This is a genomic window from Pseudomonas sp. KnCO4, from assembly GCF_045344305.1.
GTDB classification, from domain to species: Bacteria; Pseudomonadota; Gammaproteobacteria; order Pseudomonadales; family Pseudomonadaceae; genus Aquipseudomonas; species Aquipseudomonas anuradhapurensis.
In genome coordinates this window covers 2,476,604-2,532,377 of record NZ_CP174199.1, presented here as the reverse complement: position 1 = coordinate 2,532,377, position 55,774 = coordinate 2,476,604, and the positions used below count along the sequence as shown (strand labels likewise).

At 64.1% G+C, this 55,774-nt stretch carries 54 protein-coding genes and 2 pseudogenes (2 of these 56 cut by a window edge); 31 read left to right on the top strand and 25 right to left on the bottom strand.

The genetic code is table 11. The annotated features are described in order from the left end of the window. Positions 1-1,014, bottom strand: partial view of a type VI secretion system Vgr family protein gene (locus ACJA3S_RS11990; RefSeq protein WP_406821997.1) — the 5' end (the start) only. The gene continues 1,065 nt to the left of window position 1, outside the view; the window shows 1,014 of its 2,079 coding nt (coding positions 1-1,014); its start codon is at positions 1,012-1,014; its stop codon lies beyond the left edge, outside the window. 15 nt (positions 1,015-1,029) lie between these two features. Next, the gene (gene icmH, locus ACJA3S_RS11985; protein WP_406821996.1) at positions 1,030-1,896 is read right to left on the bottom strand and encodes a type IVB secretion system protein IcmH/DotU; all 867 of its coding nucleotides are present in this window, start codon (positions 1,894-1,896) and stop codon (positions 1,030-1,032) included. A gap of 226 nt (positions 1,897-2,122) precedes the next feature. On the opposite strand from icmH, the gene treS reads away from it, so the two are divergent. The 3 genes from treS (at position 2,123) to ACJA3S_RS11970 (ending at position 5,607) form a co-directional block, all read left to right on the top strand. Then, on the top strand, positions 2,123-4,189 hold the full coding sequence (gene treS / locus ACJA3S_RS11980; protein WP_406821995.1) for a maltose alpha-D-glucosyltransferase: 2,067 nt from the start codon (positions 2,123-2,125) through the stop codon (positions 4,187-4,189). A gap of 81 nt (positions 4,190-4,270) precedes the next feature. Then, on the top strand, positions 4,271-4,897 hold the full coding sequence (locus tag ACJA3S_RS11975; RefSeq protein ID WP_406821994.1) for a riboflavin synthase subunit alpha: 627 nt from the start codon (positions 4,271-4,273) through the stop codon (positions 4,895-4,897). 8 nt (positions 4,898-4,905) lie between these two features. Continuing rightward, the gene (locus tag ACJA3S_RS11970) at positions 4,906-5,607 is read left to right on the top strand and encodes a YoaK family protein (protein WP_406821993.1); all 702 of its coding nucleotides are present in this window, start codon (positions 4,906-4,908) and stop codon (positions 5,605-5,607) included. Here the strand turns inward: ACJA3S_RS11970 and proP are convergent, their stop codons facing one another. From proP to glaH, 6 genes are all read right to left on the bottom strand, one after another. Continuing rightward, positions 5,608-7,110, bottom strand: coding sequence for a glycine betaine/L-proline transporter ProP (gene proP / locus ACJA3S_RS11965; RefSeq protein ID WP_406821992.1), 1,503 nt, complete (start codon positions 7,108-7,110; stop codon positions 5,608-5,610). A 154-nt stretch (positions 7,111-7,264) separates the two neighbouring features. After that, positions 7,265-8,239, bottom strand: coding sequence for a porphobilinogen synthase (gene hemB / locus ACJA3S_RS11960; protein ID WP_406821991.1), 975 nt, complete (start codon positions 8,237-8,239; stop codon positions 7,265-7,267). A 120-nt stretch (positions 8,240-8,359) separates the two neighbouring features. Continuing rightward, positions 8,360-9,253 (bottom strand): PA4780 family RIO1-like protein kinase, encoded by an 894-nt coding sequence (locus ACJA3S_RS11955; protein ID WP_406821990.1) that lies wholly within the window; start codon positions 9,251-9,253, stop codon positions 8,360-8,362. 87 nt (positions 9,254-9,340) lie between these two features. Beyond that, complete coding sequence (gabP, locus tag ACJA3S_RS11950; RefSeq protein ID WP_406821989.1) at positions 9,341-10,732, bottom strand: GABA permease; 1,392 nt, start codon at positions 10,730-10,732, stop codon at positions 9,341-9,343. A gap of 151 nt (positions 10,733-10,883) precedes the next feature. After that, complete coding sequence (lhgO, locus tag ACJA3S_RS11945) at positions 10,884-12,134, bottom strand: L-2-hydroxyglutarate oxidase (RefSeq protein ID WP_406821988.1); 1,251 nt, start codon at positions 12,132-12,134, stop codon at positions 10,884-10,886. 113 nt (positions 12,135-12,247) lie between these two features. Further along, complete coding sequence (gene glaH / locus ACJA3S_RS11940; RefSeq protein ID WP_406821987.1) at positions 12,248-13,225, bottom strand: glutarate dioxygenase GlaH; 978 nt, start codon at positions 13,223-13,225, stop codon at positions 12,248-12,250. A 196-nt stretch (positions 13,226-13,421) separates the two neighbouring features. Here glaH and csiR point away from each other — a divergent pair, with 196 nt between their 5' ends. The 3 genes from csiR to ACJA3S_RS11925 all read left to right on the top strand — a co-directional run bounded on the left by csiR (position 13,422) and on the right by ACJA3S_RS11925 (position 16,415). Next, a complete protein-coding gene (csiR, locus tag ACJA3S_RS11935) occupies positions 13,422-14,117 on the top strand; it encodes a DNA-binding transcriptional regulator CsiR (protein WP_170029698.1) in 696 nt (231 codons plus the stop codon). A 248-nt stretch (positions 14,118-14,365) separates the two neighbouring features. Continuing rightward, positions 14,366-15,046, top strand: a complete 681-nt coding sequence (locus tag ACJA3S_RS11930; RefSeq protein ID WP_170029697.1) for a response regulator transcription factor — start codon at positions 14,366-14,368, stop codon at positions 15,044-15,046. Next, the gene (locus ACJA3S_RS11925; RefSeq protein WP_406821986.1) at positions 15,024-16,415 is read left to right on the top strand and encodes a sensor histidine kinase; all 1,392 of its coding nucleotides are present in this window, start codon (positions 15,024-15,026) and stop codon (positions 16,413-16,415) included. Before ACJA3S_RS11930 ends, ACJA3S_RS11925 begins: the two co-directional genes overlap by 23 nt. A gap of 137 nt (positions 16,416-16,552) precedes the next feature. On the opposite strand, the gene cysS is transcribed toward ACJA3S_RS11925, so the two are convergent. Both cysS and ACJA3S_RS11915 read right to left on the bottom strand, forming a co-directional pair. After that, positions 16,553-17,935: a cysteine--tRNA ligase gene (gene cysS / locus ACJA3S_RS11920; protein ID WP_406821985.1), complete on the bottom strand. Its 1,383-nt coding sequence runs from the start codon at positions 17,933-17,935 to the stop codon at positions 16,553-16,555. Between the two features lie 9 nt (positions 17,936-17,944). Further along, entirely contained in the window at positions 17,945-19,648 is a 1,704-nt protein-coding gene (locus tag ACJA3S_RS11915) for a glutamine--tRNA ligase/YqeY domain fusion protein (protein ID WP_406821984.1), read from the bottom strand. A 249-nt stretch (positions 19,649-19,897) separates the two neighbouring features. Here ACJA3S_RS11915 and ACJA3S_RS11910 point away from each other — a divergent pair, with 249 nt between their 5' ends. Further along, positions 19,898-20,398, top strand: coding sequence for a peptidylprolyl isomerase (locus ACJA3S_RS11910; RefSeq protein WP_225778034.1), 501 nt, complete (start codon positions 19,898-19,900; stop codon positions 20,396-20,398). After that, the gene (locus ACJA3S_RS11905) at positions 20,395-21,117 is read left to right on the top strand and encodes a UDP-2,3-diacylglucosamine diphosphatase (RefSeq protein WP_406821983.1); all 723 of its coding nucleotides are present in this window, start codon (positions 20,395-20,397) and stop codon (positions 21,115-21,117) included. Before ACJA3S_RS11910 ends, ACJA3S_RS11905 begins: the two co-directional genes overlap by 4 nt. Before the next feature lie 98 nt (positions 21,118-21,215). Here ACJA3S_RS11905 and ACJA3S_RS11900 read toward each other — a convergent pair whose 3' ends face one another. Next, positions 21,216-23,528 (bottom strand): acylase, encoded by a 2,313-nt coding sequence (locus ACJA3S_RS11900; protein ID WP_406821982.1) that lies wholly within the window; start codon positions 23,526-23,528, stop codon positions 21,216-21,218. Between the two features lie 196 nt (positions 23,529-23,724). Between ACJA3S_RS11900 and ACJA3S_RS11895 the strand changes: the two genes are divergently transcribed. Further along, entirely contained in the window at positions 23,725-24,099 is a 375-nt protein-coding gene (locus tag ACJA3S_RS11895; protein ID WP_406821981.1) for a fe2+ zn2+ uptake regulation protein, read from the top strand. Positions 24,100-24,136: 37 nt separating this feature from the next. Here the strand turns inward: ACJA3S_RS11895 and ACJA3S_RS11890 are convergent, their stop codons facing one another. Beyond that, positions 24,137-24,325, bottom strand: coding sequence for a hypothetical protein (locus tag ACJA3S_RS11890; protein ID WP_003248064.1), 189 nt, complete (start codon positions 24,323-24,325; stop codon positions 24,137-24,139). Between the two features lie 152 nt (positions 24,326-24,477). On the opposite strand from ACJA3S_RS11890, the gene ACJA3S_RS11885 reads away from it, so the two are divergent. From ACJA3S_RS11885 to ACJA3S_RS11870, 4 genes are all read left to right on the top strand, one after another. Then, entirely contained in the window at positions 24,478-24,936 is a 459-nt protein-coding gene (locus ACJA3S_RS11885; RefSeq protein ID WP_406821980.1) for a hypothetical protein, read from the top strand. A 250-nt stretch (positions 24,937-25,186) separates the two neighbouring features. Beyond that, positions 25,187-25,567 carry a Mor transcription activator family protein gene (locus ACJA3S_RS11880; RefSeq protein ID WP_186684933.1) on the top strand — a complete coding sequence of 127 codons (381 nt, stop codon included), beginning with the start codon at positions 25,187-25,189 and terminating at the stop codon, positions 25,565-25,567. Between the two features lie 66 nt (positions 25,568-25,633). Next, positions 25,634-26,302: a DUF2589 domain-containing protein gene (locus ACJA3S_RS11875; RefSeq protein ID WP_406821979.1), complete on the top strand. Its 669-nt coding sequence runs from the start codon at positions 25,634-25,636 to the stop codon at positions 26,300-26,302. 65 nt (positions 26,303-26,367) lie between these two features. Next, positions 26,368-26,922 carry a DUF2589 domain-containing protein gene (locus ACJA3S_RS11870; RefSeq protein ID WP_406821978.1) on the top strand — a complete coding sequence of 185 codons (555 nt, stop codon included), beginning with the start codon at positions 26,368-26,370 and terminating at the stop codon, positions 26,920-26,922. A 19-nt stretch (positions 26,923-26,941) separates the two neighbouring features. On the opposite strand, the gene ACJA3S_RS11865 is transcribed toward ACJA3S_RS11870, so the two are convergent. From ACJA3S_RS11865 to ACJA3S_RS11855, 3 genes are read right to left on the bottom strand one after another with little or no spacing between them, the layout of a single operon-like run. Beyond that, entirely contained in the window at positions 26,942-30,616 is a 3,675-nt protein-coding gene (locus ACJA3S_RS11865) for a translocation/assembly module TamB domain-containing protein (protein ID WP_406821977.1), read from the bottom strand. Further along, a complete protein-coding gene (locus ACJA3S_RS11860) occupies positions 30,613-32,355 on the bottom strand; it encodes an autotransporter assembly complex protein TamA (protein ID WP_406822243.1) in 1,743 nt (580 codons plus the stop codon). The genes ACJA3S_RS11865 and ACJA3S_RS11860 overlap by 4 nt, the downstream gene beginning before the upstream one ends. 52 nt (positions 32,356-32,407) lie before the next feature. Beyond that, positions 32,408-33,058 (bottom strand): GNAT family N-acetyltransferase, encoded by a 651-nt coding sequence (locus tag ACJA3S_RS11855; protein ID WP_406821976.1) that lies wholly within the window; start codon positions 33,056-33,058, stop codon positions 32,408-32,410. A gap of 164 nt (positions 33,059-33,222) precedes the next feature. Here ACJA3S_RS11855 and xthA point away from each other — a divergent pair, with 164 nt between their 5' ends. Further along, complete coding sequence (gene xthA / locus ACJA3S_RS11850; RefSeq protein ID WP_406821975.1) at positions 33,223-34,035, top strand: exodeoxyribonuclease III; 813 nt, start codon at positions 33,223-33,225, stop codon at positions 34,033-34,035. Between the two features lie 81 nt (positions 34,036-34,116). Here the strand turns inward: xthA and ACJA3S_RS11845 are convergent, their stop codons facing one another. Continuing rightward, positions 34,117-34,869 carry an anti-sigma factor family protein gene (locus ACJA3S_RS11845; protein WP_406821974.1) on the bottom strand — a complete coding sequence of 251 codons (753 nt, stop codon included), beginning with the start codon at positions 34,867-34,869 and terminating at the stop codon, positions 34,117-34,119. Beyond that, complete coding sequence (locus ACJA3S_RS11840; RefSeq protein WP_406821973.1) at positions 34,866-35,387, bottom strand: sigma-70 family RNA polymerase sigma factor; 522 nt, start codon at positions 35,385-35,387, stop codon at positions 34,866-34,868. Before ACJA3S_RS11840 ends, ACJA3S_RS11845 begins: the two co-directional genes overlap by 4 nt. Positions 35,388-35,510: 123 nt before the next feature. Here ACJA3S_RS11840 and ACJA3S_RS11835 point away from each other — a divergent pair, with 123 nt between their 5' ends. The 5 genes from ACJA3S_RS11835 to ACJA3S_RS11815 all read left to right on the top strand — a co-directional run bounded on the left by ACJA3S_RS11835 (position 35,511) and on the right by ACJA3S_RS11815 (position 39,631). After that, complete coding sequence (locus tag ACJA3S_RS11835; protein ID WP_406822242.1) at positions 35,511-36,563, top strand: catalase family peroxidase; 1,053 nt, start codon at positions 35,511-35,513, stop codon at positions 36,561-36,563. Continuing rightward, entirely contained in the window at positions 36,560-37,093 is a 534-nt protein-coding gene (locus ACJA3S_RS11830; protein ID WP_406821972.1) for a cytochrome b, read from the top strand. The genes ACJA3S_RS11835 and ACJA3S_RS11830 overlap by 4 nt, the downstream gene beginning before the upstream one ends. 84 nt (positions 37,094-37,177) lie before the next feature. After that, positions 37,178-38,383, top strand: coding sequence for an MFS transporter (locus ACJA3S_RS11825; protein ID WP_406821971.1), 1,206 nt, complete (start codon positions 37,178-37,180; stop codon positions 38,381-38,383). 82 nt (positions 38,384-38,465) lie between these two features. After that, complete coding sequence (locus tag ACJA3S_RS11820; RefSeq protein WP_087500627.1) at positions 38,466-39,011, top strand: cupin domain-containing protein; 546 nt, start codon at positions 38,466-38,468, stop codon at positions 39,009-39,011. Between the two features lie 20 nt (positions 39,012-39,031). Then, positions 39,032-39,631 carry a DUF4157 domain-containing protein gene (locus ACJA3S_RS11815; protein WP_406821970.1) on the top strand — a complete coding sequence of 200 codons (600 nt, stop codon included), beginning with the start codon at positions 39,032-39,034 and terminating at the stop codon, positions 39,629-39,631. A gap of 114 nt (positions 39,632-39,745) precedes the next feature. Here ACJA3S_RS11815 and ACJA3S_RS11810 read toward each other — a convergent pair whose 3' ends face one another. Beyond that, entirely contained in the window at positions 39,746-40,738 is a 993-nt protein-coding gene (locus tag ACJA3S_RS11810; protein WP_406821969.1) for a bile acid:sodium symporter family protein, read from the bottom strand. A 118-nt stretch (positions 40,739-40,856) separates the two neighbouring features. On the opposite strand from ACJA3S_RS11810, the gene ampC reads away from it, so the two are divergent. Both ampC and ACJA3S_RS11800 read left to right on the top strand, forming a co-directional pair. Further along, positions 40,857-41,999, top strand: coding sequence for a class C beta-lactamase (ampC, locus tag ACJA3S_RS11805; protein ID WP_406821968.1), 1,143 nt, complete (start codon positions 40,857-40,859; stop codon positions 41,997-41,999). A 299-nt stretch (positions 42,000-42,298) separates the two neighbouring features. Then, positions 42,299-42,631: a hypothetical protein gene (locus ACJA3S_RS11800; RefSeq protein WP_186684916.1), complete on the top strand. Its 333-nt coding sequence runs from the start codon at positions 42,299-42,301 to the stop codon at positions 42,629-42,631. A gap of 46 nt (positions 42,632-42,677) precedes the next feature. Here ACJA3S_RS11800 and ACJA3S_RS11795 read toward each other — a convergent pair whose 3' ends face one another. The 4 genes from ACJA3S_RS11795 to ACJA3S_RS11780 form a co-directional block, all read right to left on the bottom strand. Continuing rightward, complete coding sequence (locus ACJA3S_RS11795) at positions 42,678-42,989, bottom strand: hypothetical protein (protein ID WP_170029674.1); 312 nt, start codon at positions 42,987-42,989, stop codon at positions 42,678-42,680. Positions 42,990-43,127: 138 nt separating this feature from the next. Next, positions 43,128-43,316: a hypothetical protein gene (locus ACJA3S_RS11790; RefSeq protein WP_085626612.1), complete on the bottom strand. Its 189-nt coding sequence runs from the start codon at positions 43,314-43,316 to the stop codon at positions 43,128-43,130. 139 nt (positions 43,317-43,455) lie between these two features. Further along, positions 43,456-43,776, bottom strand: a complete 321-nt coding sequence (locus ACJA3S_RS11785) for a YbjQ family protein (RefSeq protein ID WP_406821967.1) — start codon at positions 43,774-43,776, stop codon at positions 43,456-43,458. A gap of 60 nt (positions 43,777-43,836) precedes the next feature. Beyond that, positions 43,837-44,721: an EamA family transporter gene (locus ACJA3S_RS11780; RefSeq protein WP_406821966.1), complete on the bottom strand. Its 885-nt coding sequence runs from the start codon at positions 44,719-44,721 to the stop codon at positions 43,837-43,839. Positions 44,722-44,959: 238 nt separating this feature from the next. On the opposite strand from ACJA3S_RS11780, the pseudogene ACJA3S_RS11775 reads away from it, so the two are divergent. Next, positions 44,960-46,358: pseudogene (locus tag ACJA3S_RS11775) on the top strand (purine-cytosine permease family protein). A 181-nt stretch (positions 46,359-46,539) separates the two neighbouring features. On the opposite strand, the gene ACJA3S_RS11770 reads toward ACJA3S_RS11775, so the two are convergent. Further along, positions 46,540-47,151, bottom strand: a complete 612-nt coding sequence (locus ACJA3S_RS11770) for an FMN-dependent NADH-azoreductase (RefSeq protein ID WP_406821965.1) — start codon at positions 47,149-47,151, stop codon at positions 46,540-46,542. A 133-nt stretch (positions 47,152-47,284) separates the two neighbouring features. Here ACJA3S_RS11770 and ACJA3S_RS11765 point away from each other — a divergent pair, with 133 nt between their 5' ends. Both ACJA3S_RS11765 and ACJA3S_RS11760 read left to right on the top strand, forming a co-directional pair. After that, positions 47,285-48,187 (top strand): LysR substrate-binding domain-containing protein, encoded by a 903-nt coding sequence (locus ACJA3S_RS11765; protein ID WP_406821964.1) that lies wholly within the window; start codon positions 47,285-47,287, stop codon positions 48,185-48,187. After that, a complete protein-coding gene (locus tag ACJA3S_RS11760; protein WP_170029670.1) occupies positions 48,180-48,539 on the top strand; it encodes an MmcQ/YjbR family DNA-binding protein in 360 nt (119 codons plus the stop codon). Before ACJA3S_RS11765 ends, ACJA3S_RS11760 begins: the two co-directional genes overlap by 8 nt. A 70-nt stretch (positions 48,540-48,609) precedes the next feature. On the opposite strand, the gene ACJA3S_RS11755 is transcribed toward ACJA3S_RS11760, so the two are convergent. Both ACJA3S_RS11755 and ACJA3S_RS11750 read right to left on the bottom strand, forming a co-directional pair. Continuing rightward, positions 48,610-49,023 carry a DUF1294 domain-containing protein gene (locus tag ACJA3S_RS11755; protein WP_406821963.1) on the bottom strand — a complete coding sequence of 138 codons (414 nt, stop codon included), beginning with the start codon at positions 49,021-49,023 and terminating at the stop codon, positions 48,610-48,612. After that, positions 49,016-49,846: an undecaprenyl-diphosphate phosphatase gene (locus tag ACJA3S_RS11750; protein ID WP_170029668.1), complete on the bottom strand. Its 831-nt coding sequence runs from the start codon at positions 49,844-49,846 to the stop codon at positions 49,016-49,018. The genes ACJA3S_RS11755 and ACJA3S_RS11750 overlap by 8 nt, the downstream gene beginning before the upstream one ends. 282 nt (positions 49,847-50,128) lie before the next feature. On the opposite strand from ACJA3S_RS11750, the pseudogene ACJA3S_RS11745 reads away from it, so the two are divergent. The 7 genes and pseudogenes from ACJA3S_RS11745 to ACJA3S_RS11715 form a co-directional block, all read left to right on the top strand. Then, positions 50,129-50,857: pseudogene (locus ACJA3S_RS11745) on the top strand (cache domain-containing protein); the annotation flags it as partial. Positions 50,858-51,043: 186 nt separating this feature from the next. Continuing rightward, on the top strand, positions 51,044-51,778 hold the full coding sequence (locus ACJA3S_RS11740; RefSeq protein ID WP_406822241.1) for a methyl-accepting chemotaxis protein: 735 nt from the start codon (positions 51,044-51,046) through the stop codon (positions 51,776-51,778). Positions 51,779-51,891: 113 nt separating this feature from the next. Then, positions 51,892-52,458, top strand: coding sequence for a nicotinamide riboside transporter PnuC (pnuC, locus tag ACJA3S_RS11735; RefSeq protein ID WP_406821962.1), 567 nt, complete (start codon positions 51,892-51,894; stop codon positions 52,456-52,458). Further along, complete coding sequence (locus ACJA3S_RS11730; protein WP_406821961.1) at positions 52,455-53,024, top strand: AAA family ATPase; 570 nt, start codon at positions 52,455-52,457, stop codon at positions 53,022-53,024. Before pnuC ends, ACJA3S_RS11730 begins: the two co-directional genes overlap by 4 nt. A 300-nt stretch (positions 53,025-53,324) precedes the next feature. Beyond that, complete coding sequence (locus ACJA3S_RS11725) at positions 53,325-53,759, top strand: hypothetical protein (RefSeq protein WP_406821960.1); 435 nt, start codon at positions 53,325-53,327, stop codon at positions 53,757-53,759. A gap of 1 nt (position 53,760) precedes the next feature. Continuing rightward, positions 53,761-54,339, top strand: a complete 579-nt coding sequence (locus ACJA3S_RS11720) for an adhesin (RefSeq protein ID WP_406821959.1) — start codon at positions 53,761-53,763, stop codon at positions 54,337-54,339. A 49-nt stretch (positions 54,340-54,388) separates the two neighbouring features. Then, on the top strand, positions 54,389-55,774 hold the 5' portion of the coding sequence (locus ACJA3S_RS11715; protein WP_406821958.1) for a heme utilization protein. Its footprint extends 66 nt past the window's final position; only the first 1,386 of its 1,452 coding nucleotides appear in the window; it begins with the start codon at positions 54,389-54,391; its stop codon lies beyond the right edge, outside the window.

Below are 55,774 nucleotides of genomic sequence, written 5' to 3'. Positions count from 1 at the left end.
GCGCCAATGCACATTGAGGTCCTCGCGAGGGTGTTCGACCAGGGTGAAGCTCAACCCCGGTTGCAGGCGCACATCGTCACCCTCCACCTCGGCCAGGCGGGCGTCATGGCGCAGGGCCGTGAGGCGGGTGGCGGTGAAGGGGACACCGACCGCATCGCGCTTGTAGCGGCCTGGGTAGTCGAAACGCTCGTAGTCCAGCGACTGATGGGCGATGCCGCTGTCACTCGCGCGATGTTCCTGGCGGTACTGTGGGTTGGTGAAGGTGTAGTCCCGCTGCACCTGCTTTGCGGTACGCACCTGCTCGCTGTAGCGCAGGCTCCACAAGCAGGGTCGAGCCTGATCGCCACCGTTATTGGCACGGTAAAGCACCTGGTCGGTGCCGATGTTTCCCTCTTCATGGAAGCCTTCATCATCATCGTCGCGCTGGATGGCACCACGACTGAGCTGACCCAGCGCCAGCAGCCGATCGCTGATGACCAGCTGGTGATATTTCGGCGTGTGTTCGAAGCGGTAGACGAAACCCTCCTCGGCGGCCAGGCGGGCCATGAAGTCGAGGTCGGTTTCACCGGCCTGTACGCAGAATTCGCGCACCTGGTGCGCATCGATACTGCTGATTTCAAAACGGCTGATGCCCTGGCGCTGCAGCATCAGTTCGAGAATCTGCGGCACGCTCTTCTGCTGGAAGATGCGCCAGTTCGAACGCAGCCCGGCCCGCGCCAGCACGGGTTCGACCAGCGCGCGGTAACGGGTGCGGAAATGGCCCGTCTCGCCCTGGCTGAAACGGCTGACCAGGCCGTGCACGTAACGTAGCGGACGTTGCCCACGCCAGAGGGTGAACAGTGCCGGTTTGTCGAGCACCGCGCCGAAGTCGACGTCGCTGTCGAAACTGATCAGCTCCAGGCTCAGCTGGAACGGTGAGCTGAGCGCTTCGTCGAGTTCGAACGAAACCACTTCGAACTCAAGCCGGCTCGCCAGCGGCTGAAAGGTAAAGCGCAACTCGGATTGGCTAGGCATGCAGGTTACCCCTGGCTACGGCTGCAGGATGAGGCTATCGAGTGACTCCAGGACCTCGCTGGTGATCAGGCTCAGGCGATAGCTGTAGTAGCAGTAGGCGCACGCCATGGCGATGGCAGACACCACCAGCGGGCTCCACCAGGGCCAGGTCCAGCGCTGCCGGCGATAGGGACGATCGACAATGTTGGTGTAGGGGTCGCAAATGCTTTCGGGAGTGGGACCACGCAGTTCGCGAAGTACCTTGTGCATGCGTGAAATCAGCGCATTGATGATGTCATCGCCCTTGGGGTCGAGCGCGTACTTGCCCTTCAGGCCCAGGCAGAAACAGAAGTACAGGAACTCCAGCACATCCTGGAATTCCGCAGGCGACTGCATCATCCGCTCCAGCAGCACGAAGATCTTTTCGCCGCCGTGGGTTTCGTGGTGGAACACACTCAACAACGGCTCATGGCTCCAGCACGAATTGCAGCCCCAGGGGCGGCTCATTACCGCCTCGTCCAGGTACAGGCACAGCGCGTAGGAGTACGCTTCGAGATGCGCAGCGGGATAGCCGTGCTGCTGGATTTCTTCGCGGATGGCGCTGACCTGCGTTTGCAGGGCCTTGTGCACGTATTCGATGTTTGGCAAGTCATCCAGGGTGCGCAGGCGCATGACCAGGCCGAACAACGGGTTTGCCGCGTCGAGCATCAGGTTGTCGAAGCCGCCACGTAGCTGGAACTCGGGGTCGGCCGGATAGCCTGTCAGCTCTGCTGCCGCAGCCAGGTAAGGCGACTGAGCTTCCTGCGGGGCCTCGAGCATGGCGTGCAGGCTGTTTTCCATGACGTCGTGAGCGGCCTTGGCGCCCCCGATTTCTTCAGGCGGGATGGAGCGTGGCCGGGGCATGAGAAGGTCCTTGTCTTCCAGCAGACTGAAGATATGAACGCTATCGGGGAAGCCATTCTGTGAGAAGTCGGGGCCTTCCCAAGCCGTTGTAGGACTTTTCGACTGGACCGCTCCCGGGCCTGGGTACAGACCCCAAACACCTTGCCTGCAACGAACGCATCCCAGTGAAACGTTCCGCCTGCAAAGCCGTCATAACCTGAGCCGGTGAACGCAATGAGGAAGCGCAATGACCCAGCCCGACCCGTCCTATGTCAAATGGCTCGAAGAGCGCGCCATGCTTCAGGCTGCCCAGCAACGTACCCACCTGTACTCAGGCCAGTCGCGCCTGTGGCAGCAGCCTTACGCCGAAGCCCAGCCGCGCCGGGCCATCGCGATCGCCTCGGTCTGGCTGACGGTCTACCCTGACGCCATCATTGCCCCCGAGGGCTGTTCGGTACTCGGCGCCCTGGCCCACGAAGCGCTGTGGAAACGCCTGTCGGAGATCGGCATCCAGGGCCTGCATACCGGCCCGATCAAGCGCTCCGGCGGCATTCAAGGCCGCGAACTCACGCCCAGCGTGGACGGCAACTTCGACCGCATCAGCTTCGACATCGACCCGTTGTACGGCAGCGAGCAGGAGCTGATCCAGATGAGCCGCATGGCCGCCGCCCACAACGCCGTGACCATCGACGACCTGATCCCCTCGCACACCGGCAAAGGCGCCGACTTCCGCCTCGCCGAGCTGGCCTACGGGCCCTACCCGGGGCTTTACCACATGGTCGAGATCCGCGAGGAGGACTGGCCGTTGCTGCCGGAGGTCCCCGCCGGACGCGACGCGGTCAACCTGCTGCCGGCACAGTGCGACGAACTCAAGGCCCGGCATTACATCGTCGGCCAGCTGCAACGGGTGATCTTCTTCGAGCCAGGCGTGAAGGAAACCGACTGGAGCGCCACGCCGCCGGTGACCGGGGTGGACGGCAAGATACGGCGCTGGGTATACCTGCACTACTTCAAGGAAGGCCAGCCGTCACTGAACTGGCTGGACCCGACCTTCGCCGCCCAGCAGATGATCATTGGCGATGCCCTGCACGCCCTGGACTGCCTGGGCGCGCGCGGCCTGCGCCTGGATGCCAACGGGTTCCTCGGCGTGGAAACGCGCGCCAACGGCACAGCCTGGTCGGAAAGCCACCCACTGTCGCTGGTCGGCAACCAGCTGATCGGCGGCATGATCCGCAAGGCCGGCGGCTTCAGCTTCCAGGAACTGAACCTGACGCTCGACGATATCGCGCAGATGTCCAAGGGCGGTGCCGACCTGTCCTATGACTTCGTCACCCGGCCCGCCTACCAGCATGCACTGCTGACCGGCGACACCGAGTTCCTGCGCTTGATGCTGAAAGAGATGCATGCCTTCGGCATCGACCCGGCCTCGCTGATCCATGCCCTGCAGAACCACGACGAACTGACCGTGGAACTGGTGCATTTCTGGACCCTGCACGCCCATGACATGTACCTGTACAAGGGCCAGACCTTGCCTGGCGGCATCCTCCGTGAGCACATCCGCGAAGAAATCTACGAGCGGCTGTCGGGCGAACACGCGCCCTACAACCTGCGCTTCGTCACCAATGGCATCGCCTGCACCACGGTCAGCCTGATCGCCGCGGCACTGGGCATCCGCGACCTTGAGCAGATCGGCCCGGCAGAGGTCGAGCTGATCCAGAAGGTGCACTTGTTGCTGGTCATGTACAACGCCATGCAGCCGGGCGTGGTGGCGTTGTCCGGCTGGGACCTGGTGGGCGCCCTGCCCTTGCCCGCCGAAGCCGTGGCAGAGCGGATGATGGATGGCGATACCCGCTGGATCCACCGGGGCGCTTACGACCTGGCCGGGCTCGACCCGCAGGCCGAGGTATCGGTGCGTGGCATGCCGCGGGCGCGGGCGCTGTATGGCAGCCTGGACAGCCAGCTGGAAAACGGCGATTCGTTCGCCTGCAAGGTGAAAAAGCTGCTGGCGGTGCGCCAGGCCTATGGTATCGCCAGCAGCCGCCAGCTGCTGGTACCCGATGTCAGCAGCCCCGGGTTGCTGGTGATGGTGCATGAGCTGCCGGCCGGGCGCGGCATCCAGATCAGTGCGCTGAACTTTGGCCGGGAAGTGATTGCCGAGCAATTGCAGCTGACCGGGTTCACCCCGGGGCCGGTGGTGGACATGATCAATGAGACGGTCGAGGGTGACCTGACCGAGGACGGGCGCTTGACAGTGAACCTGGACCCGTACGAGGCGCTGTGCCTGCGCATCGTCAACAGCAGCGGGCATGTCTGAACAGGGCTGGCTGGTCTTGCATTTAGCGCTCCACGGGCATAGCGTTCGAGAGTTTTCTTTCTCTGTGCCCAGGAGCATCCCATGTACACCGGCATCGTCCAGGCCGTCCGCCCTCTGCTTGATGTGACCAGCTACCCGGGCCACAACCAGTTCACCATCGACCTCACCCCGGAGCTGCTCGACGAGCTCAAGATCGGCGCCAGCGTCAGTGTCGAAGGGACTTGCCTGTCGGTCACCGAAATCGACGGCAGCCGGGTCAGGTTCGACGCCATGACCGCCACCCTCGAGCGCACCAACCTGCGCTTCTTCAAGGCTGGCCAGGGCGTCAATATCGAACGTTCGGCGAAGATGAACGCCGAAGTTGGCGGCCACCTGATGGCTGGGCACATCGCCACCACCGCCGAGATCGTCGAGCTGTCGATCCAGCCGACCGGCGCCTTCATCCGCTTCCGCATGCCCGCGCAATGGGGCAAGTACGTGTTTCCGCGCGGCTTCATCGGGGTCAACGGCTGCAGCCTGACGGTCGCCGATGTGGAAGACAACGTGGTCACCATCAACCTGATCCCGGAAACCCTGCGCCAGACCACCTTTGCCCGTTATCAGGTCGGCGAGTTGCTGAATATCGAGGTCGACCACCAGACCATGGTGCTGGTGGATGTGGTGGAGCGCACCATCAAGAGCACCCTCGCTCGCGAATTGCCGCGCTGAGGACCTGCATGCTGCCCAACACCCTTCCCGCACGCACGGCCCGGCGGCTGCGCCTGCAGATCCTGCGAGGCCGTGTCGGCCTTGGCCTGGTTGCCGGCCTGTCGGTACTGGCCGGCATGACCGATGCGATCGGCCTGCTGGCACTGGGCGACTTCGTCTCATTCATGAGCGGCAATACCACACGCCTGGCAGTCGCCATCAATGAAGCGGACCTGACCATGGTGCTGCGCCTGAGTGGCGCCGTGCTCGGTTTTGTCGCCGGTAACGCATTGGGCGTGCTGCTGGCACGCGGCTTCCGCCAGCGGGCCTGGCCAGTGCTGCTGGTAGTCGCCGTACTGCTGGCCTTCGCCGCCGGCTGGCGCTTGGCAAATACCTTCCCGGCGCTGCTGGCCGCGACCTTGGCCATGGGCATGATCAATGCCGTGGTCGAACAGGTGAACGGCCTGCCAATCGGCCTGACCTACGTCACCGGCGCCCTGTCACGCTTCGGCCGTGGCCTGGGGCGCTGGCTGTTGGGTGAGCGGCGCAACGGCTGGCGCGTGCAACTGGTGCCGTGGGCCGGCATGCTGCTAGGCGCTGCGCTGGGAGCCTGGCTGGAGCAACGCCTGGGCCTGCAGGCGCTGGCCGGCAGCTGCTCGCTGGCCTGCGTGCTGGCCCTGGTGTCACGCTTCATTCCCCGCTCCTGGCAGCGTGGCTACATGCCACGCTGATCAGTCGATACGCGGGTGCTGCTGCACCAGCAACTTGCGCTTGGCCTCCAGTTCGGCAATCTGCGCATCGATGTCCTCGATCTTCTGCTCGATATTGTCATGGTGTTCCTGCAGCAGCTCGCGCGCTTCGTCGATATCCGATGCCGCCGGTGCCGCGCCGCGCAGCGGCTTGTTGGCGGTTTCCTTCATGGTCAGGCCAGTGACCAGCCCCACGGCAGCAATCACCATCAGATAATACGCCGGCATGTACAGGTTGCCGCTGCTCTCCACCAGCCAGGCAGCCAGGGTTGGGGTAAGCCCGGCAATCAGCACCGAGATATTGAAGGCGCTGGCCAGGGCGCTGTAGCGGATGTGCGTGGGGAACATGGCCGGTAGCGTCGAGGCCATCACGCCGATGAAGAAGTTCAGCAGCACGGCAATGATCAGCAGCCCGGCGAAAATCACCCCCAGCACGCCACTGTTGATCAGCATGAAGGCAGGGATGGCCAGCACGAAAAGGCCGACGCTGCCGACGATGATGAACGGGCGCCGGCCGAACTTGTCGCTGAGCAGGCCGATCATCGGCTGCACGAACAGCATGCCGACCATGATCGCGATGATGATCAGCACGCCATGGTCTTCGCTGTAGTGCAGGTTGTGCGACAGGTAACTGGGCATGTAGGTGAGCAGCATGTAGTAGGTGACGTTGGTGGCGATCACCACGCCGATGCAGGTCACCAGGCTGCGCCAGTGCTGGGTGGCGACTTCCTTGAACGATACCTTGGGCCCGGCCGCCAGCCCTTCGCGGTCGCCCTGTTCCAGCTTGTCGACGTGCTGCTGGAAGGCTGGGGTCTCTTCCAGCGCATGGCGCAGGTAGAGGCCGATGATGCCCAGCGGCAGGGCGAGGAAGAACGGCAGGCGCCAGCCCCAGTCGAGGAACTTGTCCTCACCCAGCACGGTGGAGATCAGCACCACCACCCCGGCCCCCAGCACGAACCCGGCAATCGAGCCGAAGTCCAGCCAGCTGCCGAGAAACCCGCGCTTGCGGTCGGGCGCGTATTCGGCGACGAAGATCGACGCGCCGGTGTACTCGCCCCCTACCGAGAAGCCCTGGGCCATCTTCGCCAGCAACAACAGGATCGGCGCCCAGATGCCGATGCTGGCATAGGACGGAATCAGGCCGATGGCGAAGGTGCTGAGCGACATGATGACGATGGTTGCCGCGAGGATCTTCTGCCGCCCGAAGCGGTCGCCCAGGGCACCGAAGAACAGCCCGCCCAATGGCCTGATCAGAAACGGTACGGAGAACGTGGCCAACGCCGCGATCATCTGCACGCCCGGGTCGGCATTGGGGAAGAACACCTTGCCCAGGGCATAGGCGACGAAGCCGTAGACACCGAAATCGAACCACTCCATGGCATTGCCCAGCGCGGCTGCGGTAATCGCCTTGCGCATCTTGGCGTCGTCGACGATGGTGATGTCCTTGAGGCCGATTGGCTGGACGCTTTTCTTGCGAGGTTTCATGTCCGTATCCCTGTCGATGAATGCTCTAAGGGATGAGATACAACGGGACACTAAATAATTCAGCGCTTACTGCTTTTTCGTGCTTTCTCGCAGCTGCTGCGCAGTGGAGGAAAGCCGCTGCGATGACAGCGGCTTGCACGGGTAAAGGCCCCGGTCAGATACCGTCGCGGGCCAGGTCCATGGCGAAGTAGGTGAGGATCAGGTCGGCACCGGCGCGTTTGATCGCGCCGATGCTTTCACGCACCACCCGGCCTTCATCGATGGCGCCAGCCAGGCCGCCGAACTTGATCATCGCGTATTCGCCACTGACCTGGTATGCCGCCAGCGGCAGGCGCGAGGCGGCACGGATATCGGCAATCACGTCGAGGTAGGCGCCGGCCGGCTTGACCATCAGCACATCGGCCCCTTCCTGCTCGTCGAGCAGCGACTCGCGCACCGCTTCGCGGCGGTTCATGGGGTTCATCTGATAGCTCTTGCGGTCGCCCTTCAGTGCGGTACCACCAGCTTCGCGGAACGGGCCATACAGTGACGAAGCGAACTTGGTGGAATAGGCCATGATCGCGGTGTCGTGAAACCCGGCAGCATCCAGCGCGCTGCGGATGGCTTGCACCTGGCCGTCCATTGCCGCCGAAGGGGCGATGAAATCGGCACCGGCTGCGGCGGCGATGACCGCCTGCTTGCCCAGGTTGGCCAGTGTGGCGTCATTGTCCACGCCGTGGTCATGCAACACGCCACAATGGCCGTGGCTGGTGTATTCGCAGAAGCAGGTGTCGGACATCACCACCATTTCCGGCACGGTGTCCTTGCAGATCCGCGACATGCGCGCGACCAGGCCGTTTTCGTTCCAGGTGTCGCTGCCAACGGCGTCCAGGTTGTGCGAAACGCCAAAGGTCATCACCGACTTGATGCCGGCGCGGGCATAGCGTTCGATTTCCTGGGCCAGCAGCTTCTCGGGGATACGGTTGACGCCCGGCATGCTGGTGATCGGCACGAAGTCGTCGATGCCCTCTTCGACGAAGATTGGCAGGATCAGGTCTTCAAGGCGGAACTCGGTTTCCTGGAAGATCGTGCGCAGGGACTCGTTCTGGCGCAGGCGGCGAGGACGAACGGACGGGAATTGGTTGGACATGACTGCTCCAGGGGATTTGAACGGCGTATACCTTATGCCTGTCGCGCGCCAGTGAAAAGGCCAAATGACGAGATATTGTCGTGCGTCAAAGGCAACGGTTGCTGCGGCACAGGCGACCTGTCACTGCAGCCAGGGCGGGGTCGGCTCCTCGGCCCCAGCCGGCCCATGCTCGGCCTCGGCCCGCGCCGCACGCCGGCGCGCCTCATCCCGGCGGGCGGCATCGATCTCGCGCATCACCCCCGCCACGTCGGCATCATGCACATCCTCCTCGAACAGCCCTGTCAGCGGGCTGTCCGGGCGCAGTTCGCCCGCCTCGTACAAGGCCCACATTTCCTGCGCGTAACGCGTATTTTTCAACTCTGGCGCAAATCGCCCGAAATAGTGCGCCATGTTGGCCACATCGCGTTGCAACATGCTGAAGGCATGGTTGTTGGCTGCTGCATCCACGGCCTGCGGCAGGTCGATGATCACCGGCCCGTCGGGGCCGAGCAGCACGTTGAACTCCGACAGGTCGCCATGCACCAGCCCGGCACACAGCATCAGCGCGATCTGGCGGATGACGAAGGCATGGAAGGTGCGGGCTTGCTCGGCCTCCAGGTGCACGTCGTTCAGGCGCGGTGCCGCGTCGCCGTCGGCGTCGGTCACCAGTTCCATCAACAGCACGCCGTCCTGGAAGTCGTAGGGCCGTGGCACACGCACGCCGGCAGCGGCCAGCCGGAACAGCGCCGCCACTTCGGCGTTCTGCCAGGCATCCTCGGCTTCCTTACGGCCATACTTGCTGCCCTTGGCCATGGCCCGTGCCTGGCGGCTGTTGCGCACCTTGCGGCCTTCCTGGTATTCGGCGGCCTGGCGGAAACTGCGCTTGCTGGCTTCTTTATACACCTTGGCGCAGCGCACCTGGCTGCCGCAGCGCACGACATACACGGCGGCTTCCTTGCCACTCATCAACGGCCGCAGTACTTCGTCGACCAGGCCGTCCTCGATCAGGGGTTCGATTCTTTTCGGTGTCTTCATCAGGCTGCATTCGGGGTCCTGGCTGTGATGGCGGACATCCTCTCACAGCCGGGAGCGAGTTGCTCGTCTGTCTTCAGCGCGCCAGGGTCAGGCGCCCTGCCCCACGCCCCCTGGCACCATCCCGCGGGCCCGGTGCCGGGTAACCAGCAGGCCGGAACACACCACCAGCAGCGCCAGCACCATGGTCGATACGACCTCTATGCGGTGGTCCGGGCGGAACAACATCAACACCAGTACTGCGCTGATGAACAGGATCACCGCCCAGGTCAGCCACGGGAACAGCCACATGCGGTAGCCCAAGGTCTTGCCCTGGGCAGTGAGGCGCTGGCGCAGGCGCAACTGGGAAATGGCAATCACCAGGTACACCAGCAAGGCAATCGCGCCGGAGCTGGCCATGAGGAAGCCAAATACCTTGGCCGGCACCAAGTAGTTGGCAATGACCGCCAGGAACGCCGCACCGGTGGACAGCAACACCGCCACCACTGGCGTGCCACTGCGGCTGGTCAGCTGGGCGCAGGCCGGTGCATCACCGCGGCGGCTCAGCGAATAGACCATGCGCGAGGCGGTGTACAGCGACGAGTTGAGGCAGCTGGTGACCGAAGTCAGCACGACGAAGTCGATGATCGCCTTGGCATGCGCCACGCCGAGGGTGTCCAGCACCGTGACATAGGAACCTTCGCTGGCCAGGCGCGGGTCAGTCCATGGCACCAGGGCGATGACGATGAAGATCGACAGGATATAGAACAGCGTGATTCGCCAGATCACCGAGTTGGTGGCCTTGGAGATGTGCTTGCCCGCTTCGTCGGACTCGGCTGCGGCGATGGTCACCACCTCGGCACCGAGGAACGAGAACATGGTGATGAGCATGGCACTGAGCACCGCGCCGAAGCCGTTGGGCATGAAACCGCCCGTGTCCCACAGGCGCGACACGCCGCTGACACCGGAGCCCGGCAGCAGGCCGAAGATGGCGCACAGCCCCAGCGCGATGAAGCCGACGATGGCCAGCACCTTGACCAGCGCCAGCCAGAACTCGAACTCACCATAGTTCTTCACGCTGAACAGGTTGGTCGCGGTCAGCAGCAAGGTGATGACCAGCGACAACAGCCAGATTTCCAGCTGCGGAACCCAGGAATTGATAATGGTGGCGGCGATGTTGGCCTCGATCGGGATGATCAGCACCCAGAACCACCAGTACAGCCAGCCGATGGTATAGCCGGCCCATTTGCCGATGGCGAGGTCGGCATAGGTGGAAAACGAACCGGTGTCCGGCGAGGCCACCGCCATTTCCGCCAGCATGCGCATTACCAGCACCACCAGGGCACCGGCCAGGATATAGGCGAGGATGGTGGCCGGCCCGGCTTCGGCGATTGCCCGGCCAGAGCCGACGAACAGGCCGGCACCGATCACACCGGCGATGGACAGCATGGTGACATGCCGTGATTTCAATCCATGACTCAAATTGTTGTTGTGGGTTTGCATGGCGTTACCTTGTTGTTTTTGTCATGCCCACGCAGGGGCCGCCGGCTTGCACGTCACCGACGCAGGCGCGAAAAAGCCCGCACTGCCCTAGAGGGTGAGTTAGGGCAGTACGGGTTGAGTAAACGAAACCGCAGGAGCTGTTACGGGGGCTTCAGCTGGCTGCTCGCCGGCGCGGCGCCAGGTCGGCCTTGGGCGCAGCGCTGCCCTGCCGACTGACTTGCTCACAGACCTTCTCGACGATGTAGGCACCGATCGGAATGGCCGACGTGGCAGCCGGCGACGGCGCATTGCAGACGTTGACGCTGCGTGCAGTGTTGACGAACAGGAAGTCGTCGATCAGCTTGCCGTCACGCGACACGGCCTGGGCACGCACGCCGGCCGGGTACGGCGTGAGGTCGGCCTTGGTGATGCTCGGGCAGTACTTTTGCACCTGCTTGAGGTAGCCGCCCTTGAACAGCGAGTTCTTCATCTCGATCAGGCCCGGGCGGAAGTTCTTCGCCAGGACCTTGAGGATGCCCGGGGTGGTCAGGGTCTGGAACAGGTCGCCAGGGCTGATGTCGGTCTTGCGATAGCCCTCGCGCTTCATCGCCAGCACGGCGTTGGGGCCGACGGTGACGGTGCCGTCGATCATGCGCGTCAGGTGCACCCCGAGGAACGGCATGGACGGGTCGGGAATCGGGTAGATCAGGTGGTTGACGATCTGGTTGTGCTGCTTGGGCAGCAGGTAGTACTCACCGCGGAACGGGCAGATGACGAACTCGGTGCGCAGGCCCAGCATGCTCACCACGCGGTCGGCCATCAGGCCCGAGCAGGTCACCAGGAAACGGCTGCGCAGCTCGTCGCCATGCGTGCGCACGATCACTTCACTGGCCAGTTCCTGCAAGCCGACCACCTCGGCGCCATAACGGATTTCGCCACCGGCACGCTGGAATTGCGCGCCCATCGCCGCCGTCACCTGGGCGTAATTGACGATGCCGCTGGAGGGCACGAAGATGCCGCCCATGCCCACGATGTTCGGCTCGCGCTCGCGCAGCTCGGCCGCCGACAGCCAGTAGCGTTCCAGGCCATTGGCCGCGGTGCGCTCCCACAGCGCCTTCATGCGCTGCATTTCCAGTTCGTTGGTGGCTACCAGCAGCTTGCCGCACTCGTCGAAGCGGATGCCGTGCTCGGTGCAGAAGGCCTTGGTGGCCTTGTTGCCTTCCAGGCAGAAGCGCGCCTTGAGGCTACCAGGGGTGTAGTACACGCCGGCGTGGATCACGCCGCTGTTGTGGCCGGTCTGGTGGCGGGCCGGGCCGGATTCTTTCTCCAGCAGGAGAATCTTCGCATCCGGGTAGACCTTGATCAGGTGCATGGCCGTGGACATGCCCACAATGCCACCGCCGATGATGATGAAATCGTACACAGCCTTACCTCACACGCAGGCATTGCCTGGCTGGCTCACCAAGGCCCGCAGGGCCCTGGTGGCATCGTTTGCTACATGGACGCATGGGCGGGCGCCCGCCCCACGCCCTGTCATTATTGCCCGCGCTGGTACAGCGGTTTGGGGAAGGCGAGGTAACCGCGCTGGCGCATCAGCTCGCGGCGCAGGCCTTCGTGTGGCGTGAAACGATCGCGGCCATGCAGCCAGAACAGGTTGTTGATCAGCAGGAAACTGCCCACGCCCACCGGTACCGAAAGCTTCTTCGCGCTGCCTTCCAGCGATTCGGACAAGGCGTTCAGCCAGATGCCTTCCTCAAAGTTTTCCGGCTGCACGAACTGGTCAATGTAGCGCATGGTCGGGCGGCCTTCAGCATCAGTGTCGAATACCGCGTGGAACACATCCTCGGACACCTTCTTGCTCGGTGGTGCGGTCCAGCGCATCTCGCGGCGGGCCAGTGGGTGGCGGAAGAACTCGTCGCACTGCTCCCAGTCGTCCAGGTGCAGCAGCAGCGAGTTGCCGCCTTCCATGTTCTTTTCGTCAATTTTCAGCATCAGCACGTAGTCGGTGATCTGATTGACGAAGGTGCCGTCGTTGTGCAGCTCCATGACCCGGTGTGGCTGGCGCAGGTAGCTGTCGGAGTTGTCGGTATTGACCACCACGAAGCGGGCATAGAACTGCCCGCTCATGGCGTCGTAGTTGCTGCGCCCGATCAGGTGCGCGCAGGCGGTGGTGAACTTGACCATGTCTTCGGCCTGGCTCACGTCATCCAGCCCGACCGGGGTGATCAGCATGCCACCGCTGGCGCGGTTGAGGATGGTGTTGAGCAGCACCGGACGCAGGGTGCCTTGGCACAGCTGGTCGAGGATCTCACCTACCCGAAAACGCAGGAACGACTTGTATTCCAACGCCTGCACCGGCCACTGGGCAACGGCCTGGACGAACGCTTCGACCGTTTCGCGGGCAAAGGTGATCTCCAGCAGGCGCGGCGACTGCTTCGACGGGGCGATGGTGTAACCATGCGGTTCGAGCGGCAGTGGCATCACAAGTTCGTCGGTCTGCGTAAAAGCGTTCATGGCAAGGTCCTGGCAAAGAAAGGGAATGGCGCCGTCCGGTCATGACCTGGATCAGTGCGGGCGAAAGAAAAATATCGCCACAAACATGAAATGTCTACATTTTTATTTTTCGGCGACGTTTTTGTGGTTTGTCCATTGTTTTTCGCCAGGCGGCGCTTTCGGTATGATCGGCAAAACGGTTTGAGGAAACAGGACCTTGGAAGCGCTCGCCCCCCGACAAAACTCAGCATTCAGCGGGTATGAGAGGCTCAAGAAGGACATCATCCGCGGCGTCTTCAAGCCCGGGGAAAAGCTGTTGATGAGCACCCTGAAGGAACGCTACGACCTGGGCGTCGGCCCGTTGCGGGAAGCGCTGTCGCAACTGGTGGCCGAGCACCTGGTCAACGCGATCAGCCAGAAGGGCTACCGCGTGGCGCCCATGTCGCTGGAGGAGATGAACGACATCTACGATGCCCGCGCCAACCTGGAGGCGATGATCATCACCCTGGCCATCGAGCGCGGCGACGATGCCTGGGAAGCGTCGGTGCTGGCCCACTCGCATACCCTGGCCAAGGTGATGGAGGTGAAAACCCGCGAGCAGCGCCTGGATGTCTGGGACGAGCGGCACAAGGCGTTCCACACCGCGATCGCGTCGGGTTGCGGCTCCCGGCATCTGCTGCAGGCGCGCACCTACCTGTTCGACCAGGCCGAGCGCTACCGGCACCTGTGGCTGACCCAGACGGTGTTTTCCGAGCAGGCCCTGGAACTCAAGCGCCAGGAACATGCGGCACTGGTCGAAGCGCTTCTCGCCCGGGACGCCAAGCGCGCCAGCGCCATGATGCGTTCACACCTGATGACCCCGGTGCCGATCATCGCCCAGATCATGCATGCCGAAGGCATCGGCGCACGCTGACCACTTTGCCCTGGCCTGCGCGGCCCTGCGTAGGAGCGGCCTTGTGTCGCGAACGGGCTGCGCAGCAGCCCCAGGATTTCGGTGCAAATGCACAAATTGCCGGGGGCTGCTGCGCAGCCCGCTCGCGACACAAGGCCGCTCCTACAAGGGGGTGTCGGCCGGTCGGGTGGCCAGATGAATTTTTCTTAAATCGCCGGTTGGCTATTCTTTGGCACAATCAACTCTCCATCAGATGCCCGGAAACCAGCATGCCTCGCGTACTGACCATCGAAGACGACGCCGTCACCGGCCAGGAAATCGTCGCCGAACTTACCAGCCACGGCCTGGAAGTGGATTGGGCCGACAATGGCCGTGAAGGCCTTTCCAAAGCCATTGCCGGTGGCTACGACCTGATCACCCTCGACCGCATGCTGCCCGAGGTCGACGGGCTGACCATCGTCACGACCCTGCGCAACCTCAAGATCACCACGCCGATCCTGATGATCAGTGCCCTGTCGGACGTCGACGAGCGAGTGCGCGGCCTGCGTGCCGGTGGTGACGACTACCTGACCAAACCGTTCGCCTCCGATGAGATGGCTGCCCGGGTCGAGGTCCTGCTGCGCCGCAACAGCGTGCCCGTCACCCAGACCCGCCTGCAGGTGGCCGACCTGCAACTGGACCTGATCAGCCACGAGGCCCGGCGCGGCGATCAGACGCTCAACCTGCTGCCCACCGAGTACAAGCTGCTGGAATACCTCATGCGCCACAGCGGCCAGGTGATCACCCGCATGATGATTTTCGAAGAAGTCTGGGGCTACCACTTCGACCCGGGCACCAACCTGATCGACGTGCACATTGGTCGCCTGCGCAAGAAGATCGACTCACCCGGCCAGTCGCCGCTGATCCGTACGGTACGGGGCTCCGGCTATGCCATTGCTGAACCCGTCTAAAGGCTGGAGCTCCTCGACCAGCCGCCTGCTGGCGCTGTACAGCTTTCTGTTCGTGGCCTGGAGCAGCATCCTCATGGGGGTGCTGTACTTCGAGGTGTCCAGCTACCTGAACAAACTCACCCGTCATTCCATGCTGCAGCGCCAGCACCTGTTCGCCCACATGAGCGGCAAGCAGCTGGATGATGCCCTGGTTGCCAGCCAGGCCCTGGAGGAGCGCAGCTTCGATGCCTATGGCCTGTTCGACAGCCAGCTCAACCCGATTGGCGGGCGCATTCGCGCGCTTCCGCCGGAGTTGCGGCTCGATGGCAAGGTTCATGAACTCAAGCGCTGCCTGGACGCCGACGACCCGCACATGCCGCGTGACAGCTGTGATGCCGTGGCGATCAAGGTGCAGGACGGCCGTTGGCTGGTGCTGGTGCGTGACAACGGCTCGCTGTTCGTGGTTACCCGGATCATCCTGCATGCACTGCTCTGGGGTATCTCGCTGACCCTGATCCCAGGCTTTGCCGGCTGGTACCTGCTGCGTCGCAGGCCGCTCAAGCGCATCCGGGCGATCCAGGCCCAGGCCGAGCTGATCGTTGCCGGCGACCTCACCCACCGCCTGCCGTTGTCGGCCCGGCGTGACGAACTGGACATGCTGGCAGCCATCGTCAATGCCATGCTCGACCGCATCGAGCGATTGATGCACGAGGTCAAGGGTGTATGCGACAACATTGCCCACGACCTGCGCACCCCACTCACGCGCCTGCGCGCCCAGCTGTACCGCATTCGCCAGCAGAGCGACAGCGACTCCACCCAGGCCGAGGCGCTGGACCACGCCATCGGCGAAACCGACACCTTGATGGCGCGTTTTCGCGGGCTGTTGCGCATCAGCGAACTGGAAGACCGCCAACGGCGCGCCGGTTTCGTCCAGCTGGACCCACACGCGTTGCTGGTGGAGCTGCATGACTTCTACCTGCCGTTGGCCGAGGATGGCGGCATTCGCCTGGAATTGCAGCAGCCCGGGGAACTGCCGGCACTGCATGGTGACCGCGAGCTGTTGTTCGAAGCCTTGGCCAACCTGGTGGGCAACGCTATCAAGTTCACCCCGGAGGGTGGCCAGGTGCGGATCAGCGCCACGCAGGACGACAATGGCCTGCAGCTGGCCATCGAGGACAGCGGGCCGGGTATTCCCGAAGACGAACGGGCTGCGGTACTGAAGCGTTTCTATCGCAGCGAAGAAGGCCATCGCCATGCGGGGTTCGGGCTGGGGCTGTCGATCGTTGCGGCGATCGTCGACCTGCACGGGTTCGGGCTGGAGGTGGGGGCAAGCGAGTTGGGTGGGGCCAGGCTGGTTCTGCATTGCCCGTTGGCCGCGTCAGGCAAGTAGACAATGGGGCTGCTCTGCAGCCCATCGCGACACAAGGCCGCTGCTACAGGGGCGACGCAAGCATCCGATGCTGCGCTACTCCTGTAGTAAGCGGCCTTGCATCGCGATGGGCCGCAAAGCGGCCCCGTCTGTACGGATCAGTCAGCCAGACGCCAGGTAGTACTACCCTTGCTGTCCTCCAGCACAACCCCCATGGCAGTCAGCTGGTCGCGAATACGGTCGGATTCGGCCCAGTTCTTGTCCGCACGCGCCTGCAGGCGCGCCTGGATCAAGCCCTCGACCGCAGCAGCATCGACCTTGCCTTCGGCACCGGCACGCAGGAAGTCATCGGCTTCCAGCTGCAGCACCCCCAGCACGTCACCCAGCTCGCGCAGGCGACCCGCCAGGCCGGCGGCCGCATCCGGGTCGCTGTCGCGCAGGCGGTTGATTTCGCGCACCAGGTCGAACAGTACGGCGCAGGCTTCAGGCGTGCCGAAGTCGTCGTTCATCGCCACGCTGAAGCGCTCGACAAACGCCTCACCACCCTTGGCCGGCACGCGCGGCAGGCCGCGCAAGGCGTGATAGAAGCGCTCCAGGGCGCCCTTGGCATCGCGCAGGCTGTCTTCCGAGTAGTTGATCGCGCTGCGGTAGTGGCTGGCCACCAGCAGATAACGCACCACTTCCGGGTGGTACTTCTCGAGCACGTCGCGGATGGTGAAGAAGTTGTTCAACGACTTGGACATTTTCTCGCCGTTGATACGGATCATGCCGCAGTGCATCCAGGCGTTGGCGTACGGTTTGCCAGTGGCCGCCTCGCTCTGGGCAATCTCGTTCTCGTGGTGCGGGAACTCCAGGTCGCTGCCACCGCCGTGGATGTCGAAGCTTTCGCCCAGGCAGCAAGTGGACATCACCGAGCATTCGATGTGCCAGCCCGGACGCCCCGGGCCCCATGGCGATTCCCAGCTCGGCTCGCCCGGCTTGGCGCCTTTCCACAGGACGAAATCCAGCGGGTCCTGCTTGGCTTCATCGACCTCGATGCGCGCGCCGATACGCAGGTCTTCGATCTTCTTGCGCGACAGCTTGCCGTAGCCGACGAACTTGCCGACCCGGTAGTACACGTCGCCATTGCCCGGAGCGTAGGCGTAGCCCTTGTCGATCAAGGTCTGGATCATCGCGTGCATGCCGGCGATATGGTCGGTGGCACGCGGCTCCTGGTCCGGCGGCAGGATGTTCAGGCGTCGCTCGTCTTCGTGCATGGCGTCGATCATGCGCGCGGTCAGGGCGTCGAAGGTTTCGCCGTTCTCGTTGGCCCGGTTGATGATCTTGTCATCGATGTCGGTGATGTTGCGCACGTAGGTCAGCTCGTAGCCGCTCTTGCGCAGCCAGCGCGTGACCAGGTCGAAGGCCACCATGCTGCGGCCATGGCCCAGGTGGCAGTAGTCGTACACGGTCATGCCGCACACGTACATGCGCACCTTGTTGCCATCCAGCGGCTTGAAGACTTCCTTGGCTTTGCTCAGGGTGTTGTAGATGGTTAGCACGGCGGTTCCTCAGCTGCCCCAGGAGTCACGCAAGGTGACAGTGCGGTTGAACACCGGGCGGCCCGGCTGGCTGTCTTTCAGGTCGGCGCAGAAGTAGCCTTCGCGCTCGAACTGGAAGCGGTCCTCGGGCTGGGCCTGGGCCAGCGATGGCTCGGCACGGCAGCCGCGCAGCACCTGCAGCGAATCCGGGTTGATGTTGTCCAGGAAGCTGCCGCCCTCCTCGGTCTTTTCCGGGTTCGGCGAGCGGAACAGGCGGTCGTACAGGCGCACTTCGCACTCGACGCTGCCCTCGGCCGGCACCCAGTGGATCACGCCCTTGACCTTGCGCCCCTCAGGGTTCTTGCCCAGGGTGTCCGGGTCGTACGAGCAGCGCAGCTCGACGATGTTGCCGTCGGCATCCTTGATGGCCTCGTCGGCACGGATCACGTAGCTGCCGCGCAGGCGCACTTCGCCGGCCGGTTCCAGGCGCTTGTAGCCCTTCGGCGGCTGTTCCATGAAGTCGTCGCGGTCGATGTACAGCTCACGGGAGAACGGCAGCACGCGCACGCCCATGTCTTCCTTCGGGTGGCGCGGCAGCTCGAGCTGCTCGACCTGGCCTTGCGGGTAGTTGGTGATGACCACCTTCAGCGGGCGCAGCACGCACATGGCGCGCGGCGCGGTGCGGTCCAGGTCGTCACGGATGCTGAACTCCAGCATCGACATGTCGACCACGCCGTCGGAACGGTTGGTGCCGATCATTTCACAGAAGTTGCGGATCGAGGCCGGGGTGTAGCCACGGCGACGGAAACCGGACAGGGTCGACATGCGCGGGTCGTCCCAGGCTTCGACGTGCTTTTCGTCGACCAACTGCTTGAGCTTGCGCTTGGAGGTAATGGTGTAGTTCAGGTTCAGGCGGCTGAACTCATACTGGCGCGGATGGGCCGGCACCGGCAGGTTGTCGAGGAACCAGTCGTACAGCGGACGATGCCCTTCGAATTCCAGGGTGCAGATCGAGTGGGTGATGCCCTCGATGGCGTCCGACTGGCCGTGGGTAAAGTCGTAGTTGGGGTAGATGCACCACTTGTCACCGGTCTGGTGGTGGTGGGCATGGCGGATGCGGTACAGGATCGGGTCGCGCAGGTTCATGTTCGGCGAGGCCATGTCGATCTTGGCCCGCAGCACGCGCTCGCCATCCTTGAACTCACCAGCCTTCATGCGCGCGAACAGGTCCAGGTTCTCTTCCACGCTGCGCTCGCGGAACGGGCTGTTCTTGCCCGGCTCCTTGAGGTTGCCACGGTATTCCTTGGCCTGCTCGGGGGTGAGGTCGCAGACGTAGGCCTTGCCGCGCTTGATCAGCTCGACCGCCCAGTCGTGCAACTGGTCGAAGTAGTCGGAGGCATAGCGCACGTCACCGGCCCAGTCGAAGCCCAGCCACTTGACATCGCTCTGGATGGCGTCGATGTACTCCTGGTCTTCCTTGGCCGGGTTGGTATCGTCGAAACGCAGGTGGCAGACGCCCCCGAACTCCTTGGCCAGGCCGAAGTTGACGCAGATCGACTTGGCGTGGCCGATGTGCAGGTAACCATTGGGCTCCGGCGGGAAACGAGTAACGATGCGGCTGTGCTTGCCCGAGTCCAGGTCGGCCTGGATGATCGGCCGCAGGAAGTTCGCAGGGACAGCGGGGGCGCCTTTGGCAGCGGCGTTGGGCGCGTTGTCGGCAGTGGGCTTGCTCATAGGATCCTTGAATGCACGTGGCCGGCCTGGGTAGGCCGATTGAATCAAAGGGCCTATCATAGCCGAAGCAGTCAAGCTGCTGACAGTCGGGCCCGGACAAACAAGCGTGATTTATCACGGCTTTTTGCCGCAGCCTGGCAAAATGGCCAGTGCGCGCCATGTGTCGCGACCGCCTGATCCTGCGTCAGGTGGTAACCCCGCGCCCTGCGCACCCTAATTCCCGATTGCCTTGAAAGAGCGAGTTTCAGCATGTCCAAAGTCAAACTGAGCACCAACCACGGCGACATCGTCCTGCAACTGGACGCCGAAAAAGCGCCGCTGACTACCGAAAACTTCGTTCAGTACGTCAAGGATGGCCACTACAACGGCACCGTGTTCCACCGCGTGATCAAGGGCTTCATGATTCAGGGCGGCGGCTTCGAGCCTGGCATGAGCCAGAAGAAGACCCGCGCCAGCATCCAGAACGAAGCCGACAACGGCCTGAAGAACAAGAAGTACAGCATCGCCATGGCCCGTACCATGGAGCCGCACTCCGCCTCAGCGCAGTTCTTCATCAACGCTTCTGACAACGACTTCCTCAACCACAGCGGCAAGAACGTGCAGGGCTGGGGCTACGCGGTATTCGGCGAAGTGATCGAAGGCCGTGAAATCGTCGATGCCATCGAGAAGGTCGCGACCGGTTCCAAGGCCGGCCACCAGGACGTGCCGAAAGACGACGTGATCATCGAGAAAGCCGAGATCATTGAGTGATCCTGCTGATCTCCGATCTGCACCTGCAAGAAGAACGCCCGGACATTACCCGGGCGTTTCTTGATTTGCTCGATGGTCGTGCCCGCCATGCCAAGGCCTTGTACATTCTCGGTGACTTCTTCGAAGCGTGGATCGGCGACGACGCCATGACGCCGTTCCAGCAGTCGATCTGCCAGGCCATGCGCCGCCTGAGCGACAGCGGTACGGCCATCTACCTGATGCATGGCAACCGTGATTTCCTGATTGGCCAGGCCTTCTGCGAAGCGGCGGGCTGCACGTTGCTGGCCGACCCCAGCGTGATCGAACTGGGCGGCGAACCGGTGTTGCTGATGCATGGCGACACCCTGTGCACCCGCGACCTGGGCTACATGAAGATGCGCCGTCTGCTGCGCAACCCGTTGAGCTTGTGGGTGTTGCGTCACCTGCCACTGGCGGCGCGCTACAAGCTGGCGCGCAAGCTGCGCAGCGAAAGCCGCTCGCAAACGCGGATGAAAGCCACCGAAATCGTCGACGTCACCCCGGAAGCAGTGCCGCAGGTGATGGCCGCGCAGGGTGTGCGCACGCTGGTGCATGGCCATACCCACCGGCCGGCGATCCACAAACTGGTGGTCGATGGGCAACCGGCACGGCGCATCGTGCTGGGTGACTGGGACCGTCGGGGCTGGGTGCTGCAGGTTGACGAGCAAGGCTTTCAGCTGGCGCCGTTCGAGTTTTCCTGACGCTGTAGCACTGGCACATACTGGCCGCTTCGCGGGTAAATCCGCTCGCACAGGGACTGCACCGCTTGCGGTCATGGTGCAGTGCCTGTGTTAGCGCCTCAAGGCTGGCTGGCCAGCGCGCCCTTGTCCCCCTCACTGATCACATACTGCCGGTAGCCGGGGTCGGCCTGGATTTGTGCCTCGGTAAACGGTAATGGCAGCAGTTGCTTGGCCGAGAAGGCCTTGGTCTGGTCGCCGAAGTGCGCCGAACCGGCTTCACTGGACTGCGAGAACGCCAGCAACCCGCGCGCCTCCGGCCCCGTGTCGGTAAAGCTGACCAGTTGCAGGTAGCTGGTACCACTGACCACCAGCCGCTTGCCCTGCCCGTGCGGCACGCTGTGGATCGCGTTGTACACGCCCAATGCTTGCGGGCCGCCCGGCACCGGGGTGCCATCCACCGCCTGCTGCACCTGGCCCCAGCGCTGCTGCCCTGCCACACCACTCTCATTCACCTGCCTGAGCGACGCCAGCGCCGCCTGGTGCAGGCGTTTGCGCACCGCTGCCTGCTCGACCGCCAGGCCGCGCGGGGTGTGCTGTGGGTCGGCCGGGTCGAAGGCCACCCGCCAGCTTTCCGGGTGCTCGGCCAATGCCTCGACCAGGTTGTTGAAGTGCACCAGGCCAATGCCGCTGTCGAGGTCGGCCTTGCCGTTCCAGGTCGCCAGGCTGCTGCATACGGCCTGCACATCGGCAGCGGCGCCCTGGCACCATTGCAGCAGGTCTGGCAGCACCAGGCTGGCCAGGTAGACCTCATCGTCGGTGACCATGCGTTGCAAATCGTCGATCGCCAAGCGGGCCTTGCCCTGCAGGCGTTGCAGGGCAAAACGGCCGCGCATGCCCAGCGGCTGGTCGCTGCGGCTTATCAGCGGCGAGTAGCCGGTCAGCGGCTGCGCCGGGTTGCTCATCCAGGCCGGGTCATTGGAGTTCTGCACGAAATCCGTGCGCTGCAGGCTCGGCAGCAGGCGTGCCGGGAAGATCCCCGGCTGTGCCGCCTGCGCATCCACCTTCCACGCGCATGCACTGCGCGAACCATCCAGCACTACCAGACGCCCCTGGGCCTGCGGGTTGCTGCACGCGGCCAGCAGCTGCTGATCGACATACGGCACCACCGACTGGTTCAGGTACAAGGCCTGGCCACTCTGGTCCACCGCCAGCGTGTTGACCCAGGGAATGCCCTGCAACTGTTCGACCGCCCGCTGCAACCCCGCCACGCTGTCGGCGCGGTTGATCTGGTACCACTGCTGCAATACCCGGGTGTTCTCCAGGTTGGCATCACGCAAGCTGTAGGCCGCATGAGCATCCCAGTCCAGGCGCCCAGGCCATTGCACCACCGGGCCGAAATGCGAACTGTAGACCTGGCGTTGCACCTGCCTCAGGCTGCCATCCGCGGCCTTGACCGCAACGCTGACGGTGTGCCGGCTCAGTGGCAGCGACTGGCCATCGAACAGATAGCGGGTCGGGTCCTTGGGATCGAGCTGCAAGCGGTACAGGGTAAAGTGCTGCGACGTGTCGACGGTGTGCGTCCAGGCCAGGTGCCGGTTGAAACCGATGTTGACCACTGGCAACCCCGGCAGCGCCGCGCCCATCACATCGAGCTTGCCGGGGATGGTCAGCTGCATCTGGTAGAAGCGCATGCCGCCCATCCACGGGAAGTGCGGGTTGGCCAGCAACAGGCCACGGCCATTGGCCGAACGCCGCGCACCTACGGCCACGGCATTGCTGCCGCGCTCCTGGGCAAAACGTTCCTGACGGGCCAGCGCCGTGGCAAAGCCACTGGCTGCCGGTCGGGCAGTGGACGATGGCGGTTGCGCCCCTGCCAGGGCTTCGACGAACTGCCCGAGGCCACCTTCGGCCAACAATCGACGGGTGAGCTTGACCAGGTCTTCGCTGCTGATCGGCCGCAGCCACTCGCCATTGCCGCATTCGGCGGGCAAACCTTGACCACGGCGCTCGGCCAGCGCCCGGTTGTAGCCACTGGCATACCCCGCCAGCAACGCCTGGACCGGGGCTGGTTGCGCCTGCAGGAACGCACGGACTGCGAGCGGGCTGTTGAACCAGGTGAAGAACACATCGCTGGCCAGGTTGTCGCGTTGTTCCAAGGTCTTGCCGTTGGCGCCGAAGTAACGCGAACGCTCCCCGCTGACCGTCAGCACCTCGTTGCCCAGCAGGCACAGGTTGTCCTGCGCGTAGGCGTAGCCGATACCGTAGCCCAGGCCCCGCTCGTCCTTGGCCAGGATATGCGGCACGCCGTAGCTGGTGCGGCGAATCTGCGCGCTGGCTTCGACTGCGGCCGGCTGCGCCGGTACGCCTGCACTGAAGGCTGCCAGCGCGGCGGCCAGGCCAGCGCAAGTCAGGGGGCGGGAAAGTGAAAACACGGGCATTCCTCGAGTTCGGGGTTCATCCCGAGCAGACGAATGGCCACGAGCAAATTTTACCTGCCAGCGGCGGATGAAACGTCTTGAACTATAACCGACATTTTTTTAACGGATGAGCTGCAGTTTTTCCGTTCTCATTCGTCCTAGTCATTGAGGCACCCATATTTCGGGTTCGTCGACGAAAAGGAGCATTCACATGTACAACCCGCCATCCACCATCCAGGCTGGCCGCGGCCCGGACAAAGCGCCCCAGGGACAGGACGCCGTGGCCGACGAACGTACCGGCAACGAACAGATCCGCGCGTTGTTGCGCACCTTCGGCCTGCGCACCAGCCTGATCCGCCTCAAGGTGATCGACGCCCTGCACGTCGCCCAGCGTAATGGCCGCAGCATTGGCGTGCGCGGCGTGCACGCGCAACTGCAACAGCTGGATATCCCGCTGTCGTTCCTCAGCGTGCGTGAAGTGCTCAAGCGGCTGTGCGCCGAGGGCGTCATCCAGCTGGGCAGCGACAAATGCTACAGCCTCGACCCCCAGGCGCGCGCCGTGCTGGAGCAAACGCCTTCGCGCTGAAGGTATGGCCGGCCACAGCTTGGCCGGCCGGCACCGGTCAGGGCTTGACCTTGCGCCGCAAGATACCGTTGATGACCACGACCACCACGGCAATCGCAATCGCCAGCATCTGGAAGGTCTGCTCACTGATCGTACCCTGCTTCTGCAGGTGGGACAGGCCCAGCATCAGGCCCAGTACGACCAGGATGATCAGAAGGGAATATTTGAGGCGCTGCACATGTGTCATCGAAGGTTCCTTGCAACATCTGGGGCAAATGGCTCGCAACGAGCCGCGGCAATCATACAACGGCCACCGGCCCCGGCGCTGCATTTCCTGCTGGGTGGGGCGGCGGTGGCCTGCAAGCATGGCGCTCCCAAGCTCTCGCCGCCGGAGGCACCATGTACAAACCCCTGCTGTTCGCATCGCTGTTGTTAACCCCTCTTTCCCTTCATGCATTGGACACCCGCCAGGCCTCGACCGGGCAATTGCTCGACCTGGGACGCAGCCTGGCCGCCCAGGCCGGGTCCAGCCAATGGCAACAACTCTGGCAACGCGTGCGCCAGGCCGGCTACCTGCAGGCAAACGGTACTTCGGTGCATTTCACCGTCGCGCCGGCCTTGCTGCCCGAACTGGCCCGGCAAACCCTGGACCGGGCTGACCAGGTACAGGCGCTGCAGCCCACCCAGGCGCTGTACCGGCGCCACTTCGCCGACCAGGTCATCGGCCAGCGCAATGGCCAGCCGCTGCATGCGCTGTGCTTGCTGGTCGATTGGCGCACGCTGCCACAAGGCATGCTTCACAGCCCCGAGGCGTACCTGCGTGGCGCCAGCCTGCTGAGCAGCTATCCGTGCGAGTGAGGGTTACCAGACCCAACAGGCAGAACTGGATGAGGCTCGATGGGAAACCACCCGCTGCAGCCAGTTGTTGAAGCCATCTCCTACAGCGCCGGATATCGCTGCCTGCAATACCTGTTCTCCGAGGCTACAAGTCCCAACCCCTATGTCGCCTAGCGACCGGCTTTGTCCGTCGCCGAGAATTCAGCCACACCGTCGACATAACGCCGCTGGTGATCGGGTAGTAATCCCATCCATCCCCAAGGAGCGCCACATGGAATTGCCAGACTTGAGCCACATCGATATCAGCCAACTGCCCCATTCGTTGCAGGCCCTTATCGACTGCATCGGCATCGACAACGCCTACCAGCTCACCTGTGCCTACGGCGGCAGGCCGAAGTACATCCCCAAGCACCGCGAACGCACCAAGCTCGCCGATGTGCTGCCGGCAGACGCGCTTGATGCACTGATCAAGCGCTTTGCCGGGGTCGCCCTGGAGATCCCCAAGGCTGACCACTTCCTGCGCCAGTTGCGCAACCAGCAAATCCAGAAAGAAAGCGCCAGCGGCTTGTCACGCAGCCTGCTGGCCAACAAATACGGCCTCAGCCTGCGCCAGATCGGCAACATTCGTCGCCAGGAAGCGTGCGCTCGCTGAGGCCCAACCCCCGTGGCCGGTCGCTAACGATCGCTTGTCACACCCAACCAGAAAGAGAGACCAGTCATGATAGATAACAGCCTCATTGGATCCGTGATCAACTCCTTGCCGATGGATCGCATGATTGCCGGCCCGCTGCAAGCGATGGTCCAGGCCCAGGTCACCGCGAGCAAGTCGTACGCCGACTTCCTGATGCAAGTCTGCATTCAGGACGGCAAGGCAGTCGCCATCCAGTTCGACTACGACGAAACCATCGTCGACGAACAGGGTGAATACAAGGGCGTAGTCAGCAAGACCATGAAGGTGCCGCTGCTGGCGGCCATCACCCACCCGAACATTGCCATCGAAGAAGGTAAAGTCGAGTTCGAACTGACCATCCAACAGTCGGCGGAAGACTCCTCCAGCAGCGACAAGAGCGGCTCGATGGCCGCCTCGCTGGGCTGGGGGCCGTTCCGACTGAACATGAAAGGCAGCATCAGCCACAAGTCCACGCAAACCCGCAAGACCGATACCCGCGCCCGCTATGCCTTCAATACCACCATCAAGCGCCAGGAACCACCAGAAGCGCTGATGCGTGTGATCGACTTCCTTACCGACGCTGCCACCAAACCGACCGTCGCCAACTCGGCAAAACTGGAAAGCCCCGAGGCGATCTCGAAGGCCGACACGCTAAACAACAAGGGCACCAGCGCTGGAGCCGGTGCTGGTGCAGGAGCCGCCACCGCAGCTTCTTGAGCCACAAAACCGCACCTCCCCCATCCGTGTGGTGGGGGAACTACCTGCCCAGAGGAGCCAAGTGAGTGAGCAAAGTTCCCGCCCCGATGACTTCCATTGACCTGCGCGAAATTACCCGTGGCCTGCAAGAAGCCGCCAGCGCTACCAATAGTCTTATCGCGCAGCAGTACATCAACCTGTTTGACCAGTTCTTCGATTGCGATACCGAAACCTTGGGCGCGCCCATGAAAGCCAAGATGGTCGAGGTAGCCATGGACGGCCAGCACATCATGCGCGTGCCGCTGTTCGCGCTGGTCTCGCCCAAGGGCCTGGCCCTGGAGCGTATGCAGGTCGATCTGTCGGTCCGGGTCAAAGGCACCGAAGCCCAACAGGCACTGCTGAGCGCTGGCGAAAACAATTCGGCGAGCTTCAAGGTCACGATAGGTGGCCAGAGCCGGCAAGGGGAAAGCCGTGACCCCGACGAAGTGCAGATCCGCATGCAGTTCCAGGCCAGCGAACCACCCGAAGCCCTCAGCCGGCTGATCGAGCAGTACACCAACCTGATCATTCCGGTACGCGCCCCCAGCCCGCCACCCTCGCCCGATACCAACGAGTTCATCGAGGCGGCCACCGTCCGTTGACCGCCGCCCCTTGCGCGGCTCAGAAGTCGCGCTTGTAGAAGATGTCCAGGGAACTGGCCAGCCCACTGGCAGCTTCGAGGTAGACCTTCTTGCTCAGCTTGTAGCGCAACTCAATGGTGTTGGCGGGCTCGAACACCCCTACCCCGTAGCGCAGGCTCAGTTTCTCGGTAAGGTTGCCGCTGGCGACCACGCTGGTGGTGGTGCCGGAACCTTCGGTGTCCAGCTGGAAGTCGTCGATCCCCAAGCTTGAAGCCAGGCTGCCGGTGATGCCGGCGCTACCGGCCAGGCCCAGGCCCAAAGCCGCCTCGGCAAGCATGTTGCTGTCTTCGCCGGAAGCGCCCAGTGGCCGCCCCAGCACCAGATATGACAACGCCTGTTCCTGGCTCATGGCCGGCTCCGAGAACACCTTGGTAGTGGGTTGCTCTGCACTGCCGGTCAGGCGGATACCGGCAATCACGTCGTCAACCTTGCGGATGGCTTCGATGTCCAGGTACGGCTGATCGATCGGCCCGGCAAACAGTAGCCGCGCGCGGCGAATGGTCAGGCGCTGGCCGTAGGCACGGTAGCGGCCATCGGCCAGGCTCAGTTCGCCACGGGTATCAAGGTTGTCGCCGATGTGAACATGGCCGAGCAGATTGGCCTTCAGGCCAAAGCCGCTGAACGACAGCTTTTCGCGCCCCACTTCGACGTCGATGTCCATGGCCATCGCCATGGGCGCTGTGCCCTCCTCGGTCTGGTGGCCGACGATCACCGTGTCCTCCGACACTTTTACCGTGGACGGCGGCAACTCACGCACGGTGATCGTGCCTTTGGGTACCTGAACCTTGCCGGTAATTGCCAGCTTGTCATCGATCAGGCGCAGGGTCAGGTCCGGGGCAACCTCCAGCGTTGCATAGGGTTCCACCGTAACGGGCAGCTGCTGGCCTTGCAGGCGCAGGTCCATGCCCAGTGCCTGGCCCCAGGTGAGGTTGCCACGCAACTGGCCACGCCCCGCCTCGCCACTGCGCCAGTCACCTTCGAGCTGTACCTGCTCACCGGCTATCAACGCCTGCAACGACAGGTTGTCGAAGCTGACCGGCAACTCGGCACCACTGACCTCGCCGCCGCGCAGCATCAGGTTGCCGTTGACCTGCGGCGCCAACAGGGTGCCCGACAGCCGCCCGCTGCCATTGAGCTGCCCGGCCAGGCGCTCGACCATCGGCAGGAACGGCCGCGCCACTGACAGATCAAGGCCGGCCAGGTGGAAATCCCCTGACAACGGCTTGTTCCTGCCCAGCGGGTCGAGGCGGGTATTGACGTTCAGCTCACCCAGGCGCTGGCCACGGAACACCAGGCGGGTATCGATACGCCGCGGCGCCAGCATGCTGTCCAGGCGCAGGGCCTGGTAGGGGAAATCGACCCAACGGTCCTTGTCACGCACGCGCAGGGTACCGCCACTGGCGTCGACGACGATGCTGCCCTTGGGGCCGCTGGCCGGGATGTCCAGATTGATGTCGGCGTTGAGCAGGCCCTGCCAGGCGAAGTCTTTCGGTAGCCACTGGGCCAGGCTGTCCAGCGGGAACTGCTTGAGGTGATAGCGCAAGCGTGGCTCGGGGGCCAGGCGCTGATCGTCGCCGCACAGGCTGGCCTGGCCGGAGCGCCAGCAATGGGCGCCGAAGTCCAGCTGGCCGTTGGCCAGCCGCTGCAGGCGCGCCGGTGCCTGCAACTGCCAATCCTGGCCTCCGGCCTGGATCCGCCCGCTGGCCAGGCGCCCACGCCAGTCGCCCTTGTTCAGCTGGCCATCCAGGCCCAGGTCGAGCTTCAGTTGCGGGCCGTCCAGCGCCAGGGTCAGGGCTTGCTGGCGAATGTCGCCCTTGCCGTTGGCCTGCAGGTCACCCAATGCCGTGTCACCCAGGTGGATGCCGCTGGCCTTGAGTGCGACCACGCCGCGCTGGGCGTTGTCCAGCCGGGCATCCAGGCCCAGCTGCTGCAGGCGATTGTCAGCCAGGGCCAGCCGTTGGCCTTGCACGGCCAGGGTACCTTGCGGGGCCTGCAAGGTACCGGCGACGTCCAGCCGGCCCTTGACCTGGCCCTGCAGCCTTGGCCACAACTGGCCCAGCCGCGGCAGGTCGAGGTCGATCCGCCCGGCCAGGCGCTGCTGCAGGCTGCCACTGCCATTGATCCGGTTATCACCCAGTTGCACGGCCAAGGCGCCCAGCGTCCAACGCTCCCCTGCCCCTTGGGCGTCGACCTTGAGCACAGCCGGCTGGCCGCGCAGGCGGCCTTTCAGGTCAAGCTGAGCCTCCAGGCTCAGCGCATTACCTTTGAGCTCGCCCTTGCTGCGCAGCGGCCCGGCCAAGGTGCCTGGCAGCTCGGCCAGCCAATAGGCCGGGTCGAGTGCCGAAAGCTGCAGGGCAACGTCCCATGCCAGGTGCTCGGCAAAACCCACGGCGACGCTGCCTTCAGCCTTGCCTTGCCCGGCGCTCAGCGCCAGCTGCGGCAGCTTGACCTGGCTCAGGTCCCCTTGGAACGGGCTGGCCAGGCTGAACGGCCCGGCCGGGCCGTCCAGGTCGCCATTGAAAGTACCTTGGTAATTGCCATCGCGGTAATGCACCTGGGCGGTGAAGCGCTTGAGCGTGACCTGAGGCGGCGTTTCCAGCGGGTACAGGCGCAGCCACGGGAAGTCCTGCCAGTCCAGTTGCGCGTCGCTGACCAGGCCCTGCTGCCAGTCGGCGCTGGCTTGCAGCTTGATACGCTGGGTATCGCTGGCGCTCAGGTCCAGGGCATCCAGCCTGGCCCCTTTGCTGTCGACCACGCCAGACAACAGCAAGGCCACTGGCGACTGCTCGGCAGGCAGGCTGGCAGAGCCCGACACCTTGTAACCCGTGAGCAGGTTGCCCTTGGCATCGAGGCTGAGCTGGTTGAACTGCAAGGTGTCGGGTAGCGAGCCGGCTGGCTTGAATGCCTCGGAGCGAATCTGCAAGGTTGCCGGCAGATGCTCGGCCAGCGCCTGCAGTTGGCCGTTCAGCGTGGCGTCGAGGTAACCGCTGCTGCTACCGGTGAGCGCCAAGGTAGTCTGCAATCCCCCGCTGGCGCTCAACGCCAGCTGCCAGGGCTTGCCGTCTACCGCAGGCAACTGCAGCTGTGCCTGGAGTTGCACCGGCCAGTCACCCTCGGGCTGCAGGTTACCCTGCAGCTGCAACTGCAGGTCGTCGCGCTGCAGCTGCAGGCTGTCGATACGCATCCCGCTGCTGGTCCAGTGCGCTGCCAGTTGCACGTCGCCAAGCAGGTCGCTGCCGTCCAGGCGCAACTGGCCGACCTTGACTTCACCCAACTCGACAGCCACCGGCAAACGCAAGGCCGGCAACTGCAGCGGGCCGCTCTCGGCCGGCTCGGCACCGGGTGCAAAGGCCATGTCGATGCGTTGTGCCTGCAACTGGCCGATGCACAAGGTGGCACGCAGCAGGCAGGCAGGCGACCAGGCCAGCAACGCTGCCTGCACTTCGACCTGGCTGTCACCGTCGGCCCAGACCAGCTGGCTGGCTTGCCAGCGACCGGCCAGACGGCCCTGGAAGTCAGTCACCTCAAGCCCTGGCACCTGGCCCAGCACCCAGCGGCTGCCAGCCTCGGTCCCCAACAGCAGGCCCACTGCAATGCCCAGGCTCGCAATTACCCCGAGCAGGCCGCTCAGCAGATACTTGATTACACGCTTCACAGCTCGGGCCCCATGGAAAAGTGCAGGCGAATGCCGCCGTCGTCATCCAGCGCCCTGGCCAGGTCGAGGCGCAACGGCCCGACCGGTGATACCCAGCGCACACCAAAACCGACGCCGGTCTTCAGGCTCGGCAGCTCAAGGTCGTTGAACGAGTTGCCCTGATCGACGAAGGTCGCCAGGCGCCACTTTTCGGTCAACGAATACTGGTACTCGACGCTGCCGGCTACCAGGTAGCGCCCACCAATGCGGTCGCCATCGCTGTTTTTAGGCGACAGGGTCTGGTAGTCGTAGCCGCGCACGCTCTGGTCGCCACCGGCGAAAAAGCGTAGTGATGGCGGCACGTTATTCTTGAAACCATTGGTTGCACTGCCCCCGAACTGCACCCGGCCGAGCAGCCGGTGGTTGTGGCCAAGGGTGGTCAGGCCCTTGAGCAGCACGTTGCCATGCAGCAGGTTGGTGTCCGAAACCAACCCTTCCTTGGCGGCCTGCACATCGAACTGCAGGCGGTAGCCGTTGTGCGGGTCGATGCGGTTGTCACTGCGCAAGAAGGAAAAGCTCACGCCCGGCATCAGCAGGTTGCTCAACCCGGAATCGTCGCCCAGGCGATACTCCTCGCGCTGGTACTTGAGCGAGATTACCCGCTGCCAGCCGCTGGGCAGCTTGCTGTGCCACTCGGGGCCGACCGTCAGCAGTTTACTCAGGGTATCGGTGCCGGCGAGTTCCTCGTTCTGGTAACCGCCAGCGAAGCGCAGCTTGTCGGTCAGCGGCGGGTCGAGCGGTATGTCGTACCACAGGCCGACGTTCTGCCGGGGTGCCGACAGTTCGGTTTCCCAGCCGTAGCTGTGGCCTTGCGGGTTGACCCAGTGGCGAGTCCAGTTGGCCTTGCCACGAGGGCCAACGTCGGTCGAGAAACCCAGGCCCAGGCCCAGGGTGCGCGGTTTGCGTGTCTGCAGGTGAACATCCACCGGGACTTCCTCACCGACGGCCGCGGTGGGCGCCGCATCCACCCGCACACCTTCGAAGTAGCCGCTCGACTGCAGGTCGTTGTTCAGTTCGGCGACCAGTTCGGAGTCGTAGGGTGTACCTGGCTTGAACGAGACCATGCGCTGCAGCAGGTCATCGTCCAGCGGGGTGTCGCCGCCGAAGGTGACGGCGCCCAGGCGGTAGCGCGGGCCGCTCTGGTAGACCAGTTCGATGTCGGCCACGCCAGCCTGTGGGTCGACCGCAAGGCGCTGGCGGCTGAAGCGCCCACTGAAGAAGCCATAGCGCGACGCCTGGTTCTGGATCAGCCGTTTGGCATCTTCGTAATGGCCATGGTTGAGTTGCTCCCCTGCCCGTAGCGCCTTGCTGTCGGGCATGCGAAAAGCCTTCAGCTCGCTGGCCGGGCCTTCGATGCGCACGGTCACGTTGCGCAGGCGAATCGGCTCGCCCGGGTCGATGCTGATGATCAGTTGCGGGGAACCGTCAGCCGCGCTGGCAGGCTTGACCTCGGTATCGATCTGGGCCTGATAGTAGCCAAGTGCCTGTGCGGCTTTGCGCGCCTGCTCCTGGGCGCCGCGACTGAAGCGCAGCAGCGCTTCTTCATCGCGGTCGCCAAGGGTACCGATGTAGCCTTCGACATTGGCCTTGAGCGCTTTGTTGGCCGGTTTTACCTTCACCAGCAACTCGCTCTGGCCCCATGCTGCGAAACTGGCGGCCCAGATAACCAGGCCCCAGGTCAATCTTCCTGAATACGTCATGCGGCGCATGCTACCAGAGCCGCGCGCTCAAGTGAGCCGCTGCGCTGCCCGCTCAGGCGAAAGCAGAATCGGAAGCGACCGGGTTGGGATGAAAGAACACCCGCTCTCGGATTGGCCCTACAGCCACCTCTCCAATTTCTTCATAGCCCTGGCGCTGGTAAAACGCCAGGTAGTGTTCGTTGCCGGTGTCCAGTAGCACACCCTGGGTGTTGGCGTCCGCAGCGCACCAGTCGTGCACGGCTTGCAACAATTGCTCGCCATACTGCTTGCCCTGGAACTGCGGGTGCACCCCCAGCAGCGGCAGTACGTGGACCTTATCGGTGGGCAGGCAGCTGGCCAGGGCCGCCTGGTAGTCCATGTAGCGGCGGGTGCAGCGCAGGCCGGTGCCCAGCATCATGCGCAGGCGCCAGGCCCAGCTGTCGGCCACGCCCAACCGCCGTAGCGGCGGCACGATCAGGGCCAGGGCGATCAGGCGGTCCTCCAGCAGCAGGCCGATGGCCGGCAGTTGCAGGTAGAAGTGCTGGCGCACCCACTCGCGCACCATCACCCGCAGGCGCCGCTCATACCCTGGGCGCTGGGCCTCGAAGATATAGGCGAAGGTCGGTTCGTGGCGATAGGCGTTGTACAGCAGCGAACGCGCTTCACGGCTGTAGCCGTCGTCGAGCAGGCAGACACGCGCCGGAGCGGCAGTGGTTTCGGGCATTGCGAGCAAACCTCCTGGAATGGGCAGACAGTGCCTTGGAGGTGCCTCAGCGTGCATCGTTCACCCCCTGCAAAGCACGTTAGCAGCCGCTCCGCGAAGCCGCCATGCTGGTGGTGACAAGCGATGTCGGCTAGCATCGCGGCTTTTACCGGGATTGTCTTTCCATGAAGATCGTCTGTTTCAACATCAACGGCCTGCGAGCCCGCCCGCACCAACTGGCGGCGCTGATCGAAAAGCACCAGCCGGACGTGATCGGCCTGCAGGAAACCAAGGTCAGCGACGATCAGTTCCCGCAGGCCGACGTGCAGGCACTGGGTTACCACGTGCATTACCACGGCCAGAAGGGCCATTATGGCGTCGCGCTGCTGTCGCGCCAGGCGCCGCTGAGCCTGCACAAGGGCTTTGCCACCGATGAGGAAGACGCCCAGCGCCGCTTCATCTGGGGCACCTACGCCGATGCCGACGGCAACCCGATCACCATCATGAACGGCTACTTTCCCCAAGGCGAGAGCCGCGACCACCCCACCAAGTTCCCGGCCAAGCAGCGCTTCTATGGTGACCTGCAGGCGCTGCTCGAAGGTCAGTTCCGCAACGACCAGCCACTGCTGGTGATGGGCGACATGAATATCTCGCCGCAGGACTGCGACATCGGCATCGGCCCGGACAACGCCAAGCGCTGGCTCAAGACCGGCAAGTGCAGCTTCCTGCCAGAGGAGCGGGAGTGGCTTGAGCGCCTGAAGGGCTGGGGCCTGGTCGACAGCTTCCGCCACCTGCACCCGGACGTGGCCGACCGCTTCAGCTGGTTCGACTACCGCAGCCGTGGTTTCGAGGACGAGCCCAAGCGCGGCCTGCGCATCGACCTGATCATGGCGTCGCAGCACCTGGTGCCACGGCTCAAGGCCGCCGGCGTGGACTACGAGCTGCGCGGGATGGAAAAGCCTTCGGACCATGCGCCGATCTGGCTGGAGTTGAGCTGATCGCCGGGGCTGCCGCGCAGCCCCCAGGTGGTTGAACCGGATGCGTCAAGGGCAAGCGAGCGCCGTGCTCGATCTGCTCGTTCACAACCCCAAGCGCAACGCCTCCCCCACCCCAGCACCGCGCACATCGTCCGCGGCGCTGACCAAGGCAAAGTTGTACGCCCCGTGCGACCAGTACCGCGCCTCCAGCTGGCCATCCACCCGTTGCCCATCCGGCATGCGCCGGTACTGCTCGCCCGGTGAGCGCAGGAACAGGCTGATGCGCTGCCCCTTGCCATCCTCGAACACCAGTAGCGCCGCCGGCCCTTGCTCATTGCTGAGCAGGCGCGCGCCCAGCGGTTTGAAGCCATACCCTGCCAGGTCCGGCAACTGGCCCACGCGGCTGAAATGCCGGCCCAGCCAGGCGCGCAATTGCGCCGGGTCGCTGGCCTGGATATCCAACGCCTCGCTGCCGGCAAACAGGCGGTGTGCCTGGAGCGCATCGGCCATCGGCAGCATCGCCTGCGCCAGGGTCGCCTCGCGCACCTGCCAACCGCCCAGCCCGCCCACCCCCAGTGCCAGCAACAGCACCGCAGCCGTGGCCCAGTGGCGTTGACGGCGCTGGCGTACTTGCCGCCGCAACCGGTCCAGGTCCAGTTGCGCCGCCCCCGGCAGGTCGGCAAAGCCGGCCAACGCCGCGCGCAAGCGGCGGGCATCGGCACGCCAGCCCTCGACCTTGGCCGCTGCCTGCGGGTTGGCCGCCAGCCAGGCCTGCACTTCGGCGCGGCGCGCAGGCTCCAGGCGCTCATCGACATAAGCGTGCAATTCGTCTTCGCTGGGGATCAGGCGCGTCATTTCAGTCTCCGCAAGGCCGGTGGCTGGGGGGCACCCTCGGTCAGTTGGCGCAAGGCATTGCGTGCGCGCGACAGGCGCGACATCACGGTGCCGATGGGGATGCCAAGCGCCTCGGCGGCCTCCTTGTAGCTCAGGCCTTCGACAGTCACCAGCAGCAGCAAGGCACGCTGCTCCGCCGTCAACCGGGCAAACGCCTGCAGGTCGGCCTGGGCCTGGACGATGGCTTCGAGGTTGTCGCCAACCGGCTCTTCATCACGTTCGCCCCGGCCGAACCAGGACAGCCAGCGTGCATGCAGGCGCTCGCGACGTTTACCGTCGAGAAACAGCCGATAAAGAATGGTGAACAGCCAGGCGCGCAGCGCATCGGCGTCACGCTGTTGGTCGCGCCGGCTCAGGGCCCGCTCGACCGTGGCCTGCACCAGGTCATCGGCGCTGCCCGGCTCGCGGGTCAGCCACACGGCAAAGCGGCGCAGGCGGGCCAGCAGTTCGCGCCACTGGTGGTCGTCCAGGTCGTGCATGGCAAGGTCCGGCCTCTGGGTTGGTCAGTGTAGGTAGCAGACGCCTGTGCGCACATTCTATTCCCCTCGAGGGAATAAGTTTTAGCCGACGCCGTCGTACCGGCACCTTCACTGAATCGGACCCTGACCATGAAATCACCCCTGCACGGCCAAGCCCTGGCCCTGCGCCTGGCCGCCATCGGCGCCGTGGTGCTGGCCGCCGGCGCCAGCTTTGCCTATGCCGCCGGCTGGCTCGGCCAGCCTCGGCTGACCCCGCAACGGATCATCGACACGTTCGAAGCGCAGGCCGGGCATTACCCGGGCTACCGCAAGAACCACGCCAAGGGCCTGTGCGTCAGTGGCTACTTCCAGGCCAGCGGCCAGGCCGCCAGCCTGTCTACAGCGCGCGTGTTCAGCCAGCAACGGGTGCCGGTGACCGGCCGTTTCGCCATCGGCGGTGCCAACCCGTTCGCCCCGGACACCGGCATACCGGTACGCAGCCTGGCCATCCAGTTCAGCACCGACGACGGCCAGGTCTGGCGTACCGGCATGAACAACCCGCCGGTGCTGGCGGTCAGCACACCGCAGGGCTTTTATGAGCAAGTGCTGGCAAGCGCGCCCGACCCGGCCACCGGCAAACCGGACCCAGGCAAACTGCAGGCATTCTTCGCCGCCCATCCGGAAAGTGCAGCATTTCGCCAATGGGCGGCCAGCTACAAGCCAAGCAACAGTTTTGCCAGCACGCAGTACCACAGCATCAATGCCTTCCGCCTGATCGACAGCGCCGGCACCGCCCACCCGGTACGCTGGCAACTTGAGCCGCACAGCGCGTTTGCCGCGTTGCCTGCCCAGGTCGACGACAAGCAGTTCCTGCAACACGACCTGCAGCAGCGCCTGGCCCAGGGCCCATTGCGCTGGACCCTGCGCCTGGTCCTGGCCGACCCGGGCGATGCGCAGGACGACCCTGCCCGCCCCTGGCCCGCCGAACGGCGCAGCGTGGATGCCGGCACCCTGGTACTGGAACAGGTCGATGCCCCCGAACAAGGTGCCTGCCGTGACCTCAACTTCGACCCGCTGATCCTGCCCACAGGTATAGAAGCGTCCAACGACCCGATCCTCGCCGCTCGCTCCTCTGCCTATTCAGAATCCTTCAACCGCCGCAGTCGTGAATCGCTCAGCACTGGAGCCCAGCCATGAGACCCGAAGCCTTCCACCCGCTAGCCCGCCTGTTGCATTGGTTGATGGCGCTATTGATCCTGGCCATGTTGTTCATCGGGGTGAGCATGGTCGTGGACCTGTCGCCACGCCATACCGTGCTGCTCAGCCTGCACAAGGCCACCGGCCTGGCCCTGCTGCTGCTGGTCGTGCTGCGCATTGCGGTACGCCTGGGCGTGCCTCACCCGCCTTTGCCGCACGACCTGCCGGCGCCACAGCGCTGGGCTGCCGCGGCTTCGCATGTGCTGCTCTATGGCCTGATGCTGGGCATGCCACTGTTGGGCTGGGCCATGCTGTCTGCGGGTGGTTATCCACCCCCGCTGGGTTTGCCGGCAATCGCCCCACACAACCTGCAGCTGTATGCCGTGCTGCGCCAGGCCCATGGCTGGGCCGGCTACCTGCTGTTTGCCACCGTGCTGGTGCACGTGGCTGCAGCCTTGATGCACGCGTGGGTGCGCCGTGACGGCGTGTTGCGTAGCATGTGGCCAGGCCCCCTGCGCCGCAACTCGTGACCGTTGGCAGACAGGGCCTTCGACAATTGATGATAATGCCCGCCCATTCGGCTTACTGTTTGCCGTACTGCCCTGGACTGCCTGATGAACCTCGCAAAGGACCCTGCCACTCTGCTGCCTGCCAGCACGCTGGATTTACGCCCGCTGTTGCTGGCCAACATGGCCTGCACCTTGTCGATGATGGCTTTTGTCGCGCTGATCGGCCCGCTTGCCCGCCAGCTTGGCATGGCTACCTGGCAAGCCGGTGCCGCAGTGACCGTGGCGGGGGTGGTCTGGGTGCTGCTGGCACGCCCCTGGGGGCGCGCGGCGGACCGCCTCGGCCGCCGACGTGTGCTGCTGCTGGGCAGTGCCGGCTTCACCCTGGGGTACTGGCTGTTGTGCCTGTTCGTCGAAGGCGCTCTGCGCTGGCTGCCGGGAGCGACCCTGGCGTTCGTCGGCCTGACCGTGGCACGCGCTTGCATCGGCGCCTTCTATGCCGCCATCCCGGTGGGCTGCAACGCGCTGATCGCCGACCATGTCGAACCCCAACGCCGGGCCCGCGCCATGGCCGCGCTGGGCGCTGCCAATGCCGTCGGCCTGGTGGTCGGGCCAGCGCTGGCAGCGCTGCTGGCACGGCATAGCCTGAGCCTGCCGTTCCACCTCCTGTCGCTGTTGCCGGCCAGTGCCTTTCTGCTCCTGCTGTTGCGCCTCAAGCCGCAGGCGCTGGCGCAGCACCATGCCCCCAGCCCGGTGCGGCTGACCGACCCGCGCCTGCGCCGGCCGCTGCTGGTGGCATTCTGCGCCATGCTCAGTGTCACGGTATCGCAGATCATCGTTGGTTTCTTCGCCCTCGACCGCCTGCACCTGGGCCCGACCGAAGCCGCCCAGGCTGCCGGGATTGCCCTGACCACGGTGGGCGTGGCGCTGATCCTGGCACAGGTGTTGTTGCGCCAGCTGGAATGGCCGCCGCTGAAAATGATCCGGGTCGGGGCCACGCTGTCGGCCCTGGGCTTTGCCTGCGGCGCGCTGGCAACATCCGCGCCGTGGCTGTGGGCCTGCTACTTTGTCGCGGCCGCGGGCATGGGCTTCGTGTTCCCGGCATTTTCCGCGCTGGCGGCAAACGCCATGCACGCCTCGGAACAAGGCGCCACGGCCGGCTCCATCGGCGCGGCGCAGGGCATGGGCGCGGTGGTCGGGCCGCTGGCAGGCACCCTGGTGTATGCGCTGGATCCACGCTTGCCGTTCCTCGCCGTTGCGGCCCTGTTGCTATTGGTCGGGCTGTGGCCGATGCCCCGCGAACAAAGGGCCTGACAAGCACAGCGCGCAAGCGAGCAGAGTGTGTTTTAATGCGCATCGCTCATTATTTTTGACACCTCTTGATTACAAGGCGGCTATGGACACGGGGACGCGACTCAAACTGGTGCGTGAACGCAACAACCTCTCCCAACGGGAACTGGCCCGCCGCAGCGGGCTGACCAATTCGACGATCTCGCAGATCGAACAGAATCGCGTCAGCCCTTCGGTCAGCTCCCTGAAAAAACTGCTCGAAGGCATTCCCATGAGCCTGGCGGAGTTCTTCAGCTTCGACGAACCGGTGCGCGAAGAACGCTACGTGTTCCGTGCTGGCGAACAGCCAGACCTGGGGCGCAACGGCCTGCGCATGCTGCTGGTCGGTGCCAGTGTCGAAGGCCGGCAGATGCGTATGCTGCGCGAGCTGTATGCACCGGGCGCTGACTCGGGCGAGCCGATCGTGCATGCCGAGGGTGAAGAGTGTGGCCTGGTCACCCGCGGCACCGTCGAGTTGTGGGTCGATGGCCAGGTCAGCGTGCTCAACTCGGGCGATGGCTACTACATTCCCACCACCTTGCCGCACAGTTTCAAGAACATCGGCCCGGACGAGGCCGAGATCATCAGCGCCAACACCCCGGCGAATTTCTGACCTTGCTGAACAGGCCCTGAATGAAGCGGATCACTATGCTGCTGGGGCTGCTGCTGGGGCTGGCCCAGCCTGCGCTGGCCGGCCAGGCTTGCCCGCCCGGGCAGTATCAGGTCTGCCTGATGGGCTGCTTCTGCGCCCCGATCGACCCCGGCCAGGCCGGGCAGATCCTCAAGGATGTGGAAAGCGTAGCCTCGTCCAGCCTGACCTACGCCTTGCAGCAAGCCCGCGACGAGGCCACCGCCAACGGCGTGCAACCGATCCCGTTGCACATCCGCGCGCAGCTCGAACCCTGGTATGACTTTGCCGTGCTCGACGCGGCGCGCTACCGGGTCGGTGACGAGCAGCAGATGAGCGCGGCCAACGCGCTGCTGCAGAACCCTGACGTGAACGCCGTGACGCTGATCGACACGATCATCTTCCGCCGCCCCTCCGATGCCGAGGACAACGTGGCCTTGTGGGCACACGAGCTCAAGCATGTGCAGCAGTATCAGCAGCTGGGCGTGGAAGAGTTCGCCCGGCGCTACACGCGCAACTACGACGACCTGGAAGCGCCTGCCTACAAGATCGAGGCTGAAGTGCGCAAGGCGCTGCGCGAGCGTGGTTCAGGCCAGGCCAGGTAAGCCACGCGTTGCTTCGCAGCGCTATCGCCGGCAAGCCAGCTGCCAGCAGTAGAGCCATGACTTGAGATCGATGCGCTCGAGGTGGGCAGCAGGCTTGCCGGCGACAGGGCCCCGTCAGGACGCTGCTGAAGCCTCTTCAGCCAGCTGTTCACGGCTGGCATAGCGTTGCGCCAGCACCGCACAGACCATCAGCTGGATCTGGTGGAACAGCATCAGCGGCAAGATCATCGCGCCGATGCCGCTGCCGACGAACAGCACCTGAGCCATCGGCACCCCGGTGGCCAGGCTTTTCTTCGAGCCGGCGAACAGGATGGTGATGCGGTCTTCCAGGGCAAAGCCCAGCAGCTTGCCCAACTGGCGGGTACCGAACAGCACCACCGCCAGCAGGATCGCGCATACGGCAAACAATCCGGCCAGGTGCTGCGGCGATACCGTGTGCCACAGCCCGGTGACCACCGCCTCGCTGAAGGCGGTATACACCACCAGCAGGATCGAGCCCTGGTCCACTACCTTCAACCAGCGTGCATTGCGCTTGACCCAGGCGCCAATCCAGCGCCGCGCGAGCTGCCCGGCCACGAACGGCACCAGCAGTTGCAGGGTGATCTTCAGCACCGCATCCAGGCCTGAGCCGGTATCACCGCTGGCGCCCAGCAGCAGCATGACCAGCAGGGGCGTGAGGAAGATGCCCAGCAGGCTCGATGCCGCCGCGCTGCAGATGGCTGCCGGCACGTTACCGCGTGCCAGAGAAGTGAAGGCAATGGCCGACTGCACAGTGGCCGGCAAGGCACACAGGTACAAGACACCCAGGTACAGCTCGTTGCCCACCAGCGGTACGAACAGCGGCTTGAATGCCAGGCCCAGCAGCGGGAACAGCACAAAGGTGCAGGTAAACACCAGCCCGTGCAGGCGCCAGTGCCCGGCACCGGCGATGATCGCTTCGCGCGACAGCTTGGCCCCATGCAGGAAGAACAGCAGGCCGATGGCCAGGTTGGTCAGCCAGCCGAAATACACCGCGCCGTCGCCCGAGCAAGGCAGCACGGTGGCGATCAGGACCACCCCGAGCAAGGCCAGGGTGAAATTGTCGAACAACATGCGCAAATACTTCATCACAGTTTCCGTCTTGTCATTGGCCAAGGGCAGACGATAAGGTCTTCGGCTTTTCACCGCTAACGCCGGAACCCCCACCGGTATCGCTCAACGGACACTTCCCGCAAAGGACCCGCCCATGCCCTTCCCCCGCCTGGCCGCAGTTGCAGCCGCCCTCACCCTCGCCTTGGGCCACAGCGCCGCCGAAGCCGACGACCAGCTGCAGGCCAAGGTCGACCGGATCATCCGCCCGCTGATGCAGGAACAAGGCATTTCCGGCATGGCCGTGGCGCTCTATGCCCGCGACCACGCGCACTATTTCAACTACGGCGTGGCGAGCAAGGACGACCCTGTACCGGTCAGCCGCGACACGCTGTTTGAAATCGGTTCGCTGAGCAAGACCTACACCGCTACCCTGGCCGCGCTGGCCAGCGCCGAGGGCAAACTGGACCTCGCCGCCCCGGCCAAGCGCTATCACCCTGCGCTGGCCGGGACGCCTCTCGGCGAGGCGAGCGTGCTGGACCTGGGCGCCTATAGCGCCGACTGCCTGCCGTTGCAGTTCCCGGACACGGTGCAGACCGCACAGCAGGTAGTCGATTTCTTCCGCCACTGGCAGCCCCGGGCCAAGGCGGGTACGCAGCGCTGCTATTCCAACCCCAGCCTGGGGCTGTTCGGCGACCTGGCCGCTCGCGCCCAGCATCAACCGTTCTCGGCCCTGATGAGTGAAGGCCTGCTGGCGAAAATGGGCCTGCAGAACACCTACCTGCAGGTCCCGGCCGATGCCCAGGGGCTGTATGCCCAAGGCTACGACGCCAGCGACAGGCCGGTGCGGGTCGGCCCCGGCCCGTACGCAGATGAGGCGTACGGCATCAAGACCAGCGCCAGCGACCTGCTGCGCTATGTGCGCCTGGCCATGCAACCGGACGGCCTGCCCCCTGCCCTGGTGCAAGCGACAACCATTACCCGACAGGGCTACTTCCAGGTCGGTGCCATGACCCAGGGCCTGGGCTGGGAGCGCTACCCGTATCCGGTCACGCTGGCTACCCTGGTCGACGGCAACAGCCCGCGGCTCATTCGCGAACCGCAGGCGACCACACGCTTGCAACCCGCCCTGCCCGCGCTGGCGGCAGCCTGGTACAACAAGACCGGTTCGACCAATGGTTTTGGTGCCTACGCCGCGTTCGTGCCGTCCGAACAACTGGCCATCGTGTTACTGGCCAACCGCAACTACCCCAACGAAGCCCGCGTCCGCGCCGCCTTCGAGATCCTTTCAGGGCTGTAGCGGCGGCAGCAATTGTCGGACAAAACGACACAATGTAGTGAGGAAAAATATTCACTACAAAATGGTTGACGCCGTTCATCGCCCTTGGGCATGATGAAGCCGTCTCTCTGATCGGGAGCGGTGGCAAGGGTGTTCCAGACGGCCTGCGCGGTAACGCAGGCCGTCCGTGGAGAGGGAAACTGTCCAAAAGGCAGCGTGAGAAAGCCCCTGTTGCGATGCTGCTGTAGCAGCCTTGGTAGTGCGCTACACCGTGGTAGCGCCAACTGTGAAAATCACTACGACTGGGTAATGGGGGCTTTATGATGAACCTGAACAACAATCCGACTATCGACCAATTGGCCCAGCTGTTCGCCATGCGCAAGGACAGCCTTGACGACCACCTGCTGTGGGTCAGCCAAACCGGTGAAGTGCGCCTCGACCGCCTGCCACCGAATACCGTCGAAGATGAATTCGAAGAGCACCTGCCCAGCATGCGTGCCCGCTTCAAGGTCTACCGCCGTGGCCAGGGCTACGTCGGCAAGAAGGCCGCCGCTGACACCGAGTTCGTCGGCCGCGTCCTGCAGACCCTGCAACAAGAATGGCCCGCTGTTCGCGAACAGCAGGCCGTCAAGGTGATCGATTCGATCAATTGAGGATCCGCCTCCTTGACCAAGCCCGGCCCGCCAAGGCCGGGCTTTTTCATGCCTGACGCCGACGGTGGCGGGTTTCCGGCAAAGGCAAGGCCCCGGTGGCCATCGCCCGGGCACGGTCGACACCCCAGACCAGGGCGCGGGTCATGGTCTCGCCAGGCCGCGCGGGGTAATACTCCTCCAGCAGTGCCCGCCCATCCCCGGCATACAACCCCAGGAACAACTGGGTCGCCCCCAGCCGTGACAGGCGCACCTGCACGTCCAGCGTGGTGCCGTCACTGAGCGCTTCATCATGGCTGCGGCTATGCAATTGGGCGTCAGCCCACCGCCAATAAGTCTCTTCCCTGACTCGCATGAGCATTCGATCCTCCGTTGCGCTATGCGGCGTCAGGAAATCACAGTCTTGGCCATCCGGCGAGTGCTACCCGGCAATGCCATGAGGCGGATCAACGAATAGCAACAAAAACCCCGCCGTTCGGCGGGGTCTTGTTGGGGCGGGTCACTTCTTCAGTGGCACCCGCGGCATGAAGCGGCCTTTTTTGCTGCGCTGCAGGTGGGCGGGTTGGAGCTGTTCGGAATCATCCAGCGTCATGTGGGCGAAACCCAGGCGGAATGCCGCCTGGCCGCAACGCACCTGGCTGTTGATCGGAAACACGTCGTTCAGGTCTTCGAAAAAGGATTCGCTCATGCCCTGTCTCCCTCCAGTGGCGGACGCGCCGGCAACCAGAAGGGTTGCCCAGGTAAACGCGACCAGTGGAAATCAGACTAGCTGGTCATTTGCGGACTACCCGGCCTGAATTACCGGGCCCGACCAGCGGCTGAACGCGCTACTTCAAGCGCACCGCCGTGCCGGTGGCAAATACCACGACCATGCCACCCTGTACCGATGGCATGCTGATCTCGAAATCCACCCCCACTACGGCATCGGCTTGCAACTGGCGTGCCCGCGCTTTCAGTTCTTCGGTAGCCTGCTCCCGGGCCTCGCGCAGGGCGCTTTCCAGGGTTTGCGAGCGGCCGCCGAAGACATCGCGGAAGCGTGCAAAGAAATCGCGCACGAAGTTGATGCCTTGCACCGATTCGGAGCTGACCACGCCCAGGTACTCGGCAATCGGGCGCCCTTCAAGCTGGCTGGTGGTGGTAATGATCATGGGTGCACTCCATTGGCCTGGCAAAAGAGGCCGATTCTAGCAGAGAGCGGCAGCGCCGATTCACGCGCTGACCGCGCGCAAGCGCTGGCCGATGCGCGCGCCGAACACGTTCACCAGCAACCCAGCCATCACCAGCAAAGCGCCCCAGCCCTGCGTTGCCGTCAGCCGCTCGCCCAGCAACAGCGCCGACGAACTCAAGCCGATCACCGGCACCAGCAGCGAGAACGGGGCCACTTTGCCAGCCGGATGGCGCGACAGCAGCTTGCTCCACAGGCTGTAGCCCAGCATGGTGGCGACGAACGCCAGGTAAGCCAGGGCCAGCACCGAACTCCAACCGATGTTGGCCAAGGCATGGCCAATGCGCTCCGGCCCTTCCAGCCACCAGGACAATGCCAGGAACGGCAGCGGCGGAATCAGCCCGCCCCAGATCACCAGCGCCACCAGGTCAACCGAGCCAAAGCGCCGGGTAATGATGTTGCCCAGGCCCCACATGGCACCGCCGCACAGGGTCAGTGCCAGCGCCAGCATCGGCACATGGCCGCCGTCTTCGCAACCGATCAGGGCCAGGCCGCTGGCCGCCACCAACAGCCCGAGCACGCTGGCCAGGCGCAGCCGCTCGCCGAGGAACAATGCGGCGAACCCCAGGGTGAAGAACGCCTGCGATTGCAGGATCAACGAGGCCAGCCCTGGCGGCATGCCGCTGTACATGGCCTGGAACAGGAAGGCGAACTGGCCCAGGGAAATGGTCGCACCGTAGGCGAACAGCCAGCGCCAGGGCAACCGGGGCCGCCTGATCAGCAGGATGGCCGGGAACGCCACCAACATGAAGCGCAATGCCCCCAGCAACATCGGCGGCAAGCCATCGAGGCCAACCTTGATGACCACGAAGTTGACTCCCCAGGCGACGATCACCACCAGGGCAATCAACAGGTCCTTGAGCGGCATTGCAGCATCCTTCTTCCAGGCATTTTTAGACATATTTCGTTACAGCATAAGGCTATTCCTCTACTGGGGACCGGCACAGTTGCGACCCATCATTGCGCAACAGTGCCACTGTTCCATCCGCGACGTCCCCGCTTGACCCTGCTTGTATATACATGCTCACATGAGACCAACGTCATCCGCCTCGCGCCCTACCGATGACTGACTCGCTTACACAAATACAATGAAGCGGAGCCACCGAATGACCAGCAAACCCGTATTCGAGCGGCGCTCGATCGACTACATCCCCCGAAGCTGAACGCCATGGCCGCGTATACAGCCAGTTCACCCTGTGGCTCGGGGCCAACCTGCAGATCACTGCAATCGTGACCGGCGCGCTGGCCGTGGTGCTCGGTGGCGATGTGTTCTGGTCCTTGATTGGCTTGTTGCTTGGCCAATTGATCGGTGGCGCGGTCATGGCCCTGCATGCAGCCCAGGGCCCACGCCTCGGGTTGCCGCAGATGATTTCCAGCCGCGTGCAGTTCGGGGTCTATGGCGCAGCCATACCGATGGTACTGGTGTGCCTGATGTACCTGGGCTTTACCGCTACCGGCACGGTTCTCTCCGGGCAGGCAATCGGCCAACTGTTGGACGTCAGCGACAGCACCGGCATCCTGGTTTTCGCCAGCGTCATCGTCCTCGCCACCTTGGCCGGCTACCGGGTGATCCACTGGATCGGGCGAGTCGCCAGCGTGCTGGGGATCATTGCCTTCGTCTACCTGTTCAGCCGCATCCTGATGCTGGCCGACATCGGGCAACTACTGGACAACCGCCACTTCAGCTGGGCATCGTTCATGCTCGCGGTGTCACTGGCGGCATCCTGGCAGATCGCCTTCGGCCCGTATGTCGCCGACTATTCGCGCTACCTGCCAAGCAGCACCTCGCCAGGCAAGACTTTCCTTGCTGCAGGGTTGGGCTCGGTGATCGGCGCGCAGGCGTCAATGATGCTTGGGGTATTTGCCGTGGCCATTGCCGGGGGCCAGTTCGCCGGCCATGAAGTGGCATACATCGTTGGCCTGGGCGGTGCCGGCAGCACCGCAGCGCTGCTGTATTTCTGCATCGCCTTCGGCAAGGTGACCATCTCGACGCTGAATTCCTATGGCAGCTTCATGTGCATTGCCACCATCATCAGCGGCTTTCGCGGCCACCTGGCGATCAGTCGGCTACAGCGCCTGCTGTTTGTCCTGGTAATCGTCGGCGCCGCGACCCTGCTGGCCCTGCTTGGCCAGCATTCGTTTCTCAGCGCGTTCAAGTCGTTCATCCTGTTCCTGCTGACGTTCTTCGTGCCGTGGAGCGCGGTCAACTTGGTCGACTACTACTTCATCACCAAGGAACGTTACGACATCCCTGCCCTCGCCGACCCACAGGGCCGCTATGGCCGCTGGAACTGGCCCGGGATCATCGTCTACAGCGTCGGCGTGCTGGTGCAGATGCCGTTCATCGACACCAAGCTGTACACGGGGCCGATGGTCGAGCACCTGGGCGGTGTGGATGTATCGTGGCTGATCGGCCTGGTAGTACCGAGCGTGCTGTACTACCTGGTGGCACGCCAGCGGGCCCACCATGCGCCGGTGTCGATGATCGTGCCTGAGAGTCACTGAGCCGCGCAGAAACGGCCTGTAGCAACCGCCAGGCCGACGCGGCCATGCAGGCGCGGCCTGGGTCGCAAAAAAGCCGCAAAGCGGCCCCGGTTTCAGCGTTATCGCCGAGATCTCCGGGGCCGCCTTGCGGCTTTTTCGCGACACCAGGCCGCTGTTACCGCGTCAGCGATTGGTACCTGGCTCAGGCAGCCGCAAACAGCTCGTTGGCAATTTGTGCCTGGGCAGCGTCGATCGCCTGGCTGCGCTGCTCAGGGCCGTAGGCCAGGCCATGGGCGCGGACGATTTCCAGGTCGGTGATGCCGATGAAGCCCAGGAACACCTTGAGGAATTCCTCATGCCCGGCACCGCTCGGCTGGCCAGCGTGCAGGCCACCGGCAGTGGACACCAGCACGACTTTCTTGTCGCCGCACAGGCCTTGCGGGCCGGCTTCGGTGTAGCGGAAGGTCTTGCCAGCGACGGCTACGCGGTCGATCCAGGCCTTGAGCTGGGTCGGCACGGTGAAGTTGTACATCGGCGCGCCGATCACCACGGCATCCGCCGCCAGGAACTCTTCCAGGGTTTCTGCGCTGAGCTTGGCCTCGAAGGCCTGGGCTGCATCGCGCACGTCTTCCGGGGTGCCCGCCGCTACCAGGGTGGCCGCAGAGAAGTGGGCGATGGCGTCGGCGGCCAGGTCGCGGTACACCACTTCCACGCTCGGGTCGGCAGCTTTCCAGGCTTCGACCACTTCGCGGCTCAGTTGGCGGGAGGCGGAATTGTCGCCCAGGATGCTCGAATCGATATGCAACAGTTTCATGGGACTCTCCTGTGAATGACGACCGCGACAGTGGGCGATCACGATGGGGAGAATCCTACCGAGGGAGCCAATGGCTGATAAGTCAGCAAAAATGCGTTAGTTTGTCCCACAGATGGAACAGTGAGACAGGCCCATGCAAGACCTCAACGACCTTTTCTATTTTGCCCGCGTAGTCGAGGCCGGCGGTTTTGCCGCAGCCGGTCGCCAGCTGGGCATCCCCAAGTCGCGGCTGTCGCGGCGCATTGCCGAGCTGGAAGAACGCCTGGGCACTCGCCTGCTGCAGCGTACCACGCGGCAACTGAAGCTCACCGCCGTAGGCGAACGCTACTTGCACCACTGCCAGGCCATGCTGCTTGAGGCCGAAGCCGCCGACGAAGCGGTGGCCAGCATGAGCAGCGAACCGCGTGGGCGCTTGCGGGTGTCCTGCCCGGTGGCGTTGGCCCATGCCTTCCTGCCGGAGGTGATCAGCCGCTTTCTTGAGCAATACCCGCTGGTGCAGCTGGACATGGTGCTGCTCAACCGCCGGGTCGACCTGATTTCCGAAGGCATCGACGTGGCGCTGCGGGTGCGCGACCTGGGCGATGAAGACCCGGCCCTGGTTACCCGGCGCCTGCGCCAGGCGCAGATGCAACTGGTTGCCGCGCCCGGTTTCGCCGACCACATTCGCGAACCCGGCGAACTGGCGTCGTTACCCGTACTGGGCGCCGCCGAAGCGGACCGGCTGGTACACTTCCGGCTGTTCGGCCCGCACGGCAAACAGCAGGAAATCGCCTTGGAACCACGCCTGGCAATCGATGATTTCGTAGTACGTAATGCTGCTGTACGGGCAGGCCTCGGGTTCACCGCGCTGCCCAGCATGTTCTGCGAGGAAGAACTGGCCCGCGGCGAACTGGTGCGCCTGCTGCCGGACTGGTCGTTACCGGGTGGTTACCTGCAGGCGGTGTATCCGCACCGGCGTGGCTTGCTGCCGGCGGTACGGGTGTGGATCGACCACCTGGCGGCCTCGTTCGAGGCCTGCGGAGAACAGTATGTCTGAACGGCACATGAGCGAAACCGAGGTGGCGGCGTACTGCCTGAGCCTGCCGGGGGCGCGGGAAGACTACAAATGGGGTGGCATCCGGGTGTTCTCGGTGGCGGGCAACAAGATGTTCGCAGTGCTCGACCTGGCGGGCGCAGGATTGTCGTTCAAAGTCGCCGACGAGCTGTTTCTCGGTTATTGCGATCGCCCGGGGGTGCGGCCTGCGCCGTATCTGGCGCGGGCGCGGTGGATCAGCATGGCACCGCCCTACCCGATGGGGCGCGACGAGCTGTGTGACTTGCTACGGCGCTCGCACCAGCTGGTGGTACAGCGCTTGCCCAAACGGCTGCAGGCGGGCTTGGTCTTGTGACCCATGCTGCTGGCCTCTTCGCGGCTGCACCTGTGGGGTTTACCCGCGAAGAAGCCGGCACAGCCACCCATCAGCCAACGGCCAGGTAACGCCCGCCAAGCAACAGCCAGTCCGCCCAGAACGCCTGGTGCAGCGCCACGATCGCCCAGCACACCAGCTGATACGAGACCTTGCGGGTCTTGTGGCGGAACAGCTGTTGCGCCAGCAGTGCCCCCGGCCAACCACCCAGCAGCTCACTGGCATGCAGCACCTTTTCTGGCGTACGCCAGGCCTGGGTGCGAGCCTGCTGCTTATCCTGCCAGTACAGCAGCAGGCTGATCAGGCTCATCGCCGGGTACAACGCCAGTGGCCACCAGGCCTGGTCGACCCAGGCCATGCGCGCCGCGCCGAGGCCGGGCAACAGGCACAGCAGGCCCAACAGCAGCAGTTTCAGGCGCACGTTGCGTACGCCTTCCAGGCGTACTCCCCTGGCCGCCTCAGCCATGTGCAGTGGCCCAGTCAACCCAACCGAACTGCCAGGTCGCCAGGATCAGCAGGCCGAAGGCGATGCGATACCAGGCGAATGCCGCGTAGCTGTGGTTGGCAATGAACTTCAGCAGCGCACGCACGGCAATCATGGCAAAAATGAACGAGGTCACGAAGCCAAGGGCAAACACCGGCAGGTCGCCGGGCTGGAACAGATCGCGGTACTTGTAGCCTGAATACACCGCTGCGCCCACCATGGTCGGCATCGCCAGGAAAAACGAGAACTCGGTCGCGGCCTTGCGCGACAGGCCGAACAGCAGCCCACCGATAATGGTCGAGCCGGAGCGCGAAGTGCCCGGGATCATCGCCAGGCACTGGATGAAGCCAATCTTCAAGGCATGGCTCCAGCGCATGTCGTCTACATGGTCGACCTCCACGCGGTGCTCGCGACGCTCTGCCCAGAGCATGATCACCCCACCCACCACCAGTGCCGCCGCCACGGTAATCGGGTTGAACAGGTAGGCATGGATCAGGTCGGCGAACAGCACGCCCAGGACCACCGCCGGCAGGAACGCCAGCAACAGGTTGCCGGTGAAACGCCGCGCCGTCGGCTGGCTGGCCAGGCCGAAGACCACGTCGAGGATCTTGCTACGAAACTCCCACACCACCGCCAGGATCGCCGCCAGCTGAATGATGATGTTGAAAGCCATGGCCCGTTCGCCAGCAAACCCGATCAGGTCGGCGACGATAATCTGGTGACCGGTACTGGATATCGGCAGAAACTCCGTCAGCCCTTCGACCACACCCAAGATGATTGCCTGAAAGGCAGTCCAAAAATCCATCATTCCCCCGCTGAGGCGCTGCTCGTTGCAGGCCCCTTGTTCTTGATTTGCTTGAAATTGCCGCGCGCGGCCCGGCTGTTTTACAGCGTCTGTTGGGCGCAATGCCAGCAGAAAAGTTCGCCCCGCCTAAAGGTTTCATCTTGCGCGGCCGACATCCTAGCAGAGCGCCTTTGCAATCGCCTTGTACGACCGCTGCAGACTATCAGTCGCATAGCACTTAGCCATTAGTCGAGTACGGCCATGGCGTAAAGCATGCTTGGATGCACCTGAATAAAAAGAACAATGCGGGAGCTGTGGATGAAAACCCTGAGATCGATGTCTATCAGCCGCCGCCTGTGGCTGATCCTGCTGGTCGCGGTGGCCATGCTGCTGGTGCTGGGCCTGCTGATGCTGCGCCAGATCCATGGCGACCTGTACCAGGCCAAAGCGGAAAAGACCCGCCACGTGGTGCAGACTGCCGCCGGTGTACTGGCCTATTACCAAGGCCTGGAGGCGGCCGGCACGCTCAGCCGCGAAGCGGCCCAGCAACAGGCGTTGCAAGTGGTGCGCGCGCTGCGCTACGACCATGACGACTACTTCTGGATCAACGACCTGGGGCCGAAGATGATCATGCATCCGGCCAACCCCAAGCTCGACGGCCAGGACCTGTCGGGCATCCGTGACCCCGACGGCTTTGCCTTGTTCAACGAGATGGTCGCACTGGCCCGCAAACAGGATGCCGGGCCGGTCAACTACCGCTGGCCCAAGCCCGGTGCCAGCGAGCCGGTGGCCAAGACGTCGTATATCCAGCTGTTCAAGCCGTGGGGCTGGATCATTGGCTCGGGCGTCTACGTCGATGACGTGCAGGCCGAGTTCAACCGCCAGTTGCGCGACGCCTCGCTGGTCGGCCTGGCCATTGCCGTGCTGATGGCGCTGGTGGTGATGCTGATTGCCCGCAGCATTGCGCGCCCGTTGCAGGAAGCGGTGCAGGCCATGGGCAACATCGCCAGCGGCGAAAGCGACCTGACCCGGCGCCTGGACACCCACGGCCGCGACGAAATCACCCACCTGGGCGAGCACTTCAACCGCTTCAACGGCAAGCTGCAAGGGGTGGTCGGCCAGTTGCAGGGGGCAGCCCATGCCTTGGCCCAGTCGGCCGGGCATGTGGGTGACAATGCCGGCGCCGCGCAGCAGCACAGCGCCCAGCAATCGCTGCAGATGGACCAGGTGGCGACCGCCGTCAACGAGGTCACCTACGCCGTGCAGGACGTGGCCAAGACCGCCGAGCAGGCCGCCGGGGAGATGCGCATTGCGCAGCAGCAGGTGGCGCACGGCCAGCAGGCCATCCACGGCAGCCTGGCGCAGATCGACCAGCTGTCGCTGACCATTGACCAGGCCGTGCAGGTGATCCGTGAGCTGGCCGGGCACAGCACACGCATCGGTGGCGTGCTGGACGTGATCCGCTCCATCGCCGAACAGACCAACCTGTTGGCGCTGAACGCGGCCATCGAGGCGGCACGGGCCGGCGAGCAAGGCCGCGGCTTTGCCGTGGTCGCCGACGAGGTGCGCCTGCTGGCCCAGCGCACGGCGCAGTCGACGGCCGAGATCCACACCATGATCGAGCACCTGCAAAGCCAGTCGGACGCGGCAGTCAAGGCCATCGACACCAGCAGCGAAGCTTCGCGCCAGACGGTCGAACAGGCCCGTGAAGCCGGCGCCAGCCTGGACGCCATCAACCAGGCGCTGAACAACCTCACCGCCTTGAACGCCTCGATAGCCAGCGCCACCCTGCAGCAGTCGCATGTGGTCGAGGAAATCAACCGCAACGTGCTGGATACCGCCGGCTTGTCGCAACAGACCGCCGATGCGGCGCGCCAGTCCAGTGAAGCCGGAGTGGCGCTGGGGCGGTTGAGCGAAGAGCTGGAGCAGCTGTTGCGGCAGTTCCGGGTTTAAGTTCGAGAACGCCGGGGCTGCTTTGCAGCCCCAGCTTCGCCGACGCCCTACACCTTGCCCTGGCGACCCGCTACAATCGCCGCCCTCTCCGATAATCTCTCCAAGGATCGCCGATGTCCGGCCTTGAACTCATCGCCGCCGTCCTCGGCGTCATCGCTGTCTGGCTCACGGTCAAGCAGAACGCCTGGTGCTGGCCGATCGGCCTGGTCATGGTGCTGATCTATGGCTGGTTGTTCTACGAAGTGAAACTGTATTCGGGCATGCTGCTGCAACTGGCCTACGCCATCCTGCAACTGTACGGCTGGTGGCAATGGAAACGTCCGGGGCATGTTGAAGATGCCCGCCAGGTTTCACGCCTGCAGCGCCCTGCACTGCTCAGCGGCCTGGCCGCCGGAGTGCTGCTGAGCGCCACGCTGGGCGCCGCCATGGCCAACTGGACCGACGCCGCCCTGCCCTGGCTGGACGCCAGCCTGACCGGGTTCAGCCTGGTTGCGCAATTGTGGATGGCGCAAAAACGCCTGCAGTGCTGGCCGCTTTGGGTCGTGGTGGACATCATCTACGTCGGCCAATACCTGCACCAGCAGCTGTACTTCACCGCCGGCTTCTTCGCCGTGCTCACCCTGATCGCCTTGCGCGGCTGGCTGGAATGGCATCGCGACCCGGCGCTGGTACAACCATGACCACGCCACAGGAAATGAAGGTGTTGGTGCTGTGCGGCCCGGAATCCAGCGGCAAAAGCTGGCTCAGCGGGGTGATCCAGGCGCGTTTCGGCGGCTTGGTGGTGGCCGAATACGTGCGCCACTTCATCGACCAGGAATGCCGCGATACCTGCTACGCCGATATTCCCACCATCGCGCGCGGCCAGCTGGCCTGGGAAGACAGTGCCCGTGCAAAAACACCGCCACTGCTGATCCTCGACACCCACCTGTTGAGCAACATGCTGTGGAGCCAGGCGCTGTTCGGTGACTGCCCGCCCTGGTTGGAGCAGGCATTGCTGGCACGGCATTACCACCTGCACCTGTTGCTTAGCCCGCAAGGGGTGGATTGGGTTGCCGATGGCCAGCGCAGCCAGCCAGAACTGAGCGACCGCCAGCGATTCTTCGACGACAGCCTGCACTGGTTGCAACGGCATAACCAAGCGTACGAAATAATTGCCGGCGATTGGCCACAACGCCAGTTGCTGGCCCTGCAAACAGTCGCTAGGCTGATTGATAGCGATACGCCAGCCACTTTCACAGAGTGTTAAAGCGCCGACACACTTCGTTGGACCGAAAGCCCCGAAACAGCAGGGGCTTCGCCCAGTTTCGCGGGCGCTGTCAACGTGCTGAAACACCCCGGCCAAAAGCCCCCTCCCGTCGAAGCCGGCACCGGCTTGACCGGTAACGCCCCGCAGCGCCTGTTTCACGGCTGAGACAGAATACGCCGTAGTTTCTCACCCTCTTTTCTTAACCCCTTGATCCCTCGAGTTTTTTCAAAAACGGCACACCTCCTGCTGTCCCGTTCGCATCGCTGAACAGGACCAGCGCTCAAAAAAGGAGATGCCGTCGTGAGGAAAACTGACAAAGGCCTTCACCATCTGCTGCTGTTCTGCCTGTTCGCTGCATTGAGCCTGACTGCCCAGGCGGACAAAGGCATCATCATCATCACCCGCGACGTGCAGACGCGTAACGCAACGGTCCCGCCGCTGATCCCCGACCCGACTCCCACCACCGTCAATGCCAACCCGTCTGCCCAGGTGCTCAGGCAAACCAACGAGCTGAGTGACGGCGACTTCGCCAGCATCAGCAGCGGCGCGGGGATCAGCAGCATGATCACCCAGCAGACCAACAACCTGGGCGGCAATCTCGGCCAGCAGACACAACTGCCCAACCTTTCCGGCGGACGCGGCACAGGCTCGGGCAACGGCATCTCCAACATGGTCAATTCCAGCGTGCAGCGTGGCCTCGCCCCGCTGCAAATCCTGACTGGCGGGAGCAAGTGAGATGAAGCCCATGCTGCTGATCCTGGCCACCCTGTGCAGTGCCTCGGCCCTCGCCCAGTCGCCAGTCCCCGTGCTCGACAATGCCGATATCGACAGTTCCGGCAGCCACTACCAAGGCAACCTCTCGGTCAACCAGGCCGCAGGTAACCAGCAACAGCAGGTGAATGCGCGGGCCATTGCCGTCGGGCCTGCAGCGAACGCCAGCACGCAGATACGGCAACGCCTGGCGACGCCCGCCAATCCTGCGCTGGACGCCCGCGCGCAGATCCACGGCAACGCCTTCAGCAACGGCACTGGCGCCCTCGGGGTCAACCAGAGCGCCGGTGCCAATACCCAGCAAGCGAATGCACTGAGCATCAGCATCGGTGCCCAGCCGCAAAGCATCGACGACAGCGTCCTCCTGCAGCAGAACGTGGCGCTGCTCAACAACTCCGGTGCAACTGACACCCCAACAGGCCATCGCCAGGTCACCACCAGTGACCAGGCCTTCACCGGTAGCCGTGGGGTGATCCAGTTGAACCAGAGTGCCGGGGTGGGAAACCGCATGGCCAACACCCTGAGCATCCGGGTCGCGGATTGACCCATTCAGTCAAGAACGACACTTAACCAATAACGTACGGAGAATCACCATGAAACCCTCGATGGCAATCAAGCCTCTGGTTTTCGCAATTGCTGCGGTCATGGCTGTTGCTGTACAAGCTGAGCAGAACGACCGGAGTGGCGGGCACCACAATGGTCACCATAATAACGGGCAGCACAAGCCTCCTCCCACCAGGATCCCTGTGTTTGCCACGGCCAACGCCATTGACAGCCAGCGCAGTACAGGCAACAAAATCACCAACCAAGGCACTGTCAATGCGGCCGAGATGAGCAGTTCGGCCGCCGGTGCCAGCGGCAACGTGGGTGTCAACGTGGCAGCCGGCAACGGCAACCAGCAGGACAACGCCGCAGCCATTGCCAACGCATCGTCCGAGTCCAGCCTGGACAACAGCTTCGTGTTCGGTACCGCCGAAGCCACCGCCGATGTCCGCCAGTTCAGCAACAACAACCGCGTCGACAACTGGTCCACGCAAAGCTCGGCAGTCATGACCGGCTCGGCCGATGGTGCAGAGGGCAACGTTGGCGTCAACATCGCCGGCGGCGACCTCAACCAGCAGAAGAACACCATGGCCATCGCCAATACCGGTGCCCCGCTGGGCAATGCCACGGCCACCGCCTCGGCCGAGCAGAATGGCCCGGGCCTGGTGGTGAACAACAGCGCCGACCGCACCTACCGCGTGGATACGCTGACCATCACCACCAGCAAGAGCGGCTCGAGCTCGCGTGAGGGCACGTTCAACTCGTCCGACGACCGCAGCTCGTCGTCGAGCTTCAGCGTGGCCGGCTCGCAAAGTGCCAGCTCCAGCGGCTCCAATGGCTGGAGCTCCAGCGGGTCGAGCAGCAGCAATGCCAGCGGTTCGCACAGCGCCACGGCCAGCGGTTCCAACAGCTGGAATGCCAGTGGCTCGGTGGCCGGCAACGCCAGTTCGTCCAGCAGCGCGAGCCTGAGTGCCTCCCTGGCTGCCGCCGCCGATGCTACCCGTACCGTGACGACCGATGACGGCCGCCGCGAGCGCACACGCACCGACAGCTTCGATGGCTCGCTCAACGCCTCGCTCAATGTCGACGTCGACCGTTCGCGGGAAAGCGCGTACGACGCATCGTTCGAGAAGGCATTCGACTCGTCGTATGACAAGTCTCGCCAATCGAGCTACGACAAGTCTCGCGACTCCTCGTATGAAAAGGCTCACGAGTCGTCCTATGCCAATGCATCGGAATCGGCGTTTGAAAAGTCTGGCGAGAAATCGTCGCAATCTTCGAACGACGTGGCGAAGAGCTACAGCGAAAGCAGCGCCTACGACTTGAGCAATACCGTGTCCTTCCAAGTGCTGACCCCGACCGGCTGGGCCAACCCGGTGACCAACACTGCGACCCTTAGCGGCTCGGTGAATGGTGGCAGTGGCAACCTGGGCGTG

What these genes read in the sequence shown, in the direction of transcription:
- icmH (WP_406821996.1), bottom strand. Translation starts at nt 1,896, where the DNA reads ATGCCCCGGCCACGCTCCATCCCGCCTGAAGAAATCGGGGGCGCCAAG.
- treS (WP_406821995.1), top strand. Translation starts at nt 2,123, where the DNA reads ATGACCCAGCCCGACCCGTCCTATGTCAAATGGCTCGAAGAGCGCGCC.
- ACJA3S_RS11975 (WP_406821994.1), top strand. Translation starts at nt 4,271, where the DNA reads ATGTACACCGGCATCGTCCAGGCCGTCCGCCCTCTGCTTGATGTGACC.
- ACJA3S_RS11970 (WP_406821993.1), top strand. Translation starts at nt 4,906, where the DNA reads ATGCTGCCCAACACCCTTCCCGCACGCACGGCCCGGCGGCTGCGCCTG.
- proP (WP_406821992.1), bottom strand. Translation starts at nt 7,110, where the DNA reads ATGAAACCTCGCAAGAAAAGCGTCCAGCCAATCGGCCTCAAGGACATC.
- hemB (WP_406821991.1), bottom strand. Translation starts at nt 8,239, where the DNA reads ATGTCCAACCAATTCCCGTCCGTTCGTCCTCGCCGCCTGCGCCAGAAC.
- ACJA3S_RS11955 (WP_406821990.1), bottom strand. Translation starts at nt 9,253, where the DNA reads ATGAAGACACCGAAAAGAATCGAACCCCTGATCGAGGACGGCCTGGTC.
- gabP (WP_406821989.1), bottom strand. Translation starts at nt 10,732, where the DNA reads ATGCAAACCCACAACAACAATTTGAGTCATGGATTGAAATCACGGCAT.
- glaH (WP_406821987.1), bottom strand. Translation starts at nt 13,225, where the DNA reads ATGAACGCTTTTACGCAGACCGACGAACTTGTGATGCCACTGCCGCTC.
- ACJA3S_RS11930 (WP_170029697.1), top strand. Translation starts at nt 14,366, where the DNA reads ATGCCTCGCGTACTGACCATCGAAGACGACGCCGTCACCGGCCAGGAA.
- ACJA3S_RS11925 (WP_406821986.1), top strand. Translation starts at nt 15,024, where the DNA reads ATGCCATTGCTGAACCCGTCTAAAGGCTGGAGCTCCTCGACCAGCCGC.
- ACJA3S_RS11915 (WP_406821984.1), bottom strand. Translation starts at nt 19,648, where the DNA reads ATGAGCAAGCCCACTGCCGACAACGCGCCCAACGCCGCTGCCAAAGGC.
- ACJA3S_RS11910 (WP_225778034.1), top strand. Translation starts at nt 19,898, where the DNA reads ATGTCCAAAGTCAAACTGAGCACCAACCACGGCGACATCGTCCTGCAA.
- ACJA3S_RS11895 (WP_406821981.1), top strand. Translation starts at nt 23,725, where the DNA reads ATGTACAACCCGCCATCCACCATCCAGGCTGGCCGCGGCCCGGACAAA.
- ACJA3S_RS11890 (WP_003248064.1), bottom strand. Translation starts at nt 24,325, where the DNA reads ATGACACATGTGCAGCGCCTCAAATATTCCCTTCTGATCATCCTGGTC.
- ACJA3S_RS11885 (WP_406821980.1), top strand. Translation starts at nt 24,478, where the DNA reads ATGTACAAACCCCTGCTGTTCGCATCGCTGTTGTTAACCCCTCTTTCC.
- ACJA3S_RS11880 (WP_186684933.1), top strand. Translation starts at nt 25,187, where the DNA reads ATGGAATTGCCAGACTTGAGCCACATCGATATCAGCCAACTGCCCCAT.
- ACJA3S_RS11875 (WP_406821979.1), top strand. Translation starts at nt 25,634, where the DNA reads ATGATAGATAACAGCCTCATTGGATCCGTGATCAACTCCTTGCCGATG.
- ACJA3S_RS11860 (WP_406822243.1), bottom strand. Translation starts at nt 32,355, where the DNA reads ATGACGTATTCAGGAAGATTGACCTGGGGCCTGGTTATCTGGGCCGCC.
- ACJA3S_RS11855 (WP_406821976.1), bottom strand. Translation starts at nt 33,058, where the DNA reads ATGCCCGAAACCACTGCCGCTCCGGCGCGTGTCTGCCTGCTCGACGAC.
- xthA (WP_406821975.1), top strand. Translation starts at nt 33,223, where the DNA reads ATGAAGATCGTCTGTTTCAACATCAACGGCCTGCGAGCCCGCCCGCAC.
- ACJA3S_RS11845 (WP_406821974.1), bottom strand. Translation starts at nt 34,869, where the DNA reads ATGACGCGCCTGATCCCCAGCGAAGACGAATTGCACGCTTATGTCGAT.
- ACJA3S_RS11840 (WP_406821973.1), bottom strand. Translation starts at nt 35,387, where the DNA reads ATGCACGACCTGGACGACCACCAGTGGCGCGAACTGCTGGCCCGCCTG.
- ACJA3S_RS11830 (WP_406821972.1), top strand. Translation starts at nt 36,560, where the DNA reads ATGAGACCCGAAGCCTTCCACCCGCTAGCCCGCCTGTTGCATTGGTTG.
- ACJA3S_RS11825 (WP_406821971.1), top strand. Translation starts at nt 37,178, where the DNA reads ATGAACCTCGCAAAGGACCCTGCCACTCTGCTGCCTGCCAGCACGCTG.
- ACJA3S_RS11820 (WP_087500627.1), top strand. Translation starts at nt 38,466, where the DNA reads ATGGACACGGGGACGCGACTCAAACTGGTGCGTGAACGCAACAACCTC.
- ACJA3S_RS11815 (WP_406821970.1), top strand. Translation starts at nt 39,032, where the DNA reads ATGAAGCGGATCACTATGCTGCTGGGGCTGCTGCTGGGGCTGGCCCAG.
- ACJA3S_RS11810 (WP_406821969.1), bottom strand. Translation starts at nt 40,738, where the DNA reads ATGAAGTATTTGCGCATGTTGTTCGACAATTTCACCCTGGCCTTGCTC.
- ampC (WP_406821968.1), top strand. Translation starts at nt 40,857, where the DNA reads ATGCCCTTCCCCCGCCTGGCCGCAGTTGCAGCCGCCCTCACCCTCGCC.
- ACJA3S_RS11800 (WP_186684916.1), top strand. Translation starts at nt 42,299, where the DNA reads ATGATGAACCTGAACAACAATCCGACTATCGACCAATTGGCCCAGCTG.
- ACJA3S_RS11795 (WP_170029674.1), bottom strand. Translation starts at nt 42,989, where the DNA reads ATGCTCATGCGAGTCAGGGAAGAGACTTATTGGCGGTGGGCTGACGCC.
- ACJA3S_RS11790 (WP_085626612.1), bottom strand. Translation starts at nt 43,316, where the DNA reads ATGAGCGAATCCTTTTTCGAAGACCTGAACGACGTGTTTCCGATCAAC.
- ACJA3S_RS11785 (WP_406821967.1), bottom strand. Translation starts at nt 43,776, where the DNA reads ATGATCATTACCACCACCAGCCAGCTTGAAGGGCGCCCGATTGCCGAG.
- ACJA3S_RS11780 (WP_406821966.1), bottom strand. Translation starts at nt 44,721, where the DNA reads ATGCCGCTCAAGGACCTGTTGATTGCCCTGGTGGTGATCGTCGCCTGG.
- ACJA3S_RS11770 (WP_406821965.1), bottom strand. Translation starts at nt 47,151, where the DNA reads ATGAAACTGTTGCATATCGATTCGAGCATCCTGGGCGACAATTCCGCC.
- ACJA3S_RS11765 (WP_406821964.1), top strand. Translation starts at nt 47,285, where the DNA reads ATGCAAGACCTCAACGACCTTTTCTATTTTGCCCGCGTAGTCGAGGCC.
- ACJA3S_RS11760 (WP_170029670.1), top strand. Translation starts at nt 48,180, where the DNA reads ATGTCTGAACGGCACATGAGCGAAACCGAGGTGGCGGCGTACTGCCTG.
- ACJA3S_RS11755 (WP_406821963.1), bottom strand. Translation starts at nt 49,023, where the DNA reads ATGGCTGAGGCGGCCAGGGGAGTACGCCTGGAAGGCGTACGCAACGTG.
- ACJA3S_RS11750 (WP_170029668.1), bottom strand. Translation starts at nt 49,846, where the DNA reads ATGGATTTTTGGACTGCCTTTCAGGCAATCATCTTGGGTGTGGTCGAA.
- ACJA3S_RS11740 (WP_406822241.1), top strand. Translation starts at nt 51,044, where the DNA reads ATGGACCAGGTGGCGACCGCCGTCAACGAGGTCACCTACGCCGTGCAG.
- pnuC (WP_406821962.1), top strand. Translation starts at nt 51,892, where the DNA reads ATGTCCGGCCTTGAACTCATCGCCGCCGTCCTCGGCGTCATCGCTGTC.
- ACJA3S_RS11730 (WP_406821961.1), top strand. Translation starts at nt 52,455, where the DNA reads ATGACCACGCCACAGGAAATGAAGGTGTTGGTGCTGTGCGGCCCGGAA.
- ACJA3S_RS11720 (WP_406821959.1), top strand. Translation starts at nt 53,761, where the DNA reads ATGAAGCCCATGCTGCTGATCCTGGCCACCCTGTGCAGTGCCTCGGCC.